The following is a 57,671-nucleotide window of genomic DNA, read 5'->3' as shown; positions in this document are numbered from 1 at the left end:
ACAGCGGTGCGCAGGCTGTCGCGCACGGGGATCACGGTCATGGCGGCAAGGCGGGCCATCACGCGACGGTTAAAACGCATGCTTTGGCGCGACATGTCCAGCCAGCGATGACGGCACGGCACGCCGGGTCTCACGCCAGCGCAGCGCATGCGTCGGCACAACACGCTCATCGAGCCCACGCCGTCGCGGCGCACTCGACCCGGCAGGCCGCGCTTGCGAATCCGGCCCATTCCGCGCATGTACGCGCTTCCACCGGCAGCATGGCGAAGCATGCGCGTACGAAGCCCGCTGTGGCGCATCCGGCGCCGCGTCCCAGGCTGATGGTGCAGGCGGCTCCCGCTGCGGCGGCTACGCCGCAGCACGCGGCCATGCCGCAGTCGATACAGCCGATGCAGCAGACGCAGTCGACTCAGCCAATGCAGTCGACGCCGTCGCAGTCCATGCCGCCGATTCTTCGCTGACGCGACGGCGTCGCGACCCGTCGGCGGCGATGCGCGCGCGACACGCCGTGGCTCAGTCGTTCGAGGTTTTTCGCAGGATCTGGTAGATCGAATCCTTGAGCTGGAGCTTTTCTTTTTTCAGGTGCTCGATCGTCAAGCCGTCGGCAGGCACGAGACCCGCTTCCATGTTCTTGATCTGCTGATCCAGCTCGTTGTGGCGCTCGAAAGCCCGTGCGAAATGCTCATCCTCGTTTTTGAGGCGCGATATCAAATCTCTGAATTCAGGAAACACTCGCCACTCCTTAGAAATGTCCGAATGATCGGGAATATGGTCTAAACATTCTTTCACCGTCGCCGTCTGGCTCAATTGATAATAGTCAAGATGCGCGGGGGCGGATGAATGAGTGCGTGCACGACGCGAGCCCGCGGACGTGGTTTTGCCGGTGCGCCGTATAATTTCGGGGACAGTAGCGCGGCTTGTCGCCGTTTCACTGTTTTTTTTGTACCTTATTTTCTGGCGCCTTGATTTACCCGCTTTTCCGTCACCGGAGCGTCCATGGTTCGCGTTCTCGAGATTGTGCTGGATATTGTTTATCCAGCAGCTTGCAACGAGTCAGTCGACACCCGGCATCCCGGCGACCGAATTGAGGCGGTGCTGGCGAGAGACCTGGCTGCTGCGCTGCCGCAACTTGTCGCGCTATCGGCCGAACGGGAATGCGTGACGGCAGTCACGTTCGATCGCAACGCAGCATTGGCTCGCGCAGGCTGGCGCGTTGCCGTCGAGACGCGCAGCGACGGCAATCGGGTCGTCGTATCGAACTGCCGGATCACAACGCCGGGCATTACCGTGCGCACCCCCGTTTTCGACGCACCGCTCGATGCGAACGGATTCGCCCTTGCATCGCTCGACGCCGCACCGGAGCCGTTTCGGCATGCGCTCGCCGCAGCGGGCGAGCCCGCGCCAGCGGCGGCGCTGTGCGGCGAGCGTTGCCGCTGGCAGTGGACGCGCGACGGCATCGAGGTCGAACTCGTGCTCGATGCGGGCCTTCACGATCCGAACCAGCCGCCCGACGAAACCCAGTGTCTGCACGAGCTTCGCGTGCGTGCGCCGTGGCCCGAAGAGGCCGACGCCGCGCCGGTCGTCGACGCATTGTTCGCCTGTGCGCACGACCTCGTCGATGCGGCGCCTGTAAGCTTGCCGGCCTTCGTCCGGATAAACGATGCGCTCGACCGTGTGGCCGCGGGCTGCCTCGTCGGCGATGGCGATGCGGTGCATGCCGAGCCGGTCGATCTGGGCGATGTGGACACGGCGCAGGGCGCGCTCGTTGCGATTGCACGCAACATCACGAACCAGTGGCTCGGCAACGATGCGGGCGTGCGCGATTCGGCGAAAACCGAGTTCATCCATCAGATGCGCGTCTCGCAACGGCGGTTGCGTACGGCGCTGCGGATCTTTTCGGGCTGGCAGGACGACGCATGGGCCACGCGCCTCATGCCCGATCTGAAGTGGCTGGGGAGCATGCTGGGCGACGCGCGTGATCGCGACGTATTCGTCGATTCGACGTTGCCCGCGCTGGCGGCTGCCGATACCGAGGCCGCGCGCTGGGACGCCTTGCATGCGCAAGCCGACGCGATGCGCCTCGCGGCACGAGCGCGTGCGCGCGCGGCGCTGGCTTCGCCGCGTTACGCGCACCTCACGCTGGCGTGGCTGCAATGGCTCGCGGCGTTCGCGCAGCGCCGGGGTGAAGGCGAAGCACACGCCCGCTCGCTGCATAAACATGCGGCAAAACAGGTGCGCCGGTATTACGCTCGTCTCGCCGGAATGCAGAAGCTCACGGCGATTGACGAAGCGAGCCGCCATCGCGTGCGCATCAACGCGAAGTATCTGCGCTACGCGCTCGAGTTTTTCGCGCCGATCACGTCACGCCGCACGCGCACCGAGACGACGCGCACGCTGGCGCGGCTGCAGGCCGTGCTCGGCGACGGCAACGACGCGGTGGTCGCCCTGCGCTTTCTTGAAGCGATGGATGTCGAGCCGTATCAGCTCGGCTTTGCACGCGGCTGGTGCGAAGCGGTCAAGCGCTGCTCCGCGAAGGAAGGCGAGCGGCTGCTGCACGAACTGCGCAAACCGAAAGTCCAGGGCGGCTGAGTGCTGCCCTCAGGCGGCATTGCGATGCGTGGGCAGCGAGAGCGTGTTGCGGGTCTGTGAGACCGGCGAAGCGGGCGCGCGCGGCGCGCGGTTGGATTTCCAGCGGGCGCGCACATAGGGTCGCTCATGACCCGAAACGGTCAGCGCGAGATGCGTGACCCAGCGGTGTGTCGGCACGCGCACGTCGTGCAGCGCGAACGTCAGTGCGACAAGACTCAGCGCGACGGCCGCCGCCGAAAGACGTCCCGACTGCGCAGCCCACCAGTAGCGAACGAACGTGAGCGCCGTCACGGCGCCGACGAGGCATCCGGTGACGGCCTCGGACGGCGAATGCGCGTCCAGCACGACGCGCGAGAATCCCACCACAACGCCTACTGCGAGGCCAATCAGCACGCCCGCGACCCGCAGCGGTGCGCGCGCGCCTTGCAGCATCAGGAAAAACGCCACCGGATAGACGGCCGTGGACAGCATGGCGTGCCCGCTGACGCCCGTGAAATCGAGATCGCGTACGCCCACGCCCCAGCCGAGAAACGCGATCTTGGTGACCATGACGAGACCGACGGACGCGCCGATCAGCAGCAGCCAGCTTGCGGCCATGCGCCAGGAATAGCCTGCGGCGAGCCAGAGCGCGATAGCGACCGCGAGCGGCAGCGTGAGGCCCGCGCCGCCGAGGTTCGTGATCGCATACCACAGGTGAAGGGGTAAATCCGGCATGACTTGGCGCAGCGACGGTGCATTGAAAAAGCGTGATACCCGGTTAACGCGCGGACGGCCCGGCGGGCAGACACGCACATTGCATAGATTTTCAGTATAGCGGCGCGTGACGGACACGGCTGAACCCTTATCCGTGCGGCCTGTCGGTGCGCTGCACGATCCCGGCGCCTGGTTTTCTCCAGCCGATCTGCAGTGTCGGCGGTTTAGTGCTATTGTGCGATGCACCATAACGCAGTGTGACGAACTGACACATAGCACCAGACCCAGCACTAGACCCCACATCAGACCCCTTCAAGGGAGGCCGATGATGACGAAAGATCTGTCGAAACTGTTAGCGGGTGGCCTGCGACGTTTGTTCGCCATCCAGAGCCGGATTGCCCACGAGGCTGCGCGCGGGGTGCGCCGACACGCGCTGCACGCCAAGGCGCCGCGACGGGCTGCGCAAACCGCGGTGGCCGACGCAGTGAGCGAGGCCGCCAGCCAGGCAGCCAGTGAGGCCGCCGCATCAACATACACGGAACCTGAGCACGTGGTACGGCCCGTGCGCCAGTCGCGCGTGGGCCCGCGTGCAGCCGCCTGGGCTGCGGGCGAATGGCGCCGTGCCGAACACACGGTTACGGCGACGCCACAACGCGCGTCGCGCGCGCTGCCGTACGGCCTCTATCTGCCAGCGGGCCATGCTGCGGCGGGACTGCCGCTCGTTGTCATGCTGCACGGCTGCAGGCAGTCGATGGACGCGTTCGCCGAGGGCACGCGCATGAATCTTCTTGCCGACCTGCACGGTTTCGCGGTGGTCTACCCGGAGCAGTCCGCACTTGTCCACCCGCACCAGTGCTGGCACTGGTATGACGCACGCGACGAGGCGGGCGGCGGGGAGGCGGCGGCGGTCGTTTCGCTTGTCGATGCACTTGTCGATGAACACGGCTTCGACGGCTCGCGCGTCTATCTCGCGGGCCTCTCGGCGGGCGCAGGGCTCGCCGCGCTGCTGGCGGTGCGCGCACCCGAGCGGTTCGCGGCGGTCGCGCTGCATTCGGGACCGGCATTCGGCGAGGCGCGTTCGGGCGTCGGCGCGCTCGATGTCATGCGGCGCGGGCTGTATCAGGATCCGGTGGAGCTGCTGGAGCGGCAGCTCGGCGACGAGGCGCACCCGGGCATGCCGGCGATTGTCGTGCAGGGTGAGGACGATGGCGTGGTCGCGCCGATCAACGCCGAGCAGCTCACGGCGCAGTTCCTCCGGCTCAACGGCCTGGCCGACGCGCGTGGCGTCAGGCCCGGCGTTGCCTCGCACGAAGCCGCGAGCGATGGGCACATCGTGCAGGACTACGCGCGCCGTGGCGAGAGCGTCGTGCGCTTATGCCGTGTGGCGAATCTCGATCATGCGTGGAGCGGCGGCGACGATACGGTGCCCTTCCATTCGGCAACGGGCCCGGATGCCAGCATGATGATCTGGAGCTTCTTCAAAAACCATCGCCGCGATGCGGCCAATGACGTCTTTTGCGGTCAGCTGGCCAGGGGGGCAGGTTAGGTGTTGCTTATGCAAGTCATCAACGAAGCGTGAGCAGATAACGGCAGCGCCAAGGGATAGCGACGCAACATGAATATCGAGGCGCTGCTTGACTCTTGGCGGGCGAGGCAAAAGCACTCCGAGGCACAACATGACCAGGAAATATGCTCAACAGTAACGTATTGCGCCAGCTCGATCTGCAGGACGTGATGGTGTTCTTGTGTCTGTATGAACACAAAAGCGCACGCCGCACCGCTGAAGTCATGAGCATCAGCCAGCCCACCGTTAGCTATTGCCTGAAGCGGTTGCGCAATTGCTTTCACGACGTGCTCTTCGTCGTTGATCACGGCAGCCTCGTTGCGACGCCAAAGTCAGAGGCTATCGAACCCTACCTGCGCAACGTGATCGATGCGGTGAATCATTGCGCAGAAATGGATGATGACCAGGTGGTCGCGACAGCACGCCGCGTGATACGTGTATGCGCACCGGAATACTTCGAATTGTTGTTGTTGCCAGGTGTGCTTGAGTCGTTCATGAAGCGTGGCTGCGAAACATCGCTGATCGTGGATCGACTCGGCCGCGAACTGCCTGTCGAACGGCTTCTGGCCGGTGAAATCGATTTCGCTATCGGCTTCGGCCCGGGCTATCATCGGCTGCATCCCGACCTGCAATGGGAGTCCGTCCTTTCTGATACGTTTTTGTGTCTGACAGCTTCGCGCAAGATAGTACCGTCAACGCGTGTGTCGCTCGACGAATTTTGCGACATGAGCCACGTGTTTCCGACGCCGTGGATATCAGAGCGCAACATGATTGACGGCTGGCTCGAAAAACTTGGCCGATCGCGCAACATAGTCGCGCGGGCGAACACTTACCAAGCCTGCCTGAACATTGTCACGCGGCTGCCGGTTGTGATGACATTGCCGCGGCGCCTGATTCCATACCTGTCAATCCCCGAGACCGTGCATGTTTGCGACGCACCGCTCGGATTTCCGAACTTTACGCTGGATGTCATCTGGTCGAGCCGGACGGAAAAGAACCCAGACATCCGAACCATGCTGGCATTGTTCAAGGATCTCGCGAGCGCGAATGCGCTTGATCTAGACGAATCGCCTCACGCCTGACCGAAGCCTGTAAGCGGCTTACGGCCCCACATAATCGATCCGGCGATTACTCGTAAGGAGGCAAAGAGGGTCTCATTTCCTTGTCCTAAACAAATTTCATGTCCCCATTTAAATTCTAAAACGGTGCGCCCAGTCTTGTCGGTAGATTGGTCGCGTTCGACGAGGCCACGTATCGAACGCCAAACTAACCACCCCGAGGGGCAAACATGATGGATGTTGACGCAGTCATTGCGCCAGTTCAGCGTAAACCTTTACCGCGTTTCGGCTTTGAGTTGATCGAAAGCCTCGTGCCAGGTCAGAAGGCGATCGACCTTGTCGATACCGAACAGTTGTACGAGCAGCTCGCCCATTCGGGCGCCGTTATCTATCGCAACTTCGCAGACACACTCGAAGATTTCAACCGTTTCGTCGGTCAGCATTCGGCGCGTGTCACGTTTGATCCGGCCCGCAAGACTTCGACGGAAAACACGGCGGAGATTGACGCTGGCCAGCTTGAAATGGGACTTCACCGTGAAAACGGTAACTTGCCGTTTACGCCCGATCTGCAATGGTTCTACTGCCTTGAGCCTACCCGTGTCGGCTCCGAGACGACGATCTGCGATGGGCAACGCGTGTTGCACGAACTGACGCCGGCAGTGCGTCGCCTGTTTGAGCAATGTCAGATCAAGTATGTGCGCCGTATTCCCTGGCCGAACGTGCAGCGCTTCCTGAGCATCGAATTGCAGGTACCGGCCCATGAAGTGAACGACTCGCACCTGGATGTCGTCAACCAGCATGTTCGTGGCCAGCACTACTGTCGTCTCGATCAGTTCCTGGTGTTGTCCGAGCGCGTGACGGACGCGATCACGACGAGTTGTTTCTCCGGTCGTCGTGCCTTCTGTAATTCGCTTCTGGGCCCGAGCGTTAACTATGAGCCGCCGATGATCACGTGGGCAGATGGAACCGACATCGATTTCGAGGTGTGGGACGAAATCAAGGACGTGACTGCCCGCTACACGTACGACCTGTTCTGGAACAAAGGCGATATCGTTGTGATTGACAACAGCCGCGTGATGCACGGTCGCCGTCGCCTTGCGGGCACGGATCGCCGCATCTTCGGCGCGCAAAGCTATCGCAAGGGGGGCATCGCATGATCAGCGCACTCCTCGAACGTCACTTCGCCGAAGCACCGAACCGCATTGTCGTGCGGGAGATTGAGGGCCGCGAATATTCACTTGATGAACTGCGCGCGGACGTCACGCGCATCGTGACCACGTTGCAGGAGGTGTATGGCGATTGCAGCGGCCTCGTGTTCGGGATCGCTGCGCGCTCCAGCTATGCCTGGATTGCGACGATGCTTGCGATCTTCCGCGTGAAAGCGGTACTGCTGCCGGTGCCGATTGAGTTCTCCGACGAGCAGATCGGCAGCCTGCTGCACAAGGCCACGGCGATCTTTACACAGGACGAGCAAACCACCGCTCGCATAGGTGCGATCCTGCCGGGCATCGCGTGCATCGACGCTGCGAGCGTGCGCAGCGAATGGCCGGGGGTGGGCGTGCGCACCGGCGAGCGCATCGAGCGTGGAATCTGCGGGATTATCCATACATCAGGTACGACGTCGAAGCCGAAAGGCGTGAAGATTCGCGACGAGGCTGTCGGTTTGCTCGTGGCTAGCGTGCTGAGGCGCGTGCCGCCAGGCCCGCTCGACTACCTGTCGATCGTGCCGATGAGCCTGCTGATCGAACAGGTGCTCGGCGTGTTCCTGCCGATACTATCCGGCGGTTCGCTGACGCTAATGCCGCCAAACTACGCCGAGTATGGTGCGCACAGCGGCAACGCACGTGACTACCTGGACCTGATCGCTCGCGTCGATCCGAATTTCCTGTACCTTCCGCCGAAGCTGCTTGAGGAGGCGGATGTGTTGCTCGAGTCGATGGACGTGACGAGCCTCTTTGGCCGCCGCAATCCGCACATCATCACGGGTGGCGCGAAGATTCCGGCCACGGTGCTTGAATCGCTCGACAAGCGCGGCGTGCAGATCTACGAGGCGTACGGGCTCAGTGAAAACAGCTCGATCATCTCGCTGAACTACCCAGGACATCGCCGCATCGGCTCGGCTGGGACGCTGCTCGACGGCATCATGCCAGTGATCGTCGACGGCGAACTGCGGGTGCGCACGCCGACACTCTGCGCGGGTTACTACAATTCGGACGACACGTCATGCGAACTCACCGATGGTTACCTGCACACGGGTGACATCGCCGAATTCGTCGATGGCTTCCTGTACATCACCGGTCGCAAGAAGCACGTGATCATCCTGTCAACGGCGCGCAATATCTCGCCGGAGTGGGTGGAGACGGTTTACAAGGAAAGCACGCTGATCGACGACATCGTGGTGTTCGGCGAAGGGCGCGAAGAGCCGGCGGCGATTGTGCTGTCCGCGCACGACGAAATTGCGGTGCGCAACGAAATGGCGCGGCTTGAACCGCGACTCGCCGATTTTGCGCGGGTGCGGCGGGTCAGGGTGGTGCCTGACATTGAGCGCTTCCGCGAGGACTATTACACAGTCACCGGGCGGCCACGCCGCCAGTTGATCGAGCGCGATTACGCGGCGTCGCTGTACTGACCGGGAGCTTAACGTGCATATCGTACGGACCTTCCATCCAGGCCATTCCGCCTATCGCCAGATACAGCTCGCGGTCGCGCAGCATTACTTTCAGGCACACGGCGCGCGTCCGGAGCCTCGTCCAGACCAGTTCTGGTGCCTGACCGATCGCGCGATGTCCTTGCCCGGATATGCGTGCGTGGGACTCAGTTGGGGTGACAGCGCCCCGTTGTTCTCCGAGCATTACCTCGACGAATCACTCACGCGTCTTTACGGGTTGTCGCGCGCGGAACTTGTTGAACTCGGGCAGTTTTCGTCGTTCGCCTCGAAGGGCGCGGGACGTTACTTGATGGCGAGTGTGTTTCGCACGCTCGCGCAGCATCACTACCGGTACGTGCTGATGACGGCGACGGAGCGGGTGCGCCACATCCTGCAGTCGTTGCAGATTTCGTACGACGATCTTGGCCGAGCATGCGTGAGCCGTGTGCGTGACGTGCATGTTGACTGGGGTACGTACTACGACAACTCGCCACGAGTCGTTATGGTGAAGATCGACGACATCGCCTCGCGCGGCGATTTACTGGTGTGGAGCCCGCTTGACGACACGTCGTCGACTCGAAGATCACCGAGGCAGGCCGCGCTTGCCGAAAGCGGTTATTGATCCCGGCGGGCCGTACGTATTTGTGTCGGCCTGTCCTGTCATTTCTAGTACATCACCATGTCTGATTCGAACCGATACGAAAACTTCCTCATGTTGTTGGCACCACTAATAAATAGTGTCGGTGGGATTGCGATTGATCTCTATGCGCCGAGCATCCCGGCCATCGGTCAAGAGCTAAACGTTGCTCCGAGCATGATGCAGAACACAATCACAATTACGCTTGTGTTCTATGCGATTGGCCAGCTCGTGTTTGGCATATTGGCCGACTGGTGGGGCCGTCGCCCGTCAGTGCTCTTCGGCCTGGCACTCTTCATCGCTGGTAGCGCGGTCGCGGTGGCTGCGGCGTCGTTCGAGGCGCTAATGGTTGGGCGAGCAATTCAGGGCTTTGCGATCGGCTCCTGCCAGGTCGTGGCCAGAGCCGTTCTCGTCGACAGGCTGACGGGTGACCGCTTACGCGCCGCAATCGTCTATCTCAGTCTCGCGTTCGGCCTCGGCCCTGTGATCGCCCCGTACATTGGCGGGCACGTGCAGGAGTTGGCCGGCTGGCGCTGGAACTTCGTCGTCTACTGCGGTTACGGCCTCATCGTGCTGTCGTTTGCATTCGTAGGACTGCGAGAGACGTTGCTGCCCGAATTGCGGCGCGCACCGCAGCAAACGATCGCGGGCTATCGTGAGATCCTGTCCGATCCGAATTTTCTGTCGGCCATTGCGATACTCGGTATGAGCTTTTCGGCGTTCCTGATGTGGAACGTAATCGGGCCGTACATCGTGCAATTCCGCTTGGGGCATTCCGCGTCGTACTTCGGAGAGACGGCGCTTGGCGTTGGGTTGTGCTATCTCGGCGGCACGACGCTGAACAGGACACTGATCCGGCGATACAGGGGCGAGCAGTTGATGCGTGGCGGCATCGTAATATTTGCCCTCGGGGTAGCATGTGTGGCCTCGAGCGGCGGTGAGCTTATACTGCCGACCGCACTTGGCGGGATCATGCTGATCGCGTTTGCCCAGGGCTTTATCTTCTCGAACGCGATGGCCCGGTCGATGGCGTTGTTCCCCGACCGCGCAGGTGCTGCCGCGAGCCTGCAAGGGTGCCTGATGCTCGCGCTCGGTTCAATCGTGTCGGGAGGCGTCAGTACCCTTCTAATCGAGACAAATGCAGCTATGGCCGTCATGTTCGCCTGCCTGCTAGGCGTGACTATGGTTAGTTTTCGTCAACTGAGCCGCGTACACCCGCAGGTGGTGCGATGAAAACCGGCGCTGCGCTTGCGTTGAGGCTCGTGCTCGGCGCATTCTGGATCTGGACAGGATTAACCAAGGTTGTTGGTCACTTCGATGCTGGACCGTTTCTTACTGCCGCGATTTCACACTCGACTGTGGCCCCCGAGGCCGTGCGGCTCATACTTGTTGGCGCGATTGGGCATATTGGGCTGCCGCATATCGCTCTGGTTAATGTTGCGGTTCCGTGGCTCGAACTAGGCGCAGGGCTGTTGATCCTGCTTGGTGTTGGAACCGTATGGGGAGTCGTGGTAACGGCCGCAATGTCAGCGTTGTTTCTAATGTGTGGTGCAATAAGTGCCAACCCACTTCTGCTCTTCGGTACGGTACTACTTGCGATATTGCACGGACATGCTCGCATTTTCACTCTTCGTGCGTTGTATTCACCCACCGCATGAAATTGCGGCAGCTCATGTCGGCGCGCTTGGCAAACCAGTTGAGCGACATTACGACGCAGCAAGTGGCGGCCGATACCAGAATCGGCGCGGCAGGACCGCTTCGACAGCAGCAAGAGATAGTTCGAATACGGGAATCCATGGTTCTCGCGCCGCCCACAATTCGTTACTGATTTTTCGTCCTGCCATGTCGCCAGGATATGGCGTCCATAGGTTGATGTCCAGGTGGCGTTAGCGATTCTTGGCGCCACCCGACTCGATGCGACATTCGGCTACAGCCCGTGAAGATGATTAGGGTTTACCCTATAATCACTTCATCCACTGTCAGCGAATGTCTTTTCGAAACGGAGCTGAATCATGTATCTGCTGAGCCGTCTTTTCCTCTTCCTCACGAACTCTGCCGACGCTATGCAAAAGGCGCGCGAAGAGGCCTACCTTGCTGAAGCGATCGATATCTACGATCTCGAGTTTCGCTTGCGCGAAATCGATCGCGAGAAGACGGTGCGTCATCCGGCCTGGATGGGGCAGCGCTGATTCCAGCGTGCCGACCGCGAGTGAAGCATCACAAAAGATTGGCTGAAACCACATAACCGTAAGGCCATGTGGTTTTTCTTTTCACGCGTTTTCCGTGTTTTCCGTTTCCTGTACGCCGAAGCAGCCGCGATAGGTCGCGTAAAACGAGCAATACATCATCGTCAACAGGACGATGAGCGCGGGCATCAGCAGGGCGACGCCGTATTCGCTCGCACCGAGTGCACTCAGCAGCAGCGAAAGCCCCACCGAAATGCCGATCGACACCGCCATCCACAACGCCCCGTACACGACGAAGGCGCCCTTGTTGCGCCAGCAGCTCACCACGCTGAAGAACATCGCTTTGACGGGCGGCACGTCGTGCCATGCCGTCAGCACGGGCGCGAACCAGAACATCATCGCCACCGGCACGTAGATCACCAGTGATGCGAGCAGTGCGAGCGGCGCACCGCTGTTCTCGAACGAATCGCTGCCCGTCGAACCGCCGACGGTCATCAACTGCAGCAGCGTGCCGCCGTCCACGAGCGCCGACGCCGCGAGCACGAGCAGCATCGCCACCACGTAGACGCCGCCGAGCGCGAAGAGGCGCTTCGTGACCGTCGTGCCGTAGGCGCGGAAGCCGTCGACGAGAATCGTCGGAAAGAACGGCTTGCCCGCGATCGTGTCGCGGCAGGCCGCCATGAAGCCGACCGCCACGCCCGGCACGAGGACGAGCGGCAGCACGCCGCCCACCACCGGGATCGCGGAGATGAGCGTCATCCCCAGCAGATAGGTGAAAAACAGCGTGAGGAACGCGAGCGGGTTGCGGCGGAACAGCCAGATACCCTGGCGGAACCAGACATAGCCCGTTTTCGCGGGAACTTCGATCAGTTGCATGAGCCTTGTTCTGCGTGAAGGGCGTCGGCGGCATCGTTCGCGCGGCGCTCGCGCAGGATGCGTTCGAAGTGGCCGGGATCGTGCGGCTTGAGCAGCTCCGCCGAGCGCGGCAGGTAGAAATCATACAGGCGCGACACCCAGAAGCGGTACGCACCTGCGCGCAGCATGTCGCTCCAGTGGCGGACTTCGGCCGCCGTGAACGGGCGCACCGTCTGGTAGGCGCGCAGCAGCGCCTCGGCGCGCGCGCGATCCAGCTGGCCCGTCGCGAGATCCACGCACCAGTCGTTCACCGTGACGGCCACGTCGAACAGCCACTTGTCGCAGCCCGCAAAATAGAAATCGAAGAAGCCGCCGAGTCGCACTTCGTGGCCCGGCGCCGGATGCGCGTGCGCGAACAGCACGTTGTCGCGGAAAAGATCGCAGTGGCACGGGCCGCCCGGCATCTGCGCATAGTCCGCCGAGGCGAAGAACGCCTGTTGATGCGCAAGCTCGCTCGTGAGCAGGTCGCGCTGCGCTTCGTCGAGGAACGGCAGCACCGTCGGCACGGTCTCTTCCCACCATTCCAGGCTGCGCAGATTCGGCTGATCGCCTTTGAAATCGCGCCCGGCGAGGTGCATGCGCGCGAGCATCTGGCCCACTTCGACGCAATGTTCCACACCCGGCGCGAGTTCGGGCGCGCCTTCCAGCTTCGTCACGATTGCCGCGGGCTTGCCCTGCAGCGGGCCGAAGAGGGCGCCGTCGGTGCGCGGCATGGGGTCTGGCACCGGGACGCGGTGCGACGCCAGGTGGCGCATCAGGTCGAGGTAGAACGGCAACTGGTCCGCGGACAGCTTTTCGAAGATCGTCAGGACGTACTCGCCGCGCGTCGTCGTCAGGAAGAAATTACTGTTTTCGATGCCGGACTGGATGCCGCGCAATTCGACCACGTCGCCGAGATCGTAGTCGCGCAGCCATTGGGCAAGCTGGGTTTCGGTGACAGCGGTGAAGACGGCCATGCGAGAAATGTGTTGGTTGCGTGGTCGGGCGGCCGGCCTACGCGGGTGCGGCCGGTGTTTTATCGGGCTTTCGGCAGAATTCGGGCTGGTCTGCCGGCGCTACATGGCATCCAGCCCGCACCGCGCGCTTGTGGCTCGAATTCGTGGTTCGAATTCATGCCTCGAACTCGCGGCCAGACATCACAGTTTGAGTGCGCAGCGAATCCGCAGCGCGGCGAAATGCGCGCCGTCTGCCTGCGCCGGGCGCGCGCAGACGGCGTTGCGGATCAGTAGCGCAGGTTGATCGACGGCAGCCGCGTGCTGGGCGTGCCGTTCGGGCGCACCTGCGGCGACGTGTCGGCGGGCGCGCTCATCGTGTAGCGCGTGCCGAAGTTCGAGTGCACGTTGATTTCGACGGGCTTGCCCTTGTCGCGATATTCGGTGATTTCGGTGCCGGTGGGACTCACTTCGTGGAAGCTCGGCCGGCGCGGAACGTTGACGTCGACCTTCGAGGTGACCTCGGCAGCCGGCCGGTTGATCGCGGCGAGGTTCGGCAGACCCGCCCGCTCGTTGGCGGACTGGGCCTCGACGGCGGTTTTCGCGTCGTCGGCGGGCGCGGCCATGGCGAACCCGCTGAACGCGAGTGTCGCCGCAGCAGCGATGAGAAGGAGCGACTTCATGATGATCGGTGTTTCTCCGGTTTGATAGCTCGATTCTAGCAAATCCCGCCGCCGCGACCCACGGCGACTCCGGCGTCGGCCGCGGGTCGATCCGGGGGGGTGACCAACGCCGTACCGCGCCGGCCAGCCTGACGTTGCCGCGAGGGGCACAGCAAGAATGCCCGGGTTCCGTGGTAAGGTGGTCCGACCGATTGGAGGCGAATGACGATGAACAACGATACCAATCTGCGGCCGCTGATGTTGCCCGCATACGATTTCCCGACGGGGTCTTACGAGGACGCTGCCGATGCGGTGGCACGGCTCTCGACGATCTATGAGGCGAACACGTCGTTTCTGCGCGATGCGTTCGCGCGCTACCGCCGCGGCGAAGTGCTGGAGCGCCGCGTGCGCGCGTGCTATCCGTTCGTGCGCGTTCGCACTGAAGTGAACACCCATGTCGATTCGCGCCGTTCGTACGGTTTCGTGGCGGGCCCGGGCATCTTTGAAACGACGATCACGCGGCCGGACCTGTTCGGCGACTACTATCGCGAACAACTGCGGTTGCTGACGAAGAACCATCGTGTGTCGATCGACGTGGGCGTGTCGGATCAGCCGATTCCCATTCACTTTGCGTTTGCCGAGGGCATCCACCTCGAAGGCGAACTCGATCGCGAGCACCTCGTGGCCATGCGCGACGTGTTCGATACACCCGACCTCGCGCAGCTCGACGACCGGATCGTCAACGGCACCTTCGAACCGGGGCCGGGCGAGCCGCATCCGCTTGCGCTCTTCACGGCGCCGCGCGTGGATTTTTCGCTGCATCGGCTGAAGCACTACACGGCGACGTCGCCCACGCATTGCCAGAATTACGTGCTCTACACGAATTACCAGTTTTACATCGACGAATTCGTGAAGCTCGGGCGCGCGATGATGGCACGCACCGACGACGCCGATCTGTGCAGCTATCGCAGCGAATACACGTCGTTCGTGGAGCCCGGCGACGTGGTGACGTACAACGCCAATCTCGGCGAACAGGAACACGAGGGCATGCCTGCCGTGCGCCTGCCGCAGATGCCGGCGTATCACCTCAAGCGCGCGGATGGCAGCGGCATCACGATGATCAACATCGGCGTGGGGCCGTCGAACGCGAAGACGATCACCGATCACATCGCGGTGCTGCGCCCGCACGCCTGGATCATGCTCGGCCACTGCGCGGGGCTGCGCAACACGCAGCGGCTTGGCGACTACGTGCTCGCGCACGGCTACGTGCGCGAGGATCATGTGCTAGATGCGGATCTGCCGCTGTGGGTGCCGATTCCCGCGCTCGCGGAAGTGCAGGTGGCGCTGGAGCGCGCGGTGGCCCAGGTCACGCAGCTCGACGGCCCTGAACTCAAGCGCGTGATGCGCACGGGCACGGTGGCGAGCGTCGATAACCGCAACTGGGAATTGCGCGATCACCGCGAACCGGTGCTGCGTCTTTCGCAGAGCCGTGCGATTGCGCTCGACATGGAAAGTGCGACGATCGCGGCGAATGGATTTCGCTTTCGCGTGCCGTACGGCACGTTGTTGTGCGTCTCCGATAAACCGCTGCACGGCGAATTGAAGCTGCCCGGCATGGCCGATTCGTTTTATCGCGCTCAGGTGGACCAGCATCTGCAGATCGGCGTGAAGGCGATGGAGATCTTGCGTACCAATGGATTGCATAAGCTGCACAGTCGCAAATTGCGCAGCTTTGCTGAGGTGGCGTTTCAGTAGGAATCTTTTTGCTGGCGGGTGCTTGCGGGCGGCAGTGAGTCTGTCCAACGCCTGCGCGGCGTCGCTACCGCGCAGGCACTTTTGATCTCAAGCCTCCGTTTAAATCATTCCGCGGCAACCGCATGCTCAAGCAGAACTCCTGGAGGGGCATGTTGAGATACAAGGCTTGGCAATACCCTCGCATAAGGGTCGGCCAAGCCGCTCATTAAGTCACTGATCTTCCAATGTGACCTGAAATTACAGCCCTCTACACGCATCACGCGCTCGCTTGCCCCGCTGCGCGCGCGGCATGGCTCTGCGCCATGTCGCGGTGAATCGCAAGCTTAGAGATAGAACATCCGGTCTTCGTCGGGATCGGTGTGCGTACGCCGTTCTTTTTCGCTCTCTTCGCCTTCTTCTCCGGTGTCCTCGTAAAACTTGAGCACCGTTTCGAGCACTTCGTCCGGATCGTCGGTCACGTGCATCAGATCCATGTCTTCAGGATTGATGAGGCCCATCGGCACGAGCGCCGAACGGAACCAGGCAAGCAGGCCTTTCCAGAACTCCGCGCCCACCAGAATGATGGGAACGTGCCGCGATTTTTTCGTCTGGATCAGCGTGAGCACTTCGGCGAGTTCGTCAAGCGTGCCGAAGCCGCCCGGCATCACGATCACCGCATCGGAGTTTTTGACGAACGTAACTTTGCGCGTGAAGAAATGGCGGAATCGCAACGAGATGTCCTGCCATTGATTGCCCGATTGCTCGTGCGGCAATTCGATGTTCAGGCCAACGGAAGGCGACTTGCCCGCGTGCGCGCCCTGGTTGGCTGCTTCCATGATGCCAGGGCCGCCGCCGGAGATCACGGCGAAGCCTGCGTCGGACACTTTTCGCGCAATTTGTGTCGCGAGCTGGTAGTACTCCGAGTCCGGTTTCAGACGTGCGGAACCGTAGATGCTGACTGCCGGACGGATCTCGGACAGATACTCGGTTGCCTCGATAAACTCTGCCATAATCGTGAACATCTGCCACGATGCGCGCGCCTTTTTGGCCGTTGCGCGCTCTTGATCTGCGAGTGAACGCAGACTCGGAATCACTTTTCTCTTGTCCATAATGCCTGAAGAACTTCGCGTGGAAACCAAGCTACAAACTGAACTGGAAGGAAAGACCCTGCTGCTGGTCGATGGTTCTAGCTATCTCTATCGGGCCTACCATGCGATGCCGGATCTGCGCGGTCCTGACGGCGAACCGACGGGTGCGCTATACGGGATCATCAACATGCTGCGCCGTATGCGCAAGGAGGTTACGGCAGAGTATAGCGCGTGCGTGTTCGATGCCAAGGGCAAGACGTTTCGTGATGACTGGTATGCCGACTACAAGGCGAACCGTCCTTCCATGCCCGAGCCGCTCGCTGCGCAAATCGAGCCCATTCACGTGGCCGTGCGCGCGCTCGGCTGGCCGTTGCTGATGGTGGACGGCGTCGAAGCCGACGACGTGATCGGCACGCTCGCGCGCGAAGCGGAAAAGCGCGGCATGAAAGTGATCGTGTCGACCGGCGACAAGGATCTCGCGCAGCTCGTGACCGACCGCGTCACGCTCATCAATACGATGACGAATGAAACGCTCGATCGCGAAGGCGTGATTGCGAAGTTCGGCGTGCCGCCCGAGCGCATCGTCGATTATCTTTCGCTGATCGGCGACACCGTCGACAACGTGCCTGGCGTGAACAAGTGCGGCCCGAAGACGGCGGTCAAGTGGCTCACGGAATACGGCACGCTCGACGGCATCGTCGAACATGCAGCCGAAATCAAGGGCGCCGTGGGCGGTTATCTGCGCGATGCGCTTGCGTTTCTGCCGATGGCGAAGCAACTCGTTACCGTGGCGACCGAGTGCGATCTTTCAAAGCACATCGAGTCGCTCGGCGGTTCGCTCGCCACGCGCGCCGAAGCGCGCGACGAATTGCTCGACATCTTTACGCGCCATGGTTTCAAGACCTGGACGCGCGAATTGACCGAAGCTCGCGCGAACGACGCCGCACCCGCTGCGGCGAGCGCGAACGCGAATGTGAACCAGCGTGAAGCGCGTGAACCGCGCGAAGCCGAAGTGCAGCCCGCGCTGATGCTCGACGCGCCGCGGCATTACGAAACCATCCAGACGTGGGATCAGTTCGATGCATGGCTGAAGAAAATCGAGGCGGCCGGCCTTACCGCGTTCGACACGGAAACCACGGCGCTCGATCCCATGGTCGCGAAGCTGGTGGGGATGTCGTTCGCAACGGAGCCGGGGCACGCCGCGTATTTGCCGCTCGCGCATCGCGGGCCGGACATGCCCGGGCAACTGCCGCTCGCCGACGTGCTCGCGCGACTCAAGCCGTGGTTCGAAGGCGATCAGTACAAGAAAGTCGGCCAGCACATGAAGTACGACGAGCAGGTGCTCGCGAACTACGGCATTGCGTTGAACGGCGTCGAGCACGACACGATGCTCGAATCGTACGTGCTCGAATCGCACCGCAGTCACGATATGGACAGCCTCGCGTTGCGCCATCTCGGCATCAAAACAATCAAATACGAAGAGGTTGCGGGCAAGGGTGCGCAGCAGATCGGCTTCGACGAAGTGCCGCTCGATAAAGCTGCGGAGTATTCGGCTGAAGACGCCGATATCACGCTGCAGTTGCATCTCGCGCTTTATCCGCAGATTGCGCAGGACAAAGGAACCGACACGGGGCTCGACTACGTGTATCGCGAGATCGAGATGCCGACTTCGCGCGTGCTGCGCCAGATGGAGCGCAACGGCGTGCTGATCGATACGGAGCGGCTCGACAAGCAGAGCGCCGAAATCGCAGTGCGGCTCGTCGAACTCGAACAGGAAGCCTACGCGCTCGCGGGCGGCGAATTCAACCTCGGTTCGCCCAAGCAGATCGGCCAGATATTCTTTGAAAAGCTGCAATTGCCGGTTGTGAAGAAGACGCCGAGCGGTGCGCCGTCCACCGACGAAGAAGTGCTGCAAAAGCTCGCCGAAGACTATCCGCTGCCGAAGCTGCTGCTTGAACATCGCGGGCTGTCCAAGCTGAAGTCCACGTACACCGACAAACTGCCGCGCATGGTCAACGCGCAAACGGGCCGGGTTCACACGAATTACGCGCAGGCCGTGGCGGTGACGGGGCGGCTCGCATCGAACGATCCGAATCTGCAGAACATTCCGGTTCGCACGGGCGAAGGGCGGCGCATCCGCGAGGCGTTCATCGCGCCGCCGGGGCACAAGATCGTATCCGCCGACTATTCGCAGATCGAGCTGCGCATCATGGCGCACATCTCGGGCGACGCGTCGCTGCTCGCCGCATTTGCGCGCGGCGACGACATTCACCGCGCGACGGCTTCCGAGGTGTTCGGCGTCACGCCGATCGAAGTGAGCGCCGACCAGCGCCGCATCGCCAAAGTCATCAATTTCGGCCTGATTTACGGCATGAGCGCATTCGGGCTCGCGTCGAATCTCGGCATCACGCGCGACGCGGCGAAGCTTTATATCGACCGTTATTTCGCGCGCTATCCGGGCGTTGCGCGCTACATGGACGAGACGCGCATGGACGCGAAATCGCGCGGCTATGTCGAAACGGTGTTCGGCCGGCGCCTGTGGCTGCCCGAGATCAACGGCGGCAATGGCCCGCGCCGCCAGGCTGCGGAGCGCGCCGCGATCAATGCGCCGATGCAGGGCACGGCGGCAGACCTCATCAAGCTGTCGATGATCGCAGTCGAGAAGTGGCTCGACGAAACCGGCATGCGCACGAAAATGATCATGCAGGTGCACGACGAACTGGTGCTCGAAGTCCCCGACGACGAGCTGGCCGAGGTGCGCAAGCGTCTGCCCGAACTGATGTGTTCGGTGGCGACGCTCAAGGTGCCGCTCGTCGCCGAAGTGGGCGTCGGCGCGAACTGGGAAGAAGCGCACTGATTACGCTCGCCGTGCCGCGCTTTTAAGCGTCGCTTCAAGCCGCGATGCACGCGAATGCTTTGCCGTAACGAACATGCAATACCCGCGCACGCACGTGTGCGCAGGCGCACGGCTTGTTGCCGTGCGCTCCGTTAGCCGACATTGAGCGGCCGGCCGGCGCACCTCGCCGCCGTGCCGCGTACGCATTTATCGACACGCACGGAGAGTTTATGCATCGTTTTATCGTTGTGGGAGGAGGCGCAGGTGGACTGGAACTGGCGACGCGGTTGGGCGACCGCTACTGCAAGGCGCGCAACGGCCGCGAGCCGCGGGCGAGCGTCACGCTGGTCGACCGCTTTCCAACGCATATCTGGAAGCCGCTGCTGCACGAAGTCGCAGCGGGCAGCATGGACCCGTTCACACAGGAACTCGAATACGCGGCGCAGGCACGCTGGCACGGCTTCGAATTCCAGCAGGGCGAGTTGATCGGACTCGACCGTGCGGCGCGGCGCATCATGCTCGGCGCCGTGAAGGACGATGACGGCGGCGAACTGCTGCCGCCGCGCGAACTCGCCTACGACACGCTTGTGCTGGCAATTGGAAGTACCACGCACTTTTTCGGCGTGCCTGGCGCAGCCGAAAACTCCATCGCGCTCGATACCGTGGCGCAGGCCGAGCGCTTTCGCAAGCGGCTCATCGCGGCGTGCATGCGCGCGGAGCATCAGGTTCCGGAGCCTGCGCCCGCAGGTGCAGCGGTGAGCGGCGAGCCGCGCGTGCAGGTGGCGATCATCGGTGCGGGTGCAACCGGCGTGGAATTGTCCGCCGAACTGCGCAACACGGCGCAGGTGCTGTCCGCGTATGGGCTCCACAAGCTCGATCCGCGCCACGACGTCGGCATCGTGCTGATCGAAGCGGGGCCGCGCATCTTGCCCGCGCTGTCCGAGCGCGTGTCGTCGGCGACCGCCGATCTGCTGCAGAAACTCGGCGTACGTCTCTTGCTTGCCGAGCGGGTCACCGAGGTCGCGCCGGGTGTCGTTCATACGGCAAGCGGCAAGGCCGTGCGCGCGGACCTCACGGTGTGGGCCGCGGGCATCACTGCGCCGCCGGTGCTGGCGCAACTCGACGGACTGCCCGTCAACAAGCTCGGCCAGCTCAGCGTGCGCCGCACGCTGCAGACCGAAATCGACGACAACATCTTCGCGTTCGGAGACTGCGCCGCCTGCGCGTGGCCGGGCAACGAACGCAACGTGCCGCCGCGCGCCCAGGCCGCGCATCAGCAGGCCGTATTCCTGCTGGGGGCGCTGGGCAACCTGCTCGACGGACAGCCGCTGCCGGAATTCACCTATCGCGACTTCGGCTCGCTGGTGTCGCTCGGTCACTTCAGCGCGGTCGGCAATCTGATGGGCGGTGTGATCGGCGGGAACATGTTGATCGAAGGGCTGTTTGCGCGTTTCATGTACATGTCGCTGTACCGTCTGCACATTGCCGCGTTGCACGGCTACGCGCGCATGGTGCTCGACACGTTTGCGCACTGGCTGCGCCGCACCACGCTGCCGCGCGTGAAGCTGCATTGAAGGCCGCAGGCGCCGTCGTCGAACGAGGAGCGTTGCATGCTGAAGCCCGATGTCGATTCCCTTGTTCCGCACGTGCCGTTCGACCGGCGCACCTTCCTGAAAACCGCACTCGGCAGCGGCTTTGCCGCTGCCGTGCGGTTGAAACGCTGGAAGGTTGTAAGGGGACCTGGGCGTGCTCAGGGATTCGGCCCCGTCGCGACCGGACGCGACGGGTCGGCGCACCACTCGCTCCACGAACCGGCGTAGAGCGCCGCGCCGTGCAGTCCGGCGATTTCCATCGCGAGTGCGTTATGGCATGCCGTCACGCCCGAGCCGCATTGCAGCACGGCATGCTCGGGCGTCTTGCCCGCGAGCACGGCCGTAAAGTCCTCGCGCAGCGTGTGCGCGGGCTTGAAACGGCCATCGGCGGTGAGGTTGTCCTTGAAGAAACGGTTGCGCGCGCCGGGAATATGGCCGCCGACCGGATCGACCGTTTCGTTCTCTCCGCGATAGCGGTCGGCTGCGCGTGCGTCGAGCACGACGAGTTCGTGCGTCGAAAGGTTGCGCACGACGCCCTGCACGTCGATCGTCACCTGTAGCGGCGCGCCCGCCTTGAAGTTGCCTTTGACGGCGTGCGGCACGTCCGTCGATAACGGATTGCCGGCTGCTTCCCATGCCTGCAGGCCGCCGTCGAGCACGGCGACCGAGTCGTGACCGAGCCAGCGCAGCAGCCACCACAGACGCGCTGCGTAAGAGCCGCCTTGCGCGTCGTACGCGACAACCTGCTGCCCCTCGTTGAGGCCCCGGGCCGCGAGCGTGTTCACGAGCGCCGCACGATCGGGCAGCGGATGACGGCCGTTCTTGCCGGTCTTCGCGCCGGACAGATCGCGGTCGAGATGCAGATACTGCGCGCCCGGAATGTGACCGGCCGCCCAGGCGGTTTCGCCCACGTCGGGGTTGACGAGGTCGAAGCGGCAATCGAACACGAGTGTGCTGCCGGGCGCGGCGGCCAGACGCTCATGGAGATTGGCGGCGGAGATCAGCGTGGTGTGATGGGTGTGCGGCATGACGACGGCTCCTGATGGATGCGCGGCCGGCAAGGCCGGCCCGATGCCTTCAGTCTAAACAAAAAGACGGACCGAAGCCCGTCTTTCGTTCTGGCCGGTCATGACCCGAGCCGAGGCATTCCGAACGTGCCTGGAGGGTGCCTGGAAGATGCCTGGGGGTGCCTAGAGGGTGCCCAGCTCGCGGCGCAAGAACGCGTGAAAGTGCTGCATGCCGTCTTCCATCGGGCTCTGGTACGGGCCGACCTCCGATTCGCCGCGCTCGAGGAGCGCACGGCGGCCGGCGTCCATGCGCTCGGCGATCTCGTCGTCTTCGATGGCCGTTTCCATATAGGCTGCGCGTTCCGCCTCGACGAACTCGCGCTCGAAGAGCTTGATTTCCTCGGGGTAATAGAACTCGACGATGTTCATCGTCTTCTGCGTGCCCTGCGGAATCAGCCACGACAGGACGAGCACGTGCGGGTACCACTCGATCATCAGATTCGGGTAGTAGACCATCCAGATCGCGCCGAACTCCGGCGGCACGCCGTTGCGATAGCGCAGAACCTCGTCGTGCCACTTGCGGTAGGTCGGGCTGCCGGCCTTGTCGAGACGGTTGTGCACGCCCACGGTTTGCACGCTGTACCACTCGCCGAATTCCCATTTCAGGTCGTCGCACGACACGAAATTGCCGAGGCCCGGGTGGAACGGGACGACGTGGTAATCCTCCAGATAGACCTCGATGAAGGTCTTCCAGTTGTAGTTGCACTCGTGGATCTCGACGTGATCGAACATGAAGTCCGTGAAGTCGAGATGCTGCGCCGGGCCGAGCTGGGCGAGGTCGCGCGCCACGTCGCGGCCCGCGGCTTCGAACAGCAGGCCGTTCCATTTCTGCAGCGGCGTGCTGCTCAGGTTCAGGCAGGGGTTGTCCGCGAAGTGCGGCGCGCCGAGCAGGTCGCCCTTGAGGTCGTAGGTCCAGCGGTGCAGCGGGCAGACGATATTGTCGGCCGTGCCGCGGCCGTTCAGCATGATGGCCTGGCGGTGACGGCAAACGTTCGAGAGCAGCTCGACCTGATCGTGCTGGTTGCGCACCAGCACGCGCCCCTCGTTCTCGCTCGGCAGGGCAAAATAATTCCCCGCCTCGGGCACCATCAGTTCGTGCCCGACATAACGGGGACCTTTCTGGAAAAGCGTTGCGATTTCGCGCTTCAGTAGCGCATCGTCAAAATAAGCGGTGACTGGCAGCTGGCAGTCGATGGAATGCAGCTGCAATGCCTTGCTCAGATTGGACATTCCCACTCCCGATGAAGACGTGAAAGCAGTGAACAACCCAACCATCGAAGATTCGATTTAGGGAGCGGGGGATTATACTCGCTTACCTCTCTGTGGGGTAGCTAAGTCACTGATTTTTGCCAAAATTGCGTGCCAGCAACGGTGTAATTTCGTCAAAGGGATTAATTTCGGTCAGCATCCGATATAACGTGCCGACGTCTTGTGCGTCTGCGAGCGGGGCTATCGGCACGCTTTTGGCGTAGAATCTCCGCCTTGTTTGAATTCTGCGACGACCCATGGCTAAATCCGCATCGAGAGACAGTGCAGCGGAGCGTGCTGCGGCCGCCGAAAGTGGTAACAGCGGTGGCAACGGCGGCGCCAACAGCAGTGCCAACAGCGGCGGTGCCGGCACCGGGAATCAGGCCGGCGGCGACGGCGGGATGCAGCCGGAGAGCTACGAGGCCGCACTGGCGGAACTCGATACGCTCGTGGCGCGCATGGAAGGCGGCAGCCTGAGTCTCGAGGAATCGCTGGCTGCCTATCGGCGCGGCGCCGTGCTGGTGAAGTTCTGCCAGCAGCAGCTGGAGAAGGTTGAACAACAGGTGCGCGTGCTCGACGGCGAAACGCTTCGGCCCGTGCCCCCCAATACAACAGGCAGTTCCGCCGAGGGCGGAGACGACGATCTATGACATTCGAACAATGGACCCGGCTCGTGCTGGACCGGGTCGAAACCGCGCTCGAACACTATTTACCGGCAGCCAGCGAGCTGCCTGCGACCTTGCACGACGCCATGCGTTACGCGGTGCTCGGCGGCGGCAAGCGCGTGCGGCCGCTTCTGTGCCATGCCGCGGGCGAGCTGACCGGTGCAACGCCCGAAGCGCTCGACGCGGCGTCCTGTGCGCTGGAGATGATCCACGTCTACTCGCTCGTGCACGACGACATGCCGTGCATGGACGACGATGATTTGCGTCGCGGCAAGCCGACGGTCCACGTGAAATACGACGAACCGACCGCGCTGCTGGTTGGCGACGCGCTGCAATCGCAAGCTTTCATTACACTGACGTCGGACGTGCCGGGGCTGCGCGATGCGGCGTCGCGCCAGGCTGCGCTCGTGCGCGAACTCGCGCTGGCGAGCGGCTCGATCGGCATGGCGGGCGGTCAGGCCATCGACCTCGCGAGCGTCGGCCGTGCGCTTTCGCGCGAAGAACTCGAAACCATGCATCGGCTGAAGACGGGCGCGCTGCTGCGCGCGGCGGTTCGCATGGGCGCGGTGGCGGGCGAAACGCCTTCCGCCGATACGCTGCGCGCGCTCGACGCGTACGCGGCAGCTGTGGGCCTCGCTTTCCAGGTGGTGGACGACATTCTCGACGTCACCGCCGATTCGGCAACGCTCGGCAAGACCGCTGGCAAGGACGCGAAGGACGGCAAGCCGACCTACGTGTCGATCATCGGTCTGGACGCGTCGCGTGCGCTCGCGCAGCAATTGCGCAGCGACGCGCATGCCGCGCTCGAACCGTTCGGCGCACGCGCGCAGCGCCTCGCCGAACTGGCTGATCTGGTTGTCAACCGGGTGAGCTGATTACGCTAATCCGCCCGCGCGCATGAAAGGGGAGTAATGCGCTGCAGAAGTGCGGGAGCGACCGATTTCCTACCATGGAACGACGATGTACGACTTGCTGAAAACCATTGACGACCCGGCGGATTTGCGCCGCCTCGATCGCCGGCAGTTGCAACCGCTTGCCGATGAACTGCGTGCCTTCGTTCTCGACAGCGTCTCGCAAACGGGCGGCCACCTGTCGTCCAACCTCGGTACGGTCGAACTGACGATCGCGCTGCATTACGTGTTCGACACGCCGCGCGACCGCATCGTCTGGGACGTCGGGCATCAGACCTACCCGCACAAGATCCTGACCGGCCGCCGCGACCAGATGCACTCGCTGCGTCAGTTCGGCGGCATCTCGGGTTTCCCGCGCCGCGACGAGTCGGAATACGACACGTTCGGCACCGCGCATTCGAGCACGTCGATTTCGGCGGCGCTCGGCATGGCCATCGCGAGCAAGCTCAAGGGCGAGAACCACCTGGGCATCGCCGTGATCGGCGACGGCGCGATGACGGCCGGCATGGCCTTCGAGGCGATGAACAACGCGGGCGTCGAGGACGATGTGCCGCTGCTCGTCATTCTCAACGACAACGACATGTCGATCTCGCCGCCGGTCGGCGCGCTGAACCGCCACCTCGCGCGACTGATGTCGGGCCGTTTCTACGCCGCCGCGCGCGCGGGCGTGGAGCGCGTGCTGCGCCATGCGCCGCCGGTGCTCGACCTCGCGCGCAGGCTCGAAGAGCACGCGAAGGGCATGATCGTGCCGGCCACGCTGTTCGAGGAATTCGGCTTCAACTACATCGGGCCGATCGACGGCCACGATCTCGATTCGCTGATCCCGACGCTGCAAAACATCAAGGAACTGCGCGGCCCGCAGTTCCTGCACGTCGTGACGAAGAAAGGCCAGGGCTACAAGCTCGCCGAAGCCGATCCGGTTCTCTACCACGGCCCCGGCAAGTTCAACCCGGCAGAAGGCATCAAGCCGTCGGCGACGCCCTCCAAGAAGACCTATACGCAAGTCTTCGGCGAATGGCTGTGCGACGCGGCCGAACTGGATGCGCGCGTGGTCGGCATCACGCCGGCGATGCGCGAAGGCTCGGGTCTCGTCGAGTTCGAAAAGCGCTACCCGGATCGCTACTACGACGTCGGCATCGCCGAGCAACATGCGGTGACGTTCGCGGGCGGTCTCGCGGCCGAGGGCCTCAAGCCCGTCGTCGCGATCTACTCGACCTTCCTGCAGCGCGCCTACGACCAGGTGATCCACGACGTGGCGCTGCAGAACCTGCCGGTCGTGTTCGCGATCGACCGCGCGGGCCTCGTCGGCGCGGACGGCGCGACGCATGCGGGCGCCTACGATCTCGCGTTCATGCGCTGCATCCCGAACATGATGATCATGTGCGCGTCGGACGAAAACGAGTGCCGCCAGATGCTCTACACGGGGCTGCAGCAGGACTGCCCCACGGCCGTGCGTTATCCGCGCGGCGCGGGCACGGGCGTCGCAACCGTCAAGCAGATGGCCGCGCTGCCGGTCGGCAAGGGCGAAATCCGCCGCGAGAGCAACGCAGCCGCGGGCAAGCGCATTGCGATCCTCGCGTTCGGCACGATGGTGCCGCCGTCGCTCGCCGCCGCTGAGGAGCTCGACGCCACCGTCGCGAACATGCGCTTCGTGAAGCCGCTCGACGCTGATCTCGTGCGCGAGCTGGCGGCAACCCACGACTACCTCGTGACCGTCGAGGAAGGCTGCATCATGGGCGGCGCGGGCTCGGCCTGCGTGGAATCCCTGCTCGCCAGCGGGGTTATCAAGCCCGTACTACAATTGGGCCTCCCCGACCGCTTCATCGACCACGGCGACCCGGCAAAACTGCTGGCGCTTGCCGGGCTCGACGCGGCAGGGATTGCGAAGTCGATTCGCGAGCGCTTCCTCGATCACGTGACGAACGCGTCCGGCAAGTCGGTGATGCGCGTCGCGTAAGCGCCTCGCGGCGCACGGCCCGGTGTCGTTGGCGGCACCGGCTGCCACGATTGCCCACTTTCCGTATGAACCGGCGGCCGGGTTTTCGGACCTGGAACCGCCAGCCTGCGCCGGCTTTTGCCGGCGCTTGTCATTGCGCGCTACGTTGTGTGCAGCCCAAAGGATAAGAACATGAACCAAATGAGCACGGATTTCTTGATGCCGGACGTGCAAAGCTCCGTCGATCTCCGCCAGATCCCGATCCAGCGCGTGGGCGTGAAGTCCGTTCGTCATCCGCTGCTCGTGAAGACCGGCAATGGCGACGTGCAGCCGACGGTCGGCACGTGGAACCTCGACGTTCATCTGCCTGCGAACCAGAAGGGCACGCACATGTCGCGCTTCGTTGCGCTACTTGAAGGCAACAAGGCGCCGCTCGAACCCGCGACGTTCCGCACGATGCTGGCCGTGATGCTCGACAAGCTCGAATCGCAGGCCGGCCGTATCGAGGTGTCGTTTCCGTACTTCGTGAAGAAGGTCGCGCCGGTATCGGGCGTCGAAAGTCTGATGGACTACGAAGTAACGCTCGTGGGCGACATGCGTGAGGGCGCGGCGCGCCTGTTCCTGAAGGTGGTCGTGCCGGTGACGAGCCTGTGTCCGTGCTCGAAAAAAATCTCGCAGTACGGTGCGCACAACCAGCGCTCGCATGTGACGATCGATGCCGAACTCGCGGACGATCTGCCGGTGGAAGACCTGATCCGGATCGCCGAGGAAGAGGCTTCGTGCGAGCTGTGGGGACTGCTCAAGCGTCCGGACGAGAAGTTCGTGACCGAGCGTGCGTATGAAAATCCGAAATTCGTCGAGGATCTCGTGCGCGACGTGGCCGTTCGCCTGAACAACGATCGCCGTATTGTCGCGTATGTGCTGGAGGCCGAGAACTTCGAGTCGATCCACAATCACAGCGCGTATGCCGTTATTGAGCATGACAAGCGCGTGCGGGGGTGAGTGCTGCTGGAATTGGCGCAATGAAAAGCCGCCTCTCGGGGCGGCTTTTTTACGTCATCAAGCCGTCGATGCGGCTGATGCAGTGACAGTCAACGCGCGAGCGAAGACAGATCCCAGCGAGGCTTGACCGTGAACGCGTAGTCGCGCGTGGCCTGTTCGGGCCAGCGTTGGAGCCGCATCGCGCCCGCGAGCGCGATCATTGCGCCGTTGTCGGTGCACAGCTGCAGATCCGGGTAATGCACTTCGAAGCCGCGCTTTTGCGCCGCTGCCGACAGCGTCTCGCGCAACTGCCGGTTCGCGCCGACACCGCCCGCCACCACGAGCCGATTGAGTTTCGTGCGCTTGAGCGCGGCGATGGACTTCGCGGCCAGCACCTCGACGGCCGCATCGACAAACCCGAGCGCGATGTCGGCCTTGCCCTGTTCGCAGATGTTCGTGCCGATTCGCTTCACGTGGGTGAGCACGGCGGTCTTGAGCCCGCTGAAGCTGAAGTCGAGGTCGCCCGAGTGCAGCATCGGCCGTGGCAACTCGATGGCGCCGGGCACGCCGAATTCGGCGAGCCGCGACACTTCCGGTCCGCCCGGATAGCCGAGTCCGAGCAGCTTGGCGGTTTTGTCGAAGGCTTCGCCGGCGGCGTCGTCGAGCGTTTCGCCGAGTGTTTCATAGACGCCGACGTCGGTCACGCGCATCAGTTGCGTGTGGCCGCCCGACACGAGCAACGCGACGAACGGAAACGGCGGTGGCGCATCGACGAGCAGCGGCGAGAGCAGGTGCCCTTCGAGGTGATGGATGCCGATGGTCGGCAGGTCCCAGGCCATCGCGAGCGCATTGGCGACGCTTGCGCCGACCAGCAGCGCGCCCGCGAGACCGGGGCCCTGCGTGTAGGCGATGGCGTCGATGTCGCTGCGCGTGGCGCCGCTCTTGTCGAGCACCTCTTCGAGCAGCGGCAGTGCGCGGCGGATATGGTCGCGCGACGCGAGTTCGGGCACGACGCCGCCGTACTCGCGGTGCATGGCGATCTGGGAATGCAGAGCGTGTGCGAGCAGGCCGCGCTCGGTGTCGTAGAGCGCGAGGCCGGTTTCGTCGCAGGAGCTTTCGATGCCAAGAACGAGCATGGTGGGGCGTGCAACGGCGCCGGTTGGGTAGAAAACCACGACCGAAAACCGTTGTGAATTCGAAATGTAAAAGTAGCTTGGGAGTATATCAGTGCGGGCGATGGGCGGCTGCCGGGCTCCGGAGCCGGAGTCAGGCGCAGCGGCGTGCCGCCGCGCGCAGGTAGAATGCGCGCCATGGAATCATTCGACATCGCCGTGATCGGCGCAGGCGCGGCCGGCATGATGTGTGCGGCGGTTGCGGGGCAGCAGGGACGCCGCGTGGCGCTGATCGATCACGCGCCGCGGCTCGCGGAAAAGATCCGCATTTCGGGCGGCGGGCGCTGCAACTTCACGAATCTGCACGCGGGCCCGGCCAACTATCTCTCGAACAATCCGCACTTTTGCCGCTCGGCGCTCGCGCGCTACACGCCGCGTGATTTTCTCGCGCTGCTGCGTCAGCATCGCGTGACCTGGCACGAAAAGCACAAGGGCCAGCTGTTCTGCGACCAGTCGAGCGAGGCGATCATCGAGGTCCTGCGCGCCGAGTGCGACGCCGGGCGCGTCGCGTGGCGCAGGCCGCTGCCGGTCGAAACGGTGAGCCATGCGGACGGCTCGGGCTTCACCCTCGGCACGCCGCACGGGACGATTGGCGCACGCGCGCTCGTGATCGCGACCGGCGGATTGTCGATTCCGGCGATCGGCGCGACCGATTTTGCGTACCGCATCGCGAAGCAGTTCGGCCACAAGCTCGTCGACATGCGTCCCGCACTGGTGCCGCTCACGTTCGCGCAGCAGGACTGGGCGCCCTATGTGCCGCTTTCCGGCGTGTCGCTCGGGGTCAACGTGGCGACCGGCGAGCGCAAGACGGGCGGCGCATTCGACGAAGACCTGCTGTTCACCCATCGCGGGCTGTCCGGCCCGGGCGTACTGCAGATTTCGAGCTACTGGCAGCCGGGGCAGCCGATCCGCGTGAACCTGCTGCCGGAGCACGATGCCGCGGCGGCGCTGGTCGAGGCCAAGAGCGCCACGAAACGCCAGATCGGCAACCTGCTCGCCGAATGGGTGCCCGCGCGGCTCGCACATGCCTGGCTGGAGGCCCACCAGGTGCCGATCGACGCACGCCTCGCGGATCTGCCGGACAAGACCTTGCGGCGCATCGGTGATGGTCTCTCGCAATGGACGCTCACGCCCACCGGCACCGAAGGCTACAAGAAGGCCGAGGTGACGCGCGGCGGCGTCGATACCCGCGAGCTTTCGTCGGCCACGATGATGAGCCGGCGCACGCCGGGGCTGTATTTCATCGGCGAGGCCGTGGACGTGACGGGTTGGCTCGGCGGCTACAATTTTCAGTGGGCCTGGGCTTCGGGCGTGGCGGCTGGCGAGGCCGCTTCGGCGTTCGCGATGGCGGGCTCCGGCGGGGCTTGACCCGCTCCTTTATTTGCGAAATCGCTCTGCTATACTCAGTTTTCTTTAGCCCAGATCCGTTATTGGAAAATGACGACCATCCGCGTAAAAGAAAACGAACCCTTTGAAGTGGCCATGCGCCGCTTCAAGCGCACGATCGAAAAGAATGGTCTTCTGACCGAGCTTCGTGCGCGTGAGTTTTACGAGAAGCCGACGGCCGAACGCAAGCGGAAGAAGGCGGCGGCGGTCAAGCGCCACTTCAAGCGCCTGCGCAGCCAGATGCTGCCGAAGAAGCTGTACTGATTCTAGCGGCGCCACGGCTCGTACCCCGGGCGCTACGGCGGCCAGGCCTGTCCTGCCCACCAGTCGGCAGCGCCGCTGCGGCCAGTTAATTGAAAAAGCGCTGGAAAGAGCGCCGGGTAAGGCGCCGGGTAAAGCGGCCGTTGCCGCCTCTCTGGTGTGGTCGCCACCATCAAGCGTTTGCGCCGACCCGCCTGGAAGCGTTTCCAGGCGGGTTTTTGCATTTGATATGATGTTTGCCCGCGCACGCTGAGCGAGGCATGCAGCCCCAGCGTCTGGGTTTGCCCAGGTATTAGAAACCCTCAACGTATTTCAGGTGAGTGATGAGCCTCAAGGACCGAATCAACGACGACATGAAAGCCGCGATGCGCGCGCGCGAAACCGGGCGCCTCGCCACGATTCGTCTGCTGCTCGCCGCAATCAAGCAACGCGAAGTCGACGAGCGCGTGACGCTCGACGACGCCGCCATCACGGCGGTCATCGACAAGATGATCAAGCAACGCAAGGATTCGATCAGCCAGTTCGAGGCGGCGGGCCGCATGGACCTCGTCGAGAACGAAACGGCCGAGCTGAAGGTGCTTGCCGGCTACATGCCCGAGCAGCTCTCGGAGGCCGAGATCGCCGCCGAGGTGCAGGCCGCCGTGGCCCAGTCCGGCGCCGCGGGCCCGCAGGACATGGGCAAGGTGATGGGCGTACTCAAGCCGAAGCTCGCCGGCCGCGCCGACATGACGGCCGTGTCCGCGCTGGTCAAGGCAGCGCTCGCGAAGTAACGGGGTGTAGCCCGGCAACGGGCAACGTTCCTAGCGCCACACACGCAGCCGGACTACATCCGTCCCGATGATTCCGCATTCGTTTTTGCAGGATCTGCTGAACCGCGTCGATATCGTCGACGTGGTGGGACGTTACGTGCAGCTCAAGAAGGGCGGCGCGAACTTCATGGGGCTGTGCCCGTTCCACAACGAAAAGAGCCCTTCATTTACCGTTAGCCCAACGAAGCAGTTCTATCACTGCTTCGGCTGCGGCGCGCACGGCACGGCCATCGGCTTCCTGATGGAGCATGCCGGTTTCACGTTCCCCGAGGCCGTCAACGAACTCGCGCAATCGGTCGGGCTTACGGTGCCGCAGGAACCGTCGCCGATCCGTGGCGGCGTTGGCGCAGGCGGGGCGGGCGGCTACGCGCCGGGTCCGTCGAGGGCCGTGGCGACCGCTTTGTCCGACGTCATGCAGGCTGCGTGCGATTACTACCGCAAGCAATTGCGCAGCGCCCCGAATGCGATCCAGTACCTGAAAAAACGCGGTCTCACCGGCGAGATCGCGGCCCGCTTCGGCCTGGGTTACGCCCCCGACGGTTGGCAGAACCTCGAATCCGCATTTTCCGACTATCGCGACGAGTCGCTTGTCGAAGCGGGGCTCGTGATCGTCAGCGAAAAGCAGGACGGCCAGGGACAGGCGCGCCGCTACGACCGCTTCCGCGACCGGGTCATGTTTCCGATCCGTAACGTCAAGGGCCAGGTGATCGGCTTCGGCGGGCGGGTGCTGGACGGCGGCGAACCCAAGTATTTGAATTCGCCGGAAACGCCACTATTTAACAAGGGCAGCGAATTGTATGGGCTGTTCGAGGCGCGTCTTGCGATCCGCGAGCAGCAATATGTGCTGGTGGTCGAAGGGTATATGGACGTGGTGGCGCTCGCGCAACTCGGGTTCCAGAACGCCGTGGCGACGCTCGGCACCGCGTGCACGCCGATCCACGTACAGAAGCTCCTCCGTCAGACCGATACGGTGATCTTCAGCTTCGACGGCGATGCGGCGGGCCGCCGTGCGGCGCGGCGGGCGCTCGACGCGTGCCTGCCCCATGCCGCGGACAACCGCACCATCCGGTTCCTGTTCCTGCCCACGGAGCACGACCCGGACAGCTACGTCCGTGAGTTCGGCGCCGAGGCGTTCAGGGAGCAGGTCGACCGGGCGATGCCGCTGTCGCAGTTCATGCTGAACGAGGTGCTGACGGGCAAGGAACTGGATCAGCCGGAGGGCCGCGCCCGCGCGCTCTTCGACGCCAAGCCGCTCCTGCAGGCGCTGCCGGCGAACGCGTTGCGCGCGCAGATCATGCATATGTTCGCGGACCGGCTCGACGTGCCGTTCGAGGAAGTGGCGGCGCTGTGCGAGGTCGATGCCCGGATCGCCCAGGCGGTGCGTGGGGCGCCCGCGCGCAAGGACCGGCATCTCGTGACCGGGATCGAGCGCAAGGCGCTGCGCAACCTCGTGATGCACCCGCGGATCGTGGTGCAGCTCGGCGAGGAGGCCGAACAGGCGCTGATCACGCTCACGCGGCACGGCGAACTGTTCGAGGAAGTCACGACGCATGCCCGCGCGCTGGGCGATGCGGCGGAATTTCAGCTGCTTTCAGACCTCTTGCGAAACGGGGTCAATGCTCCGACCTTTGAAGAGATTTTTCGTGAAATTCTGGACTATGATGAAAACGTCCGGGATTTACTGATGAAAAATCCAGAAGATGGCGCGGTAGTGGAGGAGCGGCGCGAGCAGGAGCGGCTGGTTGGCGAGGAGCTGATGGCGGCGATCCTCAAGATGCGTTACGATACGTGCTGCGACCGGCTCGACGTGCTGTCGCGTCAATCGCGGCATACGCCTGAAGAACTGGCGGAACTGATGAGACTGAATCAGACACGGGCTGACATGAAACGTCAGCTCGGTTTGTAAGGAGGACCGCGCGGAAGGGCTGGTGCCCCACGCGCTATAATAAAAGGTTCTCAGCGGTTTGTTTTTGTTTTTTTCCGGGCGGTTACCCAGCTTCCTGCAAGGACGGAATGGCAATGGCAAAGACTACAGGCGAAAAGAAGGCGACGGTCAAGGGCTCGACGGAGCCGTCCACGACGGTCACAGAGACCAGTGCCGCTCGTTCCGCCAGAACGACGTCCGCTACCAGCACCGACTCTGCTGCCCCAAAGAAAATCAAGTCTGCTTCGGCCGTGCGAGCGGCGCCGACACGCGCGGCGAAAGCTGCAACGCCGGCCACGAAGCGATCCGGTTCGAGTAGTGCAAGGCAAGCGCCTGCCGACGCGGACGATTCGGTAGAGCGCGAGGCTCCAGTATCCACGGTTCAAGAGGCTGTTGTCCCACAGCCGCGAGTCGAGACTAAAGCCGGTACGGCCACCTCCATGACGAAAAAGCTGAACGAAGTATCCGTCGATGACGACGCGCGCCAGAGCGAAGAAAGCACGCCCGCCACGGGCAAGGTCGAAAAGGCCCGTGCGCGCGACCGGCGAGCGAAGGAAAAGGCGCTGCTGAAAGACGCGTTCGCGTCGTCGCAGCCGGGCACCGTCGAAGAACTCGAGGAGCGCCGCTCGAAGCTGCGCGCGCTCATCAAGCTGGGCAAGGAACGCGGCTTCCTTACGTACGCCGAAATCAACGATCACCTGCCGGACAACTTCACGGAAACCGAGGCGATCGAAGGCATCATCAGCACCTTCAACGACATGGGCGTGGCCGTGTACGAGCAGGCGCCCGATGCCGAAACGCTGCTGCTCAACGACAACGCGCCGAACGCTTCTTCGGATGACGAAGTAGAAGAGGAAGCCGAAGTCGCGCTTTCGACTGTCGATTCGGAATTCGGCCGCACGACCGATCCTGTGCGCATGTACATGCGCGAAATGGGTACGGTCGAACTGCTTACGCGCGAAGGCGAAATCGAAATTGCCAAGCGCATCGAGGACGGCCTCAAGCACATGGTCATGGCGATCTCAGCGTGCCCGACCACGATCGCCGACATCCTCGCGATGGCCGAGCGCGTGGCGAACGACGAGATTCGCGTGGACGAACTCGTCGACGGCCTGATCGATCCGAACGCCGAGGACACGGACGGTTTCTCCGCGCAGGCAGCGGAAGAAATCGAGAGCGAGGACGAAGAAGCCGAAGAGGAAGAAGAGGAGGAAGAGGAAGAAGACGAGGGCACGGCGCAGGCGACGGCCAACGCGGCCCAGCTCGAAGCGCTCAAGCGCGCGTCGCTCGAAAAATTCGCGCTCATCAGCGATTGGTTCGACAAGATGCGCCGTGCGTTCGAAAAGGAAGGCTACAAGTCGAAGTCCTACCTCAAGGCGCAGGAAACGATCCAGAACGAACTGATGTCGATCCGCTTCACGGCGCGCACCGTCGAACGTCTGTGCGACACGTTGCGTGCGCAAGTAGATGAAGTGCGCCAGGTCGAGCGCCAGATCCTGCACACCGTCGTGGACAAATGCGGCATGCCGCGTTCGGAATTCATCGCGCGCTTCCCCGGCAACGAAACGGACCTCGACTGGAGCGACAAGATCGTCTCCGAGAGCCACGCGTATAGCGGGATTCTTTCGCGCAATATTCCGGCGATTCGCGAGCAGCAGCAACGTCTGCTCGATCTGCAGGCGCGCGTGGTGCTGCCGCTGAAGGACCTGAAGGAAACCAACCGCCAGATGGCGGCCGGCGAACTGAAGGCGCGTCAGGCGAAGCGCGAGATGACCGAGGCCAACCTGCGTCTTGTGATCTCGATTGCGAAGAAGTACACGAATCGCGGCTTGCAGTTCCTCGATCTGATCCAGGAAGGCAACATTGGCCTGATGAAGGCGGTGGACAAGTTCGAATATCGCCGCGGCTACAAGTTTTCGACGTACGCGACATGGTGGATTCGCCAGGCCATTACGCGCTCGATCGCGGACCAGGCGCGCACGATCCGCATTCCGGTTCATATGATCGAGACGATCAACAAGATGAACCGCATTTCGCGGCAGATTCTGCAGGAAACCGGTCTCGAGCCGGATCCGGCGACGCTGGCCGAGAAGATGGAAATGCCCGAGGACAAGATCCGCAAGATCATGAAGATCGCGAAGGAACCGATCTCCATGGAAACGCCGATCGGCGACGACGACGATTCGCATCTGGGCGACTTCATCGAGGATACGAACACGGTCGCGCCTGCGGACGCCGCGCTGCATGCGTCGATGCGCGACGTCGTGAAGGACGTGCTCGATTCGCTCACGCCGCGCGAAGCGAAGGTATTGCGCATGCGCTTCGGCATCGAGATGAGCACCGATCACACGCTCGAAGAAGTGGGCAAGCAGTTCGACGTCACGCGTGAACGGATCCGCCAGATCGAGGCGAAGGCGCTGCGCAAGCTGCGTCACCCGAGCCGCTCGGACAAGCTGAAGTCGTTCCTCGAAGGCAATTGATGCGCGCCCGGCGCACGCACTTCAAGCGTGTGCCGTGGCCGGACCGGCATTGTTTCGCGTTGTTTCGTATATGATGTCGGCCTGTCGTCGCTGTCGTCAGGCGAATAAGGCCCGGCCTTTTGATAGACCGGGCTTTTTTGTCGATCAGGACGGCACGGGCGATACGCGGGTAACAAGCTGGCTAAAAGCGCGCCTTGGTCGCATATGGCCAAATGCAGTAGAATCGCAGGTTCTGGGCCTCTAGCTCATGCTTGGTTAGAGCAGCGGACTTGGCAAGTGTCATCCTGCAACTCGCAAGAGGATGGACGGCACTGATTGGGTTGCCTTGGGGTAAGTTCGCTCTGCCCCCTGGTAGAACTGCTCAAATTCGGGGAAACCTCTGCTGCCCTGGTAGCGTGGCAATCCCGAGCGAAGCTCTCTTTGAGAGAACGTGTAGAGACTGTACGGGCAGGTCGTAAAGACAAGAGACAGTCCAGACCACAAACCCGAAAGGGGTGGCGAAAGCCATAGCTGGTACGCATAATCCGTTGGTGCCGGGTTCGACTCCCGGGGGGCCCACCAAAATTCTATCCGAGGAAATCCTCTGAAGTCCGGAAACCCGCATTGCGTAAGGCGCTGCGGGTTTTTTGTTATCTGCCGTAGTTCGACTCCATCCGTTGTCATCCGGCACATTTGGGGGTACTTTTGGGGGTACGTGAGAATTTCCAGCAGAATTAGCCCGGAGATACCCCCAATGCCCCTGACAAACGTCCAGCTAAAGCAGGCCAGGCCTGGCTCCAGGCCCCTGAAGCTGTTCGATGGCGGTGGGTTGTTTCTGTTGATCACCCCTGCGGGGCAGCGCTACTGGCGGCTCAAATATCGATTTGCCGGGAAAGAAAAACTGTTGGCACTTGGTGTGTACCCTGAGGTTACGTTGCTGAAGGCGCGGAAGCTGAGAGAGGAGGCTCGCGAGAAGCTGGCCAGCAACGTCGATCCGGGGGAGACTCGAAGGGAAGTGAAGCGTCAGATCCTGCTTGCGGCTGCCAACTCGTTCGAAGATGTAGCTCGGGAGTGGGCAAGCGTATGGAAGGGCACTCCAAGAAGCACCGGGATCGCATCTGGAATCGTCTCGAAACCGATATCTTTCCCTGGCTGGGAAAGCGCCCGGTCAACTCGATCGAGGCGCCTGAGATTCTCGAATGTTTGCGTCGTATCGAGACACGTGGAGCAATTGAAACCGCTGGACGCGTTCGATGGTCGTGCAGCCAGGTGTTTCGATACGCCATTGCCTCAGGTATGGCGCAAAACGACCCTGCGGAGGTTCTAAAAGGTGCACTGACGAAGCACAGGACACGACCATTTCCGGCGATCACTGACCCCGAGCAGGTCGGTGCATTGTTGCGAGCCATAGATGGCCTGCATGCTTCGCTTGTTGTCCAATGTGCCGCCCGATTAGCTCCAATACTCTTCGTCCGGCCTGGTGAGCTGCGTCACGCTGAATGGGCAGAAATCGATCTCGACGGAGCTGAGTGGCGGATCCCGGCAGAGAAAATGAAGTCCAGGTTCGTGCATATCGTGCCGCTTCCGAGCCAGGCGATAAAAGTTTTACACGAGCTGAAGCCTTTGACTGGACGAGGTAAATACGTAAGTTCCGGAAAGCGCGGTCAGATCTGGTTCCCACCGCCATCAACGCAAAGCTTACTACCTGTTATGTAGAACGAATCATCCGAAGCGAGAAACAGAACAACTTTTGCGATTTCATCAACGGTGCCGCTGCGGTGCATTGGAATTTGATGCGTGCGCCTGGGTCTTCGTTTGCTCGATCATTTCTTCGCTTACTCCCGACTTGCGCGCTTGATTCGTATCGATGTGGCCGGGTGCCGTGGCGTTCACCCGTATTCCCTTATGGGTGAGTTCCGCAGTGAGTGTTCACGCAGGTTCGATTGTGTTGCATCCACCGGTTGAATCCGCAAGGCGCAACCGTCATGCGAATCCAGCGAATTCTCAGCTTGTGAAAGCGTAATCGAACGGCGTCACTGCGAGGTTGGCCGGGCCGTCCTCAGCCGCCTTGCGCACTGCAATGTAACCGCTCCCACATCTCTACGTGCATGCAATGAGGCATGTGCAACGCCCTGACCCGGTGCCATGCATGCGCGCAGCTTCATCTTCCGTACACGGCACTATCAGTTTTTCTAATGGTGCTGCCAGCCTGATTTGATTTCTTGAATGTGTCACTACACTCGTCTTCAGCGATACGCCAATCTAGATGGCTATCCAGCGTTTAACTCTTCCAATCTGGAGACATCCTGTGAGACACAACCATGCTCATACGAGCCACTACTTGCACCGGCTTTTAGCCGGTCTTGCGCTCTGCCTGTGTTCAGTGGCCCCGGCGGTGGCGCAATCCACCTCTCCCGGGGCGTTGCCCCACGTCGGGGTACTCGCAACCGGCGGCACGATCGCAGGTACCGCGGGGAGTGAGACGCAAACGACGGGCTACAAGCCTGGCGTACTGACGGCTGATGCGCTTCTCAAATCCGTACCGTCACTGGGCAAGATTGCACAGGTGTCCGGTGAACAGATTTCGAATGTCGGAAGTGAGAACATCACGAACGATATCCTCCTGAAACTGGCCAGGCGCGTGAATCAGCTTCTGGCTCAACCGGATATCGCGGGTGTCGTGGTGACCCACGGCACCGATACTCTCGAAGAAACCGCATATTTCCTCGATCTTGTCGTGAAGAGCGACAAGCCCGTGGTCGTCACGGGATCGATGCGACCGTCAACGGCCATCAGCGCCGATGGCCCGAGCAACCTCCTGCAGGCAGTCACGGTTGCGGCCTCACCGGAGGCACGTGGCCGGGGTGTGATGATCGTGCTGAATGACCGGATCGGCTCGGCACGCTTCACCACGAAGACCAATGGCACCACACTGGATACATTCAAGGGAAACGACGCCGGTTACCTGGGCACACTGGTGGACGAGGTTCCTCACTTCGAGACGTCCGTGTTGAAGCACAACACCAGTGCGACGCCGTTTGACGTGTCGAAGCTCGATTCGCTGCCGGAGGTCGATATTGTCTACGGCTACCAGAACGACGGCGGATACATGTACGACGCCGCGGTTGCGCACGGTGCGAAAGGCATTGTCGTCGCGGGCGTTGGGGCAGGCAGCGAGTCGCTTCTTACCCTTCCCTCGATCAAGAAGGCGATTTCCAAAGGTGTAATTGTGGTGCGCTCCTCGCGTACAGGGGGCGGATTCATACCGGAAGATCCCGCTTACGTGGGTCTTCTCGGTGACGATCTGAATCCCCAAAAGGCCCGCATTCTCCTGATGCTCGCGCTTACGATAACCAAAGATCCGGCACGTATCCAGGCCATGCTTCACGAGTTCTGAATCGTTGTGCCGGCCGTGGGCCGGTGGATCAACGATTCGTTCGGGCGCGACGGTGCTGCGAAAGCGCCGTTGCGCCGCATGCCGTTCTACAAGAACGGAATTGCCGATCCCCTGGAATTTCTCGCGAACCGTTCGACGAGCCCGCCTGCGCAGGAATCGTTCCGGGTTCGTGCTCCGGCCTGGCTGGCGTACTTTGCGCTGCTCTACTTCAGCCATCGCGCGACATACTATTAGAGTTGCTGATACTGCCACCGTATATGCTGTTTTATTGAATCTCACTCCCTACACTGGTTTCTGAAGGCGCACGCAGGCGCCTCGCTGATAACCAGAGTTCAGGAGACGAAAGTGAGCAATCAGGTATTGATGGAGGACGTTCCGCTGCGCGGTTTCCACCTGCGGGTGGCGTTCAGCGGTACAGGCGGACAGTTCAGCGACGGTTTTGTGCTGGGCATTATCGGAATTGCCGTGAGCATGGCTGCCGGCGCGCTTCACCTGAACGCGGTCTGGGCGGGGGCGCTCGGTGCAGCTTCTCTAGCCGGCCTCTTTTTCGGCAGCATGTTTGCGGGTCCCGTGGCGGACCGATATGGACGACGCACCATCTTCGCCTTCGACATGCTGCTCTTCGCGGGGATCTCCGCAGCGCAATATTTCGTGACGTCACCGGCCCAACTGCTCGTATTGCGCATACTGCTCGGGCTCATTCTCGGCGCCGACTACGTCGTGAGCAAATCGCTCGTCACGGAGTTTGCGCCTCGCCGCTATCGTGGCCGATTGCTGAGTGTTCTCGCGGCGGCCTGGGCGGCGGGTTATGTGTGTGCGTACCTCGCAGGCTTTGCGATTCGCGATATCGGTCCGGACGCATGGCGGATCATGCTGGCCGCCAGCGGACTGCCGGCACTGCTGATCCTGCCGTTTCGCCTTGGCGTGCCCGAGTCGCCGATGTGGCTGATGAAACGCGGCCGCAAGGACGAGGCACTGGCAATCATCCGTGCCAAATTCGGTTCCGAGACCATTCTGCCTGCACCGACGGCCACACCCGAGCGACATCGTGGTGCGTGGTCGGAACTGTTCTCTGCTCAATGGAGAAAAAACACCCTGGTCGGCTGCGTGTTCTACACGTGCCAGGTCATCCCGTACTTTGCACTTGGTACGTTTTCCCCGAAGGTGCTGCAAGCCTTGCAGGTCAAGGATGGTTTTGTCGGCGGCCTCGTCTATAACGTGCTGCTCTTCGCCGGAGCAATCCTCGGATTACTGATCGTAGACAGGATCTCGCGCCGCGCATTTCTCGTTGGCAGCTTCTATCTTGCTGCGATCGGGCTCGCGGTGCTCGCCTATGCCGGATTCGGGCCGCTCGGCACGATACTCGCATTCGGCATCTTCGCCTGCATTCTCTCGGCCGCGGCGAACCTCGAGTTCGTCTATCCGCCGGAGCTTTTCCCGACCCACCTGCGTGCATCGGGCGTAGGACTGGCCGTGGCCTCCAGCCGGTTCGGTTCTGCAATCAGCACGTTTCTTCTGCCCGTTGCCGTGCAACAGGTTGGCATTCACGCCGCGCTCGGCGTGTGCGTGGCCGTGTTGGTGTTCGGTGGCGTGTTCTGTCAATTGTTCGCACCGGAAACCGGCAGAGAGAGTCTCTCCGATATGAGTTCCGGCCACGGCAGCAATGAGCCGGCGGTGGATGGCGGCCACAACGTGAGTCTGCATGCATCGGCTCATCACAACGGAAGTCCAGGTGTTTGACGGTCAAACGCGCGTTGGCGCATGCCTCGCAACGTCTGCTGACCGAAATCATGGGGGAGCGGATCGTGTCGTCCAACAAGCCGATTGATATGTACGCGGTGCAGGTCTTTGTCGCAGTCGCCGAGGAGGGCAGCATGTCGGGGGCTGCCTCCCGCATGGGCATTTCCCAATCGGGCGTCTCGCAGATCGTCCGCCAACTGGAGGACGAACTGGGGGTTGTGCTGGTCAATCGCACGACCCGTCCCCTCGCGTTGACGCCGTTCGGTATTGCGTTGCGGAATCGTGGTGCGCTACTCAGCGAGGAAATCGCCAATCTGAAGGCTCAGGTTGTCGAAGCGGGGCGCGGAATCAAGCCTGATCTGCGCGTCGGACTGGTCGACTCGTTCGCTGCCACCTGCGGCTCGGTTTTTACGAAGCGGCTGCTGGGAAAGGTATCGCAACTGTCCATCCGGACGGGATTGAGCCCGCAGCAAGGCGAGGCGCTGCTGCGGCGCGATCTGGATCTCATCGTCACGAGCGACGCCCTGATCGACGCCAATGACGTTGTCCGGTTCCGGCTCTTCTCCGAGAAGTACCTCGTCATCACGCCCCGGGATTTCCACAAGTCGGTGCGAACCGTCGAGGACATCCGGGCATTGGCCAATGCGTTGCCCATCGTGCGCTTTAACCGCAAATCGCAGGTCGGCATGCAGATCGAGCGTTATCTGCGACGGATCGAAGTGCGTGCACCGACCCGGCTCGAACTGGACACCGCCGATGCACTCGCTTCGATGGTTGCCGAAGGCATCGGATGGGCCGTGACCTCGCCGATGTGTCTGCTTCAGGGGGCGGCTTATGCGAACCAGTTGGCCACCCACGTCGTCGACAGGCTGGGCCTCGAACGGTCGCTCTACCTGGTGGCGCGCCGGGACGAATACAGCGCGTTTTTCGAGGATGCGTGCGATATCGCATCCGAAGTTATCGAAACGTCATTTCTGCCACGCGTGAAAAAAGCACTCGGTCAGGAAATTGAACAATTGATTGATGTTGGAAACAGGAGCTCACATGAACAGTCAAGCCAAAGCTGAAACGCGTACCGAACGCGATTACGTCGGTGAAGTCGAAATCCCGGTTGAAAAATTGTATGGCGTCAACTCGGTAAGGGGCGTCGACAACCTGACGGTTTCGCCGCTCACCATCGCGCACTATCCCGCATTCGCGGCGGCCTTTGCCCAGTGCAAGTGGGCGGCAGCGCTCGCGAACCGCGACACCGATGTGATCACGCCGGAACAATGCGATGCAATCAGCCGGGCGTGCCGGGAGATCATCGAAGGCAAGTTTGGCGACTCCCTGATCGTCGATCTGCTCGAGGGCTCGGGTGGAACCTCCACGAACATGAACTTCAATGAGGTGATCGCCAATCGGGCTCAACAGCTTTTGGGCCATGCGCCAGGCTCGTACGACGTGATCCATCCCAACGACCATGTCAACCGTTCGCAGTCCACGAATGACGTTTATCCGGCCGCGCTGAAGATCGCGACGTACGCGATGCTCGGACCGCTCATCGGTGAAGTAGAAAAGCTGGCCGACCAGTTCGACGGCAAGGCCGTCGAGTTTGCCGACGTCCTCCACCTCGGTCGTACCTGTCTGCAGGATGCGCAGCCGATGCGCCTCGGTCAGGTTTTCGGCGGTTACGCTTCGCTTGCACGACGTCTGGCGGAAGAATTGACGGCAGTGCGTGACAAGCTGCGGACGCTGCCGCTCGGCGGTACGGCGATCGGTACGGGTTTTGGCGCGCCTGCCGGATATCGATCCGCGGTCTACAGGCACCTCTCGGACATCGCGGGTGTCGACTATGTCGCACCGGCAAACCCGTTCGACGCGATGCAGAATATGGACGTGTTCTCGCGTGTTTCGGGCGAGTTGCGCACCTGCGCGGCATCTCTCGCGAAGATTGCTTCGGACCTGACGGTGCTGTCCTCCGGACCTGTTGGTGGCCTGGGAGAACTGCGCCTTCCCGAAGCGCAGGCAGGCTCTTCGATCATGCCGGGCAAGGTGAACCCCGTGCTGCCGATGGCCATGATCCAGCTGAGTTTCGCCGTTTGCGGCAATGACGTCGCGGTGGCCCAGGCCGTCCAGTACGGCGAGCTCGAAATCAATCACTTCGAGCCGGTGGTGGCGTCCCGCGTATTCGACAGCATCACGCTGCTGACCAACGGCATCGAGAGGTTCGCTCAGAAGTGCGTTGCTGGTATCACTGCGGACGTTGCATGCAATGAGCGACACCTGATGGATTCGATGGCCGTGGCCACGGCGCTCGTGCCCAAACTCGGCTATGCCCGCGTCAGCAAGCTGGCGCGTCAGTCGGTTGCGGAAGGTCGGCCACTGGTGGAGATTCTCGACGAATCCGGCCTGCTGTCGCGCGAGGACACCCTCTCGGCGATCGACACGGCCTCGTACCCGGTTTTTGAACCGCGCTGATTGGGTCCTGGCCGGCCGCGCAAGGTCACGGCCGGCCTTTGCAACATTCTGGAGTGGAGGGGAAATGATACAAAGGGACGGGCTGCTCAGGCTGCTCGAGCAGCAAGACGTGCCGTTTGAATATGAGTGCCATGAGCAGGTGCTCAACATGGCGGAATCCGGGGCACTCAAGCTTTCTCTCGACGGTGCACGCTGCAAGAATCTTCTGCTACGGGACAAGCAAGGCGGCTTATACCTCGTCGTCACGACCGCACATAAATCGCTGGACCTGTCCGCAGTTGCGAAGGCGCTGAACAGCAAACGTCTGTCGTTCGCTTCGGCCGATTGTCTTTTCGATCAGCTTGGCGTTCAGCCTGGATCGTTGAGCCCACTCGCCCTGGTCAATGACCACGCTCACAAGGTTCACCTCGTGATCGACAACGACCTCGTGAACGAACCGGTCTTTTTGTTTCATCCGCTAGATAGCGCGGCGACGATCGCGTTGTCGAGGCGAAATTTCGAAGATTTTCTGCTGCGCATTGGTCACGCGCCGTCGTGGTACGACCTCGAAGCGAGGCAGGCGGCTTGAAGCGCCAACTCATGCTGGCAATAATCGGGATGTTGGGAAGCGCAAATCGAGTCAGGCTCGCCATTCAGGACTGAGTGGTCATTTTCCGCAGCGAACCGCCCCCTGAACGTCCGGGTTCCCGAACCGGCAAATATCGCGTGTTGGCCAATTTTGTTGGAAAACATCGCAGAATTCGGGCGGGTTGCCAGCCAACGAACGGGCCGAGTGGAATAATCTCCCAGCCGATAAGCCCAACCTTCGCCAGCGGAAACTCGGCTAAAGCTTGCCTGGCCGAATCTACTGAATCGCTCTCCGCGATAATGGCAACGCCAGGACGGTCCTGGCGGAAGTAAATGTCGCGCACCATGCCGGATTTATAGAGTTGCCAGCCATGACGCACCCCTTCCAGAAGATAGGGCTGCAACTTTTCCCGGCTGGCGCCTGGCTGCGGGATGTCGAGGCAAAGCAATCTCATCAATAGGCTCCCTGGAGGAATCTGGGCAACTGAACGTGGTGTGGCTACTGCACGCTTCGTTAATCCACAGCCCCAGCTTTGAACCGGCTAGCCACTTCGGCTACACGCTGGCCAAGATGAGCAGCAGTCAGCAAATCGCTTTCGACGGGAGTCACGTCAGGCGACGCATCATCTGACTGGGCCATCGCGCCGAGCCAACCGCCAATCCGGTTCATGTCGTTCTTGTTGGTGCTGGCAAAGAGATCGAGGCCAACCCAGATCATTCCGTGCTGGGCAGCGAATAAGGCCATGGAGATGAGTGAGCCAAGCTTGTCGCCATGCATCGCACCGGAATTCGTGAAGCCTGCCGCGATCTTGTTGCGCCACTTCATAGGCATCCAGGCGGGCCTGGTCGAATCCTCCATGAACTTCTTCAATCTGGACGAGAGCGAGCCGTTGTAGGTCGGCGAGCCGAAGATGATGGCATCGCTGGCCGCCAGCGTTTCCCACGGCGATTCACCATCGGCAACCGCGATCAACTTTGCTTCGGCTCCCGGCACGCGTCGGACACCGTCGGCGACTGCCTGGGCCTGTTTTTTCGTGTGGCCGTAGCCGCTGTCGTAAACGATAGAGATGAGCATTTTGATTGCACTCCATTGATAGGTGAGGGAAATGCCCATGATTGTCGCCAACCTCTGCCATTGCCAGAAGTTACGATTGGGTTGAATCAATCTCAACTTGAAGTTTAGAATTTCCACCCGTAGCAGCACGGCGTACCACGGCCCGTACCGGGTCACGGAGGATGGTGTGGATTCATCGCAGCGCGTTCGCGCGATCATTTCGCTGATCCAGGCAGTGGATGCCGGCAGCTTTGCGGCGGCGGGTCGCATACTTGGCGTCACGTCGGCTGCAGTCAGTAAAAACGTGGCCGGTCTCGAGAAGGCATTGGGTGTGCGACTGATGAACCGCACGACCCGGACGCTGAAACTCACCGAAGAGGGTGAGGCCTTCCTCCGGCAGGCTCGCATCGCACTGGAGGCGCTTGATGCCGCCGTCGATACGATTGCGGCACAGCGAGCCGAACCTGGTGGACGAGTTCGGATTTCGACTAGCTCAGCCTTCGGGCGCGATCACGTGCTGCCCGCGCTGCCGGCCCTGCTGGCTCGCTATCCCACTCTGTCCGTCGAGGTCGATTTCGATGATCGAATCGTCGATATCGTGCGGGATGGCTACGATATCGCCGTGAGGGGCGGCACTATCCCGGATTCCGCGCTCGTGACCCGTCCGGTCTGCCGTTTGAACGCGGTGCTCGTTGCTTCCCCCAGCTATCTGGCATCGCATGGTGTGCCCCATACGCCGGATGAATTGCCAGCCCATCGGCTAGTTGCGCGGCGGTTCCTGGGCGGTCAGGTTGCACCGTGGAATTTCAAGGCCACGGACGGAAGCATTACCACGCTGGATCCGGCGAACAGCGCGATGTTGATGCTGTCCGCCCCCGAATCGCTCGTTCAGGCGGCGTGCGACAACGTCGGGATTGCCCAGGTCGGGGTTCATCTGGCGTGGGATCATCTGCTGTCCGGCGCGCTGAAGGTCATCCTCCTCCGATCCCACCTGCCCGGAGCCTACGAGATGGTGATGCAGTACCCCCATCGGGCGCTGATGGCACCACGCGTGCAGGTGACCGTAAAACATCTGTTGGGTGCATTCGCGGCCGATAAAAAACTGCATGTGCCATTGAATGCCCTGGACGCCTACGCCGCGTAATATCCAGTTCAACGCCATATTTGCCTGGCGGCATTGCAAATCAGCGCAGGCAGTCAATTCGAGGTCGTCAGTCATATTCCGTCTCTCGAAGCTTGCCGACGATTTCTTGGCTGCAAATCGACAAAAAGGAATTGTGTGGACGAGGGCATGGCATTTATGGCGATATCCCGGTGCCCACGGCGCGCGCCATTAAATCATTGACGTACGTCCGGGCAGACCACCGAAAGATTAGTACATCTGGCTGGTCGGCCGAAATAGCACTTCGTTGACGTCGACGTTGCCGGGTTGACTCATCGCGAAGATCACTACGCTTGCGAACGACTCGGGCGAAATTGCCTGCTTGTACACAGCGCTCATACCAGCCGCGACATCGGGGTCCGTGATTGTTTGCGTAAGCTCGGTAGCGACGGCGCCGGGGGAAATGATGGTTGTGCGAATGTTGTAGGGCTTCACTTCCTGGCGCAACCCTTCGGAGATTGCCCGGACAGCGTGTTTCGTCGCCGCGTAGACCGTACCACCCGGACCTACCTTGTGACCCGCGACCGACGACACGTTGATGATATGCCCGCTCTTTTGCTGGATCATGTGTGGCAATGCAGCCGCAATTCCGTAGAGCACGCCCTTGATGTTCACGTCGATCATACGGTCCCACTCGTCAATGTGAAGTTTTTCCAGCATGGAACTGGGCATGAGTCCGGCGTTGTTGATCAGAACATCAACGCGGCCATTAATCATGCACGGCATGATCGACCAGACGCTTGACGTCATCGCGACGCGTGACATCAATCTCTACGGCGCTTGCGTTACCCGGGCCAATTTCATGCACGAGCTTTTCCAGCCTGTCGATACGTCTCGCACCCAACACGAGTTTGGCGCCCAGTACCGCTAACTGTCTGGCTGCCGCTTCGCCAAGACCACTGCTGGCCCCAGTGATCACGACTACCTTGTCTTTGATGTTTTCCATTTTGTCGAATCCTGTTTCCGAAATAAACATCGCGCACCTGCGTCGCTCGCAGGAGGCACCCGTCAGCTACAGATCCGACGGGTCATAACCCGGCTTTTGATACAGCGTGTTCCAACGATCTCGAATATCCGGGTCATAGACCTCCCGGACCCAGACAGATGGCTGCACGATCTCGATGCCGACGGAAACTGATGCCTTTCCGTATCCAAGGATGCCGGTCACGGCCTGGGTGATCTCGTCGGACAATTCCTGTTTTTGCTGCTCGGACTTACCCGGCCACATTTTCACGATGACGTGCGGCATGGCGATCTCCGGTTAGCACGCGGCAGTCGAGCCCGGATACTGCTCGTCGCTCACGTGTTCGAGCCAGTCGACAGCCTTGCCGTCGAGTGCCTCCTGGATAGCGATATGCGTCATCGCCGTATCGGCGGATGCGCCATGCCAGTGCTTTACGCCTGCGGGAATCCAGACCACATCGCCTGGCCGGATTGTTTCGAGCGGACCTTCCCAACGTTGTACAAAGCCACAGCCGGACGTCACGATCAGCGTCTGACCCAGCGGGTGTTCATGCCAGGCCGTGCGCGCCCCCGGCTCGAAGGTCACGCTGCCGCCAGCGGCCCGTGCCGCGCCGCTCGGCTGAAACAGCGCGTCCACGCGAACGCTGCCCGTGAACCAATCGGCGGGTCCCTTGAAAGCGGGAACGCTCCCGCAACGTTTGACTTCGATTTCCATAGCCCGACTCCTGTCTGGATGTTTGCTCGTGGCGGCGGGATACGTCGCCTGGCCGATGGATGAACTGTACGTCTCGATCGGTCCCATCGGTAGCTGCTAGACTTTGCAAACAGATATGAGCCAGATTCATAATGAAAAATCTCGACCTGAACGTTCTGCAGGCATTTTTTGTCGTTGCGCGTGAGCGCAGCTTCACGCGTGCAGCGGCGCAACTGGGTGTGTCGCAATCCGCGCTGAGCCATTCGATGCGCGGGCTGGAGGAGAAAATCGGGTTACGTTTGCTGACCCGGACAACGCGTGGCGTTTCGCCCACCGAAGCCGGGGAGCGTTTGCTGTCGAACGTCGGCCCCTATTACGAGGCGATTGAGGCAGAGCTGGAGTCGTTGAGTGCGTTGCGGGAAAAGCCTGCAGGTTTGATCCGGATTTCAGCGCATGACCACGCGTCGGACACCGTTCTCTGGCCGAAGCTGAAAGATGTGCTGCGCAGTTATCCTGACGTCTCGGTCGAAATCAACATCAACTACGGCATGGTGGATATCGTCGCGGAGCGGTTCGACGCCGGTGTACGAAATGGAGACTTGATCGCGCAGGACATGATCGCCGTACGTATTGGCCCAGACTTCAAAATGGCCGTCGTCGGCTCACCGGAATATTTAAGGTCGAATGGGCGTCCTGTCTTGCCGCATGATCTGGCAGCGCACAATTGCATCAACCTGCGCCTCCCGACGCGTGGCGGGTTATACGCGTGGGAATTCGCGAGGAAGCGCGAGGCATTGCACGTCAACGTGCATGGTCAATTCATCTTCAATACCACGCCTCAGATGCTCGATGCAGCGCTGGAAGGATATGGGCTGGCCTACGTGCCGCACGATCTGGCTACGCCACATCTGGCCGAGGGTCGGCTGTCGAGCGTGCTCGACGAATGGTGTCCGACTGTGCCCGGCTATCACCTCTACTACGCGAGCCGGCGGCAAACATCGCCGGCATTCGCGTTGATCATTGATGCGCTTCGATACGTTTCACCAGCCTCCTGACGGCAACCATCAGTGACCGCATTGTGCCAATTTGCGGTAGTTCACATTGTGCTTGCGGCGCCCTAGCAGGCTGTTGAAAAAGCCGTCCTGTGGGGGCTCGCAGACGGTTTTCGGGGGGCACTACCCCTTACCGAAGTCGCGCGAGAGGCTTGTAGCGTGTTTTACGAGGTCGACAAATTCCTGCGGCGGGCCTCTCGGGAGAATTTCAACAGCCTGCCAGACAACTCGCCCACCGTGACTTCGATCTGAATCGCCTTCGTAGTGTCGCCGCCTATGAAGTCCGCTTCCGTAAATGAGAACCACCGCGAGGAAAGTGTTGCCTCTATAGCGTCAAGGACTGTCGACTTGCCGGAATCACCCGGGCCAATCAGACAGCAGAACGATAGCCCAGGAGACCAATCCAACGACGCGATGCCCCGAAAATTTGTGACCTTGAGCTGTCGTATTTGCATTACCGTTTCCCCGCGGCGTTCGTGAGGTATGCAGGCTCTTTTCTTGCGCGCTAGCCGTCAAGGGTCTTCCTGATGTCCCTGCACGATGCCGGTGCGAATATTCGAGCATTGATGTGCCTCCGCACCATGCCGCACAACGTGTTTCAGTCCAATCGTCCCGTCTGCGCCACTTGCGAGAGGTATGCACGCTGAGCGGCGTACCAGCGAGCCAAACAGTCCCGGTCGTGGCAAGCCGATTCGCGATAGTTCCATTGCTGGCGCACTCGCTCGCGGAATCCGGCCTTATCGGTCACAGCCGCCTTCGCTTGCAAAAACAGATTTGACAACGCGACGTCCTGGGAAGCCAGATCCGGGTCACTGCAAATCAGTCGCTCAGCATCGGAGCGTGCCTTCTGGCAGTCGAAGCTGGGACTTGCGGCGGCCTGTGACGGGACGCCTGGCGCCGGATAAGCGCCCGTGCCGGAGGCTACAGCGGAATTCACGCCGTCTGCAGCACCGTTTGCGGCAATCACCTTCGGTGGATCGTCCTTCCTCACAAGTACATACTTGCCTCCCGAGAACTGGTAGATATGGTCGGCGACGTATGCTGCTTTACCAGGGACAGAATACAAGAACACGATTTTTATGTCGTAGTGGGCCGGATCTTTACCCTTCACAAAGTTCGTCTTAACATCAACCGTTTCAGTGTCCGACGCACCGGTATCCGCGTCGTCAACGACCTGAACGAACTTCCCGTCCTTGCCACGCACGAACACGGTCGTATACGCCGTCTGATAGCCCTGATGCATGTCCCCGCCAGTAACGACCAGCGCGTACTTGTCATCTCCCGCCGGAGTCCAGTCAAAGTCCCCGCCGACAGACCCCATCGCACCCATAGATGCAACGTAGGGTTGGCTTGAGTCTAACTTCCATGCGTTGCCCTCCTGCTTGAAGATTGCGACTCCCAGTAACCCAGTACAGGCATGGCAACCACCACCGTCTGGGACAGCGTTGGTTACCAGGACTTTCTTCTGCTGACCACCTTCCGAAAACACGAAGGACGCCACACCCGTAACAGCCAATGGTTTGCCGGGCGTCCACATCAGGTTGTCTCGCCAAGGAAGGTCCGATGGCACTGACGCGTCGTCCCACGTCGCCGCCTTCAATTGTGCGTCGTAGGGCCCATAGAGAAGCTCAAGGGCCGCTGGCACGTTGAATTCACCCTGGATCGCCCGAGACGCCATTGCGACTCCGCACGCCGTCGACATGAGTTCGGCCATTCCCGGTTCAGACTTCGCCGACACTGGAGCATCATTTCCTGGGTAGTCCTTGTCCGCAGTCCCGTCAGAACGATACTGCGTGCCCACGAGATGCTTCGTAACGTCCCGGCAATTGGTAGCCACATCAAAACGTGCGTACCCATCGGGGAAAGTCTTTAGCGTATGTATGACATAGCTGCTCCCGTTGCGGCTGATGTCCGATGGGTTGAACCACAACTGTGCGGCATCCCCCGAACTCCCTACCTGCTGGTATCCCGGAAACCTCTTCTCCGCGACCTTCGAGCCCCCAGCTTCCTCGTCCTTTCCGCAACCAGCGACACACGTTGCGATGGCAACCGTAACTCCGTAGAGGACGAGCCTCCGATTCCGGGCTGCCAGGCGACTCATGCTTGCGTCACCTCGCTAACCGACTGGTTAGACGCAGCAGATGCCGTTTGCCGGAGAGAACGCGTGTTCCGCTCAATCGCAAGCAACACCAATACGAGGCTAAACAAGGCGACAAGTAACAGCCCGCTGGCAGTTCCAGCGGCAACCATCTTCAGGGTCTCCCATTTCTCAGCAGCCTTCACTGCTGCCGCCTTGTAGCGCTCGCTTTTCGTGCGCATGTAGGAGTTGATGGCTGCAACGACGTCAACCTTGCTCGCTTCCGCAGATGTAACTACAGCACCGAGTTCGTCCAGATAGGACTGACGATCCGCGGCTGGTGCGTCGTCCAGATGATTTCGAAGAATCTGAGCGTTGTCTCCGGAGACATACTTCTGCAACGCAAACGGAATCCGATAGCCGGCTAGCGGGCTTTGCGCAGCGCCTTGCTCTGCTGGAGGTTGGGTACCTTGCGTCTGCTGGCTATCAGCTGACGGGGCGTTAGTTTGCTTCAGCGGCTCGACAATCTCCTGTGCTGACACACGCGTATCCACGTGCTCCTGCCAGACAGAAACGCCAAAAATCACACTGCCTATGATTGCAAGCAAAAAGACGGTAACGCACACCAAGGCAACAGCGCGTGTGATGTTGAAGAGCGCCTTGCGCTCAAACCCCTCGATAACACTCATGGTCTTCCTCTGGTTTTATGAATTCCCCGCCGATACATGCATCCGCCGAAAATCATATAACGGCGCCGCTCGTTCTGCTATTCAAACCCGTGCAATGTGAACGAGGTTTTCTTGCCTGCTGGCAAAGCAGAATTGTCTGTTCAGCATTACAGACCGGTGCTGCATAGCCTTCACGAAATTTAATCCGCCTTGCATCAAACTGCCGTCCTGCGCGAGAAATTTATCGAAATTCGCCTACGCAAACGTTTTTTACTTGCCATCTATGTGCAAACCGGAATATTCGCTCACGAAGATCTCTCGTCGCTATTTGGTTCATCGGCAGCACAGCAGCTCACCCAGTACTCGTCTCATCTGAAAATACGACGCTTCGTATTGTCGCGTCGGTGTTTGAAAGTGCTACAGAGGTTCGTCGTCTAATGCAGGATCCGAAAGTCATCGAATCGCGCAGGTGCTGACAGCTGGATATCAGCCAATTCGGCGACGAGTGTCCACGAAAGAACCGGCTGCAATGGTCCCCGGTTGCGAAGTGGAGGCCGAGATCGGCAAATGGCGGGTGCGCATCCGCGGCGTGTCGCAGAAGTTCGCCGAGCGGTTTCTGCGGGACTGCCTGGAGTGTGGAGTGAACCCCTGAGGCTGGACCGGCGCGGATGTGTGGAGTGATACGCTTTGAACCGCTCCGGTTTGCTGGACAGACTGCAGCGTTAGTGTTCGGTCTTTTATGAGCCTTCGGCCGCGGGTCGAAGGCTGTGCTGCCGGGCGAATTCGCCCGGCGTCAAATCATTGAGTGCCTGGTGAGGCCGGGTCTCGTTGTAATCCCGGCGCCATGCCGCAATGACTGCCCGAGCGTGTGCAAGCGTCGTGAACCAGTGCTCGTTAAGGCATTCGTCGCGGAACTTGCCGTTGAACGATTCGAAAGGGGGCGAGGCGATGCTTCCGCGACTGATATCGCAGCGGCGCCAGGCGGTAGCGGCTGCCATTCATCACACCGGATGAGACGCTGTTCTTAACTGTGATCTACGTGCTCAAGATGTGTCGATGGCTTGCAGGGCAAGCCATCGACCTCTCACAGCACATCAGTTTGACCGCCTACCGGATACGACTACTTCGGTGCGCGACCGTAGGTGTCTTCGAAGCGGACGATATCGTCCTCGCCGAGATACGCACCCGACTGCACCTCGATCAACTCGAGCGGGATCTTGCCGGGGTTGCTCAGGCGATGCGTCGTGCCGAGTGGGATGTAGGTCGACTGGTTTTCCGTCAGCAGGATTTCGTTGGCGCCGTTCGTGACACGTGCCGTGCCCTTCACGACGATCCAATGCTCCGCCCGATGGTGATGCATCTGCAGGCTGAGTTTTTCGCCCGGACTGACTACGATCCGCTTCACCTGGAATCGATCGCCCTCGTCGATGCCCTCGTACGAGCCCCACGGACGAATGACGCGCCGGTGCGTGACCGACTCGTGACGGCCCGACGCATTCAGCCACTCGACGACCTTCTTCACGTCCTGAGCCTTGTCGCGATGCGCGACGAGCACGGCATCCGCCGTTTCGACGATCACCACGTTCTCTAGACCGATTGCGGCGACCATCCGGTGTTCGGCACGAATATAGGAATTGCCGACCGAATCCGCGAACACATCGCCGATCAACGCGTTGCCCTGCGTATCCGAACTGGCGATGTCGGCGAGCGCCGCCCACGATCCGATGTCGTTCCAGCCCAGGTCGGCTGCGGCGACGACCGCTGCGCGGTCCGTCTTTTCCATCACCGCGTAGTCGATCGAGATGTTCGGGCTAGCGGAGAACGCATCCTTATCCAGTCGCACGAAATCGCTATCGCGCGTTGCCGATGACAGTGCGGCTTCCGCCTGGCACGCGATCTCGGGCGCATGGCGTTGCAGTTCTTCCAGGTACGTGGACGCCTTGAGCATGAACACGCCACTGTTCCAGTAGTAAGCGCCGTCCTCGAGAAACTGCCCGGCCGTCGCAGCGTCGGGCTTTTCGACGAAAGTATCGACGGCGTAGACACTCCTTTCGTCGGTGATCGGTTCGCCGCGCCGGATGTAGCCGTAACCGGTGTGCGCCTCGGTCGGCTGGATGCCGAACGTTACGAGATGTTGATCGCGGGCGATCGCTGCCGCATCCAGCGCCGCAGCCACGAAGGCCTTCTCGTTCAGGATCACGTGATCGGACGGCAGCACGAGCAGCAGCGCGTCGGGCGACTCGTGCAGCGCGAGCAGCGCCGCGACCGCAATGGCGGGCGCCGTATTGCGGCCGACCGGTTCGAGCACGATCGACGACGGCTTCACGCCCACCTGGCGCAGTTGCTCGGCGACGACAAAGCGCTGCTCGTTGTTCGTGACGACGATAGGTGCTGCAGCGCCGGGAATGTGCTGAAGACGGACGGCCGTCTGCTGGACGAGCGTCTGATCGCCCGTCAGCTTTAGGTATTGCTTCGGATAGCCACCGCGCGACATCGGCCACAAGCGGGTGCCACTGCCGCCGCATAGGATAACTGGATGAATCATTGGAATACTCCGGATTGAAAAGCCTCGATGTCTGCTCGCGACCTCAAGCGCTCAAGTGGACGCTTGTAGACTAATCCCGACTGTCGCGGGTCGTGAATTCATTTGAGCGCGTCACATGGTCTGCATCCCTTCGATGTGTCTACGCCTGCGCCACGCCGCGTGATGCAGCGCGTTGCGGCTCCAGCGCACCGCCTTGAGCAGTGGCCGTAGCCGATTGCCGCGGATCTTGTCGAGCGGGCGCGCCGCAGCCGGCGCCAATTGGCGGACGATGGCCTCCGGCGTCGTGAAGAGTTGCAGCCGCCAGTCCCAGTAAATCGCATAACGCAGGAAGACCCCGGCCGTCAGCATATCGAGTGACAGCTCCCGTTCCCGCCAATGCTGAGGCAGCGCATCCGCTGTCAATCCCCATCCGGCATAGAACGGCCGGCCATAGGTGTGAACTGCCTTGCCGCGCAGCAGCGCGTCGAATCCGGCGAGCGACGAGAGCGTGTGCAGCTCGTCCGACGCCTCGATGAGCGAGAGGAGGTCCGCGTCCGGGTCGACCACGTCGGCGAGGTTCACTGCATCGACGAGCCCTATACGGTTGCCGGACAGCACATCCGGGTGCGGCTTGTAGACAATGAACGCATCGGGATTCCGCGCCCGCACTTCCTGGAGCAGCGCTTCCGACGTCGAGATGCCGCTCGTGCCGAGGCGAATGGACGCGTCGTCGGCCACCTGGCCCGCAACGAGCACGACGCGCTTGCCGAGGGGAGCCTGCCATGCGGGGCTGCGTCGTCCGAGGTTGTATTTCGTGACGCCCGTGCGAACGATTTCCTGCCGCAAGGTAGCCGCTCGTGCCAACTCGTCTTCAGTGAAGCGCGCGTTGTTCAGTATGTCCGTCAAATCGCTGGGGCGGCTCGCATCAAAATAGATACCGCGATGGTCGATCACCTGGCTGCAGGGCGGGGACATGTCGGAGCCGAGGCCGGCCGAATGCAGAAAGCCGTCTTCGATCCTCACGTGCGCGACGCCGGGCACGAGCCCGTCTGCCGGCCGGCCTCCCCAAATCACAGCGTGCTCGCGTTCCCGGACTTGTGCGGGATCCGACACCCACCGCAGCGTTCCGCCACCGCTCGTCAGAAAGGGCGTGGCGAACGGACGCTTCCACCATTGGAAGCGCACGCCGACGACGTGGCTCAACGTCGCATACCGTGCGGCGACTGCATGCTGCAGCTCGACGCAGTCGAGCACGGATTCGAGCGTTCCGTGCCGATGAAATTGTGGATCGAGATATCCCGCGAGGCGCAGGAACGCCGCGTCGAACAGCGCGTCGAGGGTCGGGCGAGCGGTACGTTCGGGCAGGCCAGCATGATCGTTCGTCAAGCCCCAGCCGGCATAGTACGGAGAACCGAAGACATGAACCGGAACGCCCGCAAGCAGTGCACCCATACCTTCCGACGCGCCGAGCACAAAGATGGCGTTCGCCCGGGCGAGGACGTCGCGCAACGAGTGGCCTGTGTCCAGAGTGCGAGTGCCTGAGGGCAACGGCACGCGGGCCGATAGCCAGCCGCCTTCACCGGTATCCGCCGAACGCATGAGCCAGAATTCCGCGTTGGGATGACTGAGGCGAACTGCCTCGACCATTGCACGAAATCGTTTGCGACGTTCCTTTGCGGGGGTGAAAACGTCCATCCGCGTTGTTTCGCGCTCGTCGAACAGGACAATGCGCGCGTTCGTGGAAGCTGCTTGCCACGCACCGGGAAGATCGAGCACACGGCGGCGCGCGTGAAGGGCATCCGATTCCAGCACGCGTTGCATTAATGCACGGGCTCGCGGATGGTCCGATTCGACGGTGCCAGCACTCAACGCGTGGTTCAGCGCGGCAATAAACCCGCCGCGCCCGACGAACGCGGGAGGGATGCAGAACCACGAAAGCGGGGAATGGCGTGCATCATGGCGCGCCCCGATGGGACCCGGGCAGACTGATTGTGTGGCGGAGTCGAGGCGAGCCACAATTCCGGCGACTACGGCGCCTGCCCAACGATCGGTCCAGACGAGCGGCGACTGGCCGGCGAGCCAACCGAGCAGACGCCTGCCGCGCGCGAATGTGCGCGGATCAAGGGGGCGTGCGTCCGGAGGCGAGAACGGCTGCGTCGTCGAGAGTTTCATTCAATGAAGCGAATCGAGGAACCGGTCGACTTGTTCGAAATGCTCCGCCCAGGTCGGCTCGCGAAAGTGGGCGATGCGTGCGATCTGGGCGGCTCGTTCGGCACTGTCGGGCTGTGCGTAGGCCCAGATTCGGGTGAGCCAGCCGGGGCCGTCGAGTGGATCGAGATAATCCGGGACGTCCGAGGCAATCTCGTGGAAGACCGGAAGATCGCTCGCCAGCACGGGCACCTGCAGCGTGAGGGCCTCGACGAGCGGCATGCCATACCCTTCGACAAACGACGGGAAGAGCAATGCCCGGGCATGTTGCAGCCACGCATGCAGGCGCTCGTCGCTGCAGTTCGGCTCCTCGACGACGACGCCGCGCAGCGGCGCACAGCGCTCGAGCATGTCGACGACGTTCTCGCATTCCCAGCCGCGACGGCCGATGATCACGAGCTTTGGCGCGGCGTCGCCCATTTGCTCCACGAGGCGGCGCCAGACGTGGAGCAGGAACCAGTGATTCTTGCGCGGTTCGATGGTGCCGAGGATCACGAAATAGGGCGTATCGATCGGCGGCACGCCAGGAGGCCGATGGTCAACACCGGGTGCGAGGTGCGCAATCACACTCGGCGGCATCGCAATACCCGTGTTTTCGGCTTCCTCGGCCAGCGAATCGAGCGTCGCCTGGGAATTGGCAATCAGGCCGGACGCATGGACCAACGCCGTATGGATGCGGCGCCGGTGCGTGTGGTCGACCCCGGCGCGGCAGTACTCCGCGTGGGTCAGCGGTATCAGGTCGTGGACCATGAAGACGGTGCGGATGGATTGACGCGCCATCGTACGGTGATACCGCTGAAACTCCATCCCGCTGTGACTCGTATGCAACAGAATTGCACGGTCGTCACGATATCGAGTATTCCGATTTAGCCATGCTCGTACGATGAATTTACGGATTTTGCTGCGATCAGAATTTGACGACAGGAGTATGTCAAAAGCCGCTTTGGAGTCGCTTTTATTCAGCAAGAATGAAAACCCGCGCTCGCTCAATACGGCATGGGCGGCCTGGCCGTACCTCTGGATATAGGCGAGCCCCACGCGGTCCACGCCGGTTGGCAGCAAGCCATCGTAAAGGCGCGAAATCAGGCGCGTGACGTCAAGAAGTATTTTTTGCACGGCGGTGCGGATGGTCAGTTCGCTCGCAAGCCCGGGG

50 protein-coding genes and 6 pseudogenes (1 of these 56 running past the window's edge) are annotated in these 57,671 nt (G+C 61.8%); 32 read left to right on the top strand and 24 right to left on the bottom strand.

Annotation, left to right across the window (positions count from 1 at the left end):
• Both EPN59_RS13645 and EPN59_RS13640 read right to left on the bottom strand, forming a co-directional pair.
• A protein-coding gene (locus EPN59_RS13645; RefSeq protein ID WP_293037968.1) for a hypothetical protein crosses the window boundary here: on the bottom strand, positions 1-239 show its start. Its footprint begins 244 nt before the window's first position; only the first 239 of its 483 coding nucleotides appear in the window; the start codon lies at positions 237-239; the stop codon falls past the left edge of the window.
• 274 nt (positions 240-513) lie between these two features.
• Entirely contained in the window at positions 514-732 is a 219-nt protein-coding gene (locus tag EPN59_RS13640) for a YdcH family protein (protein WP_293037965.1), read from the bottom strand.
• 264 nt (positions 733-996) lie between these two features.
• On the opposite strand from EPN59_RS13640, the gene EPN59_RS13635 reads away from it, so the two are divergent.
• Positions 997-2,589: a CHAD domain-containing protein gene (locus EPN59_RS13635; RefSeq protein WP_293037961.1), complete on the top strand. Its 1,593-nt coding sequence runs from the start codon at positions 997-999 to the stop codon at positions 2,587-2,589.
• Between the two features lie 9 nt (positions 2,590-2,598).
• Here the strand turns inward: EPN59_RS13635 and EPN59_RS13630 are convergent, their stop codons facing one another.
• Positions 2,599-3,303 carry a phosphatase PAP2 family protein gene (locus EPN59_RS13630; RefSeq protein WP_293037958.1) on the bottom strand — a complete coding sequence of 235 codons (705 nt, stop codon included), beginning with the start codon at positions 3,301-3,303 and terminating at the stop codon, positions 2,599-2,601.
• Between the two features lie 307 nt (positions 3,304-3,610).
• Here EPN59_RS13630 and EPN59_RS13625 point away from each other — a divergent pair, with 307 nt between their 5' ends.
• From EPN59_RS13625 to EPN59_RS13590, 8 genes are all read left to right on the top strand, one after another.
• Complete coding sequence (locus tag EPN59_RS13625; protein WP_293037986.1) at positions 3,611-4,828, top strand: PHB depolymerase family esterase; 1,218 nt, start codon at positions 3,611-3,613, stop codon at positions 4,826-4,828.
• Between the two features lie 143 nt (positions 4,829-4,971).
• A complete protein-coding gene (locus EPN59_RS13620) occupies positions 4,972-5,928 on the top strand; it encodes a LysR family transcriptional regulator (protein WP_293037955.1) in 957 nt (318 codons plus the stop codon).
• Positions 5,929-6,134: 206 nt separating this feature from the next.
• Positions 6,135-7,061, top strand: coding sequence for a TauD/TfdA family dioxygenase (locus tag EPN59_RS13615; protein ID WP_293037952.1), 927 nt, complete (start codon positions 6,135-6,137; stop codon positions 7,059-7,061).
• The gene (locus EPN59_RS13610; RefSeq protein ID WP_293046176.1) at positions 7,058-8,533 is read left to right on the top strand and encodes an AMP-binding protein; all 1,476 of its coding nucleotides are present in this window, start codon (positions 7,058-7,060) and stop codon (positions 8,531-8,533) included. Before EPN59_RS13615 ends, EPN59_RS13610 begins: the two co-directional genes overlap by 4 nt.
• 13 nt (positions 8,534-8,546) lie before the next feature.
• Positions 8,547-9,173, top strand: coding sequence for a thermostable hemolysin (locus EPN59_RS13605; protein WP_293037946.1), 627 nt, complete (start codon positions 8,547-8,549; stop codon positions 9,171-9,173).
• A 57-nt stretch (positions 9,174-9,230) separates the two neighbouring features.
• Positions 9,231-10,421 (top strand): multidrug effflux MFS transporter, encoded by a 1,191-nt coding sequence (locus EPN59_RS13600; protein ID WP_293037943.1) that lies wholly within the window; start codon positions 9,231-9,233, stop codon positions 10,419-10,421.
• The gene (locus EPN59_RS13595) at positions 10,418-10,846 is read left to right on the top strand and encodes a DoxX family membrane protein (protein ID WP_293037940.1); all 429 of its coding nucleotides are present in this window, start codon (positions 10,418-10,420) and stop codon (positions 10,844-10,846) included. Before EPN59_RS13600 ends, EPN59_RS13595 begins: the two co-directional genes overlap by 4 nt.
• Before the next feature lie 354 nt (positions 10,847-11,200).
• Entirely contained in the window at positions 11,201-11,377 is a 177-nt protein-coding gene (locus tag EPN59_RS13590) for a DUF3563 family protein (RefSeq protein WP_293037938.1), read from the top strand.
• 81 nt (positions 11,378-11,458) lie between these two features.
• Here EPN59_RS13590 and EPN59_RS13585 read toward each other — a convergent pair whose 3' ends face one another.
• From EPN59_RS13585 to EPN59_RS13575, 3 genes are all read right to left on the bottom strand, one after another.
• Positions 11,459-12,250, bottom strand: coding sequence for a BPSS1780 family membrane protein (locus EPN59_RS13585; RefSeq protein ID WP_293037936.1), 792 nt, complete (start codon positions 12,248-12,250; stop codon positions 11,459-11,461).
• Positions 12,241-13,245 carry a homoserine kinase gene (locus EPN59_RS13580; protein ID WP_293037933.1) on the bottom strand — a complete coding sequence of 335 codons (1,005 nt, stop codon included), beginning with the start codon at positions 13,243-13,245 and terminating at the stop codon, positions 12,241-12,243. The genes EPN59_RS13585 and EPN59_RS13580 overlap by 10 nt, the downstream gene beginning before the upstream one ends.
• A 266-nt stretch (positions 13,246-13,511) precedes the next feature.
• Positions 13,512-13,904: a hypothetical protein gene (locus EPN59_RS13575; protein WP_293037930.1), complete on the bottom strand. Its 393-nt coding sequence runs from the start codon at positions 13,902-13,904 to the stop codon at positions 13,512-13,514.
• A gap of 207 nt (positions 13,905-14,111) precedes the next feature.
• Here EPN59_RS13575 and EPN59_RS13570 point away from each other — a divergent pair, with 207 nt between their 5' ends.
• The gene (locus tag EPN59_RS13570; RefSeq protein ID WP_293037928.1) at positions 14,112-15,638 is read left to right on the top strand and encodes an AMP nucleosidase; all 1,527 of its coding nucleotides are present in this window, start codon (positions 14,112-14,114) and stop codon (positions 15,636-15,638) included.
• 323 nt (positions 15,639-15,961) lie between these two features.
• On the opposite strand, the gene EPN59_RS13565 is transcribed toward EPN59_RS13570, so the two are convergent.
• Entirely contained in the window at positions 15,962-16,726 is a 765-nt protein-coding gene (locus EPN59_RS13565; protein ID WP_293037925.1) for a TIGR00730 family Rossman fold protein, read from the bottom strand.
• Position 16,727: 1 nt separating this feature from the next.
• Here EPN59_RS13565 and polA point away from each other — a divergent pair, with 1 nt between their 5' ends.
• From polA to EPN59_RS13550, 3 genes and pseudogenes are all read left to right on the top strand, one after another.
• Positions 16,728-19,562: a DNA polymerase I gene (gene polA / locus EPN59_RS13560; protein ID WP_363928562.1), complete on the top strand. Its 2,835-nt coding sequence runs from the start codon at positions 16,728-16,730 to the stop codon at positions 19,560-19,562.
• 209 nt (positions 19,563-19,771) lie between these two features.
• Positions 19,772-21,115 (top strand): NAD(P)/FAD-dependent oxidoreductase, encoded by a 1,344-nt coding sequence (locus tag EPN59_RS13555; protein ID WP_293037922.1) that lies wholly within the window; start codon positions 19,772-19,774, stop codon positions 21,113-21,115.
• 36 nt (positions 21,116-21,151) lie between these two features.
• A pseudogene (locus EPN59_RS13550) lies at positions 21,152-21,250 on the top strand (twin-arginine translocation signal domain-containing protein); the annotation flags it as partial.
• 41 nt (positions 21,251-21,291) lie between these two features.
• Here the strand turns inward: EPN59_RS13550 and EPN59_RS13545 are convergent.
• Together EPN59_RS13545 and EPN59_RS13540 are read right to left on the bottom strand one after the other, a co-directional pair.
• The gene (locus EPN59_RS13545) at positions 21,292-22,161 is read right to left on the bottom strand and encodes a sulfurtransferase (protein ID WP_293037919.1); all 870 of its coding nucleotides are present in this window, start codon (positions 22,159-22,161) and stop codon (positions 21,292-21,294) included.
• A gap of 162 nt (positions 22,162-22,323) precedes the next feature.
• Positions 22,324-23,430: an aromatic ring-hydroxylating dioxygenase subunit alpha gene (locus EPN59_RS13540; RefSeq protein ID WP_293037916.1), complete on the bottom strand. Its 1,107-nt coding sequence runs from the start codon at positions 23,428-23,430 to the stop codon at positions 22,324-22,326.
• A 419-nt stretch (positions 23,431-23,849) separates the two neighbouring features.
• Here EPN59_RS13540 and EPN59_RS13535 point away from each other — a divergent pair, with 419 nt between their 5' ends.
• The 4 genes from EPN59_RS13535 (at position 23,850) to folE2 (ending at position 27,962) form a co-directional block, all read left to right on the top strand.
• On the top strand, positions 23,850-24,098 hold the full coding sequence (locus tag EPN59_RS13535; protein ID WP_293037980.1) for an exodeoxyribonuclease VII small subunit: 249 nt from the start codon (positions 23,850-23,852) through the stop codon (positions 24,096-24,098).
• Positions 24,095-24,988, top strand: coding sequence for a farnesyl diphosphate synthase (locus EPN59_RS13530; RefSeq protein ID WP_293046173.1), 894 nt, complete (start codon positions 24,095-24,097; stop codon positions 24,986-24,988). Before EPN59_RS13535 ends, EPN59_RS13530 begins: the two co-directional genes overlap by 4 nt.
• Positions 24,989-25,073: 85 nt before the next feature.
• Positions 25,074-26,981 carry a 1-deoxy-D-xylulose-5-phosphate synthase gene (dxs, locus tag EPN59_RS13525; protein ID WP_293034401.1) on the top strand — a complete coding sequence of 636 codons (1,908 nt, stop codon included), beginning with the start codon at positions 25,074-25,076 and terminating at the stop codon, positions 26,979-26,981.
• A gap of 171 nt (positions 26,982-27,152) precedes the next feature.
• Positions 27,153-27,962: a GTP cyclohydrolase FolE2 gene (gene folE2, locus EPN59_RS13520; RefSeq protein WP_293034381.1), complete on the top strand. Its 810-nt coding sequence runs from the start codon at positions 27,153-27,155 to the stop codon at positions 27,960-27,962.
• An 89-nt stretch (positions 27,963-28,051) separates the two neighbouring features.
• On the opposite strand, the gene tsaD is transcribed toward folE2, so the two are convergent.
• Complete coding sequence (gene tsaD, locus EPN59_RS13515) at positions 28,052-29,077, bottom strand: tRNA (adenosine(37)-N6)-threonylcarbamoyltransferase complex transferase subunit TsaD (protein WP_293034402.1); 1,026 nt, start codon at positions 29,075-29,077, stop codon at positions 28,052-28,054.
• Between the two features lie 174 nt (positions 29,078-29,251).
• Between tsaD and EPN59_RS13510 the strand changes: the two genes are divergently transcribed.
• The 7 genes and pseudogenes from EPN59_RS13510 to EPN59_RS13485 all read left to right on the top strand — a co-directional run bounded on the left by EPN59_RS13510 (position 29,252) and on the right by EPN59_RS13485 (position 37,668).
• Positions 29,252-30,481, top strand: a complete 1,230-nt coding sequence (locus EPN59_RS13510) for an NAD(P)/FAD-dependent oxidoreductase (RefSeq protein ID WP_293034382.1) — start codon at positions 29,252-29,254, stop codon at positions 30,479-30,481.
• A 69-nt stretch (positions 30,482-30,550) separates the two neighbouring features.
• Entirely contained in the window at positions 30,551-30,763 is a 213-nt protein-coding gene (rpsU, locus tag EPN59_RS13505) for a 30S ribosomal protein S21 (protein ID WP_013434742.1), read from the top strand.
• 320 nt (positions 30,764-31,083) lie between these two features.
• Positions 31,084-31,530 (top strand): GatB/YqeY domain-containing protein, encoded by a 447-nt coding sequence (locus tag EPN59_RS13500; protein ID WP_293034383.1) that lies wholly within the window; start codon positions 31,084-31,086, stop codon positions 31,528-31,530.
• 67 nt (positions 31,531-31,597) lie between these two features.
• A complete protein-coding gene (gene dnaG / locus EPN59_RS13495) occupies positions 31,598-33,475 on the top strand; it encodes a DNA primase (RefSeq protein WP_293034384.1) in 1,878 nt (625 codons plus the stop codon).
• Positions 33,476-33,588: 113 nt separating this feature from the next.
• Positions 33,589-35,973 carry an RNA polymerase sigma factor RpoD gene (gene rpoD / locus EPN59_RS13490; RefSeq protein ID WP_293046170.1) on the top strand — a complete coding sequence of 795 codons (2,385 nt, stop codon included), beginning with the start codon at positions 33,589-33,591 and terminating at the stop codon, positions 35,971-35,973.
• 733 nt (positions 35,974-36,706) lie between these two features.
• Positions 36,707-36,907 (top strand): annotated as a pseudogene (locus tag EPN59_RS19730) (Arm DNA-binding domain-containing protein); the annotation flags it as partial.
• Positions 36,908-37,035: 128 nt separating this feature from the next.
• Complete coding sequence (locus tag EPN59_RS13485) at positions 37,036-37,668, top strand: tyrosine-type recombinase/integrase (protein ID WP_293034386.1); 633 nt, start codon at positions 37,036-37,038, stop codon at positions 37,666-37,668.
• Here the strand turns inward: EPN59_RS13485 and EPN59_RS19725 are convergent.
• Together EPN59_RS19725 and EPN59_RS19720 are read right to left on the bottom strand one after the other, a co-directional pair.
• Positions 37,617-37,736 carry an SDR family oxidoreductase gene (locus EPN59_RS19725; RefSeq protein WP_363928561.1) on the bottom strand — a complete coding sequence of 40 codons (120 nt, stop codon included), beginning with the start codon at positions 37,734-37,736 and terminating at the stop codon, positions 37,617-37,619. The two genes, EPN59_RS13485 and EPN59_RS19725, sit on opposite strands and share 52 nt — an antisense overlap.
• A pseudogene (locus EPN59_RS19720) lies at positions 37,714-37,866 on the bottom strand (hypothetical protein); the annotation flags it as partial. The gene EPN59_RS19725 and the pseudogene EPN59_RS19720, both read right to left, overlap by 23 nt.
• Before the next feature lie 394 nt (positions 37,867-38,260).
• Here EPN59_RS19720 and EPN59_RS13480 point away from each other — a divergent pair.
• From EPN59_RS13480 to EPN59_RS13455, 6 genes are all read left to right on the top strand, one after another.
• Positions 38,261-39,349 carry a type II asparaginase gene (locus tag EPN59_RS13480; protein WP_293034387.1) on the top strand — a complete coding sequence of 363 codons (1,089 nt, stop codon included), beginning with the start codon at positions 38,261-38,263 and terminating at the stop codon, positions 39,347-39,349.
• 15 nt (positions 39,350-39,364) lie between these two features.
• Positions 39,365-39,583 carry a hypothetical protein gene (locus tag EPN59_RS13475; protein WP_293034388.1) on the top strand — a complete coding sequence of 73 codons (219 nt, stop codon included), beginning with the start codon at positions 39,365-39,367 and terminating at the stop codon, positions 39,581-39,583.
• Between the two features lie 111 nt (positions 39,584-39,694).
• Positions 39,695-41,089, top strand: a complete 1,395-nt coding sequence (locus EPN59_RS13470) for an MFS transporter (RefSeq protein WP_293034389.1) — start codon at positions 39,695-39,697, stop codon at positions 41,087-41,089.
• Positions 41,086-42,156, top strand: coding sequence for a LysR family transcriptional regulator (locus tag EPN59_RS13465; RefSeq protein WP_293034390.1), 1,071 nt, complete (start codon positions 41,086-41,088; stop codon positions 42,154-42,156). Before EPN59_RS13470 ends, EPN59_RS13465 begins: the two co-directional genes overlap by 4 nt.
• Positions 42,134-43,549 (top strand): aspartate ammonia-lyase, encoded by a 1,416-nt coding sequence (locus tag EPN59_RS13460; RefSeq protein WP_293034391.1) that lies wholly within the window; start codon positions 42,134-42,136, stop codon positions 43,547-43,549. The genes EPN59_RS13465 and EPN59_RS13460 overlap by 23 nt, the downstream gene beginning before the upstream one ends.
• On the top strand, positions 43,536-44,117 hold the full coding sequence (locus EPN59_RS13455; RefSeq protein WP_293034392.1) for a prolyl-tRNA synthetase associated domain-containing protein: 582 nt from the start codon (positions 43,536-43,538) through the stop codon (positions 44,115-44,117). Before EPN59_RS13460 ends, EPN59_RS13455 begins: the two co-directional genes overlap by 14 nt.
• A gap of 181 nt (positions 44,118-44,298) precedes the next feature.
• Here EPN59_RS13455 and EPN59_RS13450 read toward each other — a convergent pair.
• A pseudogene (locus tag EPN59_RS13450) lies at positions 44,299-44,571 on the bottom strand (superoxide dismutase); the annotation flags it as partial.
• A 59-nt stretch (positions 44,572-44,630) separates the two neighbouring features.
• Complete coding sequence (locus EPN59_RS13445; RefSeq protein WP_293034403.1) at positions 44,631-45,191, bottom strand: flavodoxin family protein; 561 nt, start codon at positions 45,189-45,191, stop codon at positions 44,631-44,633.
• A gap of 166 nt (positions 45,192-45,357) precedes the next feature.
• On the opposite strand from EPN59_RS13445, the gene EPN59_RS13440 reads away from it, so the two are divergent.
• Complete coding sequence (locus EPN59_RS13440) at positions 45,358-46,314, top strand: LysR family transcriptional regulator (protein WP_293034393.1); 957 nt, start codon at positions 45,358-45,360, stop codon at positions 46,312-46,314.
• 228 nt (positions 46,315-46,542) lie between these two features.
• On the opposite strand, the pseudogene EPN59_RS13435 reads toward EPN59_RS13440, so the two are convergent.
• The 3 genes and pseudogenes from EPN59_RS13435 to EPN59_RS13425 form a co-directional block, all read right to left on the bottom strand.
• Positions 46,543-47,278 (bottom strand): annotated as a pseudogene (locus EPN59_RS13435) (SDR family oxidoreductase).
• Positions 47,279-47,344: 66 nt separating this feature from the next.
• Positions 47,345-47,581: a tautomerase family protein gene (locus EPN59_RS13430; protein WP_293034394.1), complete on the bottom strand. Its 237-nt coding sequence runs from the start codon at positions 47,579-47,581 to the stop codon at positions 47,345-47,347.
• A 12-nt stretch (positions 47,582-47,593) separates the two neighbouring features.
• Positions 47,594-48,004 (bottom strand): cupin domain-containing protein, encoded by a 411-nt coding sequence (locus EPN59_RS13425; protein ID WP_293034404.1) that lies wholly within the window; start codon positions 48,002-48,004, stop codon positions 47,594-47,596.
• 137 nt (positions 48,005-48,141) lie between these two features.
• On the opposite strand from EPN59_RS13425, the gene EPN59_RS13420 reads away from it, so the two are divergent.
• Positions 48,142-49,044 (top strand): LysR family transcriptional regulator, encoded by a 903-nt coding sequence (locus EPN59_RS13420; RefSeq protein ID WP_293034395.1) that lies wholly within the window; start codon positions 48,142-48,144, stop codon positions 49,042-49,044.
• Between the two features lie 161 nt (positions 49,045-49,205).
• Here the strand turns inward: EPN59_RS13420 and EPN59_RS13415 are convergent, their stop codons facing one another.
• From EPN59_RS13415 to EPN59_RS13385, 7 genes and pseudogenes are all read right to left on the bottom strand, one after another.
• Entirely contained in the window at positions 49,206-49,496 is a 291-nt protein-coding gene (locus tag EPN59_RS13415) for an AAA family ATPase (protein ID WP_293034396.1), read from the bottom strand.
• 143 nt (positions 49,497-49,639) lie between these two features.
• On the bottom strand, positions 49,640-50,755 hold the full coding sequence (locus tag EPN59_RS13410; RefSeq protein WP_293034397.1) for a hypothetical protein: 1,116 nt from the start codon (positions 50,753-50,755) through the stop codon (positions 49,640-49,642).
• A gap of 383 nt (positions 50,756-51,138) precedes the next feature.
• The gene (locus tag EPN59_RS13405) at positions 51,139-51,807 is read right to left on the bottom strand and encodes a hypothetical protein (protein ID WP_293034398.1); all 669 of its coding nucleotides are present in this window, start codon (positions 51,805-51,807) and stop codon (positions 51,139-51,141) included.
• A gap of 716 nt (positions 51,808-52,523) precedes the next feature.
• Positions 52,524-52,718: pseudogene (locus EPN59_RS13400) on the bottom strand (transposase); the annotation flags it as partial.
• A 188-nt stretch (positions 52,719-52,906) separates the two neighbouring features.
• Positions 52,907-54,331: a mannose-1-phosphate guanylyltransferase/mannose-6-phosphate isomerase gene (locus EPN59_RS13395; RefSeq protein WP_293034399.1), complete on the bottom strand. Its 1,425-nt coding sequence runs from the start codon at positions 54,329-54,331 to the stop codon at positions 52,907-52,909.
• Positions 54,332-54,442: 111 nt separating this feature from the next.
• Complete coding sequence (locus tag EPN59_RS13390; RefSeq protein ID WP_293034400.1) at positions 54,443-56,482, bottom strand: capsular biosynthesis protein; 2,040 nt, start codon at positions 56,480-56,482, stop codon at positions 54,443-54,445.
• A complete protein-coding gene (locus EPN59_RS13385; RefSeq protein ID WP_293034405.1) occupies positions 56,483-57,634 on the bottom strand; it encodes a glycosyltransferase family 1 protein in 1,152 nt (383 codons plus the stop codon). It lies immediately after the preceding gene.
• Between the last annotated feature and the right edge of the window lie 37 nt (positions 57,635-57,671).

This window comes from Paraburkholderia sp., assembly GCF_004298475.1.
GTDB classification, from domain to species: Bacteria; Pseudomonadota; Gammaproteobacteria; order Burkholderiales; family Burkholderiaceae; genus Paraburkholderia; species Paraburkholderia denitrificans.
The sequence above is the reverse complement of the archived record's forward strand: the minus strand, read 5'-3'. Positions and strand labels throughout refer to the sequence as shown.

Coding starts and splice junctions, on each gene's coding strand:
- EPN59_RS13600 (WP_293037943.1), top strand. CDS start 9,231: ATGTCTGATTCGAACCGATACGAAAACTTCCTCATGTTGTTGGCACCA.
- EPN59_RS13625 (WP_293037986.1), top strand. CDS start 3,611: ATGACGAAAGATCTGTCGAAACTGTTAGCGGGTGGCCTGCGACGTTTG.
- EPN59_RS13635 (WP_293037961.1), top strand. CDS start 997: ATGGTTCGCGTTCTCGAGATTGTGCTGGATATTGTTTATCCAGCAGCT.
- EPN59_RS13535 (WP_293037980.1), top strand. CDS start 23,850: ATGCAGCCGGAGAGCTACGAGGCCGCACTGGCGGAACTCGATACGCTC.
- EPN59_RS13390 (WP_293034400.1), bottom strand. CDS start 56,482: ATGAAACTCTCGACGACGCAGCCGTTCTCGCCTCCGGACGCACGCCCC.
- EPN59_RS13460 (WP_293034391.1), top strand. CDS start 42,134: ATGAACAGTCAAGCCAAAGCTGAAACGCGTACCGAACGCGATTACGTC.
- tsaD (WP_293034402.1), bottom strand. CDS start 29,077: ATGCTCGTTCTTGGCATCGAAAGCTCCTGCGACGAAACCGGCCTCGCG.
- EPN59_RS13580 (WP_293037933.1), bottom strand. CDS start 13,245: ATGGCCGTCTTCACCGCTGTCACCGAAACCCAGCTTGCCCAATGGCTG.
- rpoD (WP_293046170.1), top strand. CDS start 33,589: ATGGCAAAGACTACAGGCGAAAAGAAGGCGACGGTCAAGGGCTCGACG.
- polA (WP_363928562.1), top strand. CDS start 16,728: ATGCCTGAAGAACTTCGCGTGGAAACCAAGCTACAAACTGAACTGGAA.
- EPN59_RS13570 (WP_293037928.1), top strand. CDS start 14,112: ATGAACAACGATACCAATCTGCGGCCGCTGATGTTGCCCGCATACGAT.
- EPN59_RS13595 (WP_293037940.1), top strand. CDS start 10,418: ATGAAAACCGGCGCTGCGCTTGCGTTGAGGCTCGTGCTCGGCGCATTC.
- EPN59_RS19725 (WP_363928561.1), bottom strand. CDS start 37,736: ATGCACCGCAGCGGCACCGTTGATGAAATCGCAAAAGTTGTTCTGTTT.
- EPN59_RS13565 (WP_293037925.1), bottom strand. CDS start 16,726: ATGGACAAGAGAAAAGTGATTCCGAGTCTGCGTTCACTCGCAGATCAA.
- EPN59_RS13395 (WP_293034399.1), bottom strand. CDS start 54,331: ATGATTCATCCAGTTATCCTATGCGGCGGCAGTGGCACCCGCTTGTGG.
- EPN59_RS13630 (WP_293037958.1), bottom strand. CDS start 3,303: ATGCCGGATTTACCCCTTCACCTGTGGTATGCGATCACGAACCTCGGC.
- EPN59_RS13555 (WP_293037922.1), top strand. CDS start 19,772: ATGCATCGTTTTATCGTTGTGGGAGGAGGCGCAGGTGGACTGGAACTG.
- EPN59_RS13510 (WP_293034382.1), top strand. CDS start 29,252: ATGGAATCATTCGACATCGCCGTGATCGGCGCAGGCGCGGCCGGCATG.
- EPN59_RS13620 (WP_293037955.1), top strand. CDS start 4,972: ATGCTCAACAGTAACGTATTGCGCCAGCTCGATCTGCAGGACGTGATG.
- EPN59_RS13540 (WP_293037916.1), bottom strand. CDS start 23,430: ATGTCCAATCTGAGCAAGGCATTGCAGCTGCATTCCATCGACTGCCAG.
- EPN59_RS13405 (WP_293034398.1), bottom strand. CDS start 51,807: ATGAGTGTTATCGAGGGGTTTGAGCGCAAGGCGCTCTTCAACATCACA.
- EPN59_RS13615 (WP_293037952.1), top strand. CDS start 6,135: ATGATGGATGTTGACGCAGTCATTGCGCCAGTTCAGCGTAAACCTTTA.
- dxs (WP_293034401.1), top strand. CDS start 25,074: ATGTACGACTTGCTGAAAACCATTGACGACCCGGCGGATTTGCGCCGC.
- folE2 (WP_293034381.1), top strand. CDS start 27,153: ATGAACCAAATGAGCACGGATTTCTTGATGCCGGACGTGCAAAGCTCC.
- EPN59_RS13530 (WP_293046173.1), top strand. CDS start 24,095: ATGACATTCGAACAATGGACCCGGCTCGTGCTGGACCGGGTCGAAACC.
- rpsU (WP_013434742.1), top strand. CDS start 30,551: ATGACGACCATCCGCGTAAAAGAAAACGAACCCTTTGAAGTGGCCATG.
- EPN59_RS13590 (WP_293037938.1), top strand. CDS start 11,201: ATGTATCTGCTGAGCCGTCTTTTCCTCTTCCTCACGAACTCTGCCGAC.
- EPN59_RS13545 (WP_293037919.1), bottom strand. CDS start 22,161: ATGCCGCACACCCATCACACCACGCTGATCTCCGCCGCCAATCTCCAT.
- EPN59_RS13410 (WP_293034397.1), bottom strand. CDS start 50,755: ATGGCCGAACTCATGTCGACGGCGTGCGGAGTCGCAATGGCGTCTCGG.
- EPN59_RS13500 (WP_293034383.1), top strand. CDS start 31,084: ATGAGCCTCAAGGACCGAATCAACGACGACATGAAAGCCGCGATGCGC.
- EPN59_RS13575 (WP_293037930.1), bottom strand. CDS start 13,904: ATGAAGTCGCTCCTTCTCATCGCTGCTGCGGCGACACTCGCGTTCAGC.
- dnaG (WP_293034384.1), top strand. CDS start 31,598: ATGATTCCGCATTCGTTTTTGCAGGATCTGCTGAACCGCGTCGATATC.
- EPN59_RS13585 (WP_293037936.1), bottom strand. CDS start 12,250: ATGCAACTGATCGAAGTTCCCGCGAAAACGGGCTATGTCTGGTTCCGC.
- EPN59_RS13415 (WP_293034396.1), bottom strand. CDS start 49,496: ATGCAAATACGACAGCTCAAGGTCACAAATTTTCGGGGCATCGCGTCG.
- EPN59_RS13420 (WP_293034395.1), top strand. CDS start 48,142: ATGAAAAATCTCGACCTGAACGTTCTGCAGGCATTTTTTGTCGTTGCG.
- EPN59_RS13610 (WP_293046176.1), top strand. CDS start 7,058: ATGATCAGCGCACTCCTCGAACGTCACTTCGCCGAAGCACCGAACCGC.
- EPN59_RS13430 (WP_293034394.1), bottom strand. CDS start 47,581: ATGCCGCACGTCATCGTGAAAATGTGGCCGGGTAAGTCCGAGCAGCAA.
- EPN59_RS13485 (WP_293034386.1), top strand. CDS start 37,036: ATGGAAGGGCACTCCAAGAAGCACCGGGATCGCATCTGGAATCGTCTC.
- EPN59_RS13445 (WP_293034403.1), bottom strand. CDS start 45,191: ATGCTCATCTCTATCGTTTACGACAGCGGCTACGGCCACACGAAAAAA.